This is a genomic window from Streptomyces sp. P6-2-1, assembly GCF_050613165.1.
In the GTDB taxonomy this organism is placed as follows: domain Bacteria; phylum Actinomycetota; class Actinomycetes; order Streptomycetales; family Streptomycetaceae; genus Streptomyces.
The window spans coordinates 5389286-5446956 of the sequence record NZ_CP192513.1 but is presented as its reverse complement, the minus strand read 5'-3'; the positions used below and the strand labels follow the sequence as shown (position 1 = coordinate 5446956).

44 protein-coding genes and 1 pseudogene (1 of these 45 cut by a window edge) are annotated in these 57671 nt (G+C 72.0%); 14 read left to right on the top strand and 31 right to left on the bottom strand.

Features of this window, described 5'->3' with window-relative positions:
• The first annotated feature begins 474 nt into the window (after nt 1-474).
• From ACQYWQ_RS23245 to ACQYWQ_RS23235, 3 genes are all read left to right on the top strand, one after another.
• Nucleotides 475-1059 carry a hypothetical protein gene (locus ACQYWQ_RS23245; RefSeq protein WP_431037187.1) on the top strand — a complete coding sequence of 195 codons (585 nt, stop codon included), beginning with the start codon at nt 475-477 and terminating at the stop codon, nt 1057-1059.
• Between the two features lie 63 nt (nt 1060-1122).
• Nucleotides 1123-1638, top strand: coding sequence for a ferritin-like domain-containing protein (locus tag ACQYWQ_RS23240; protein ID WP_431037185.1), 516 nt, complete (start codon nt 1123-1125; stop codon nt 1636-1638).
• A 33-nt stretch (nt 1639-1671) separates the two neighbouring features.
• Complete coding sequence (locus tag ACQYWQ_RS23235) at nt 1672-2649, top strand: aminoglycoside phosphotransferase family protein (RefSeq protein WP_431037184.1); 978 nt, start codon at nt 1672-1674, stop codon at nt 2647-2649.
• 351 nt (nt 2650-3000) lie between these two features.
• Here ACQYWQ_RS23235 and ACQYWQ_RS23230 read toward each other — a convergent pair whose 3' ends face one another.
• The 11 genes from ACQYWQ_RS23230 to ACQYWQ_RS23180 form a co-directional block, all read right to left on the bottom strand.
• On the bottom strand, nt 3001-4692 hold the full coding sequence (locus ACQYWQ_RS23230) for a proline--tRNA ligase (protein ID WP_431037183.1): 1692 nt from the start codon (nt 4690-4692) through the stop codon (nt 3001-3003).
• Nucleotides 4693-4761: 69 nt separating this feature from the next.
• Entirely contained in the window at nt 4762-5364 is a 603-nt protein-coding gene (locus ACQYWQ_RS23225) for a GNAT family N-acetyltransferase (protein WP_431037182.1), read from the bottom strand.
• 413 nt (nt 5365-5777) lie between these two features.
• Nucleotides 5778-6548 (bottom strand): DUF1684 domain-containing protein, encoded by a 771-nt coding sequence (locus tag ACQYWQ_RS23220; protein WP_431037181.1) that lies wholly within the window; start codon nt 6546-6548, stop codon nt 5778-5780.
• Nucleotides 6549-6775: 227 nt separating this feature from the next.
• Nucleotides 6776-7618 (bottom strand): GNAT family N-acetyltransferase, encoded by an 843-nt coding sequence (locus ACQYWQ_RS23215; protein WP_431037180.1) that lies wholly within the window; start codon nt 7616-7618, stop codon nt 6776-6778.
• Nucleotides 7619-8025: 407 nt separating this feature from the next.
• On the bottom strand, nt 8026-9180 hold the full coding sequence (gene ispG, locus ACQYWQ_RS23210) for a flavodoxin-dependent (E)-4-hydroxy-3-methylbut-2-enyl-diphosphate synthase (protein ID WP_431037179.1): 1155 nt from the start codon (nt 9178-9180) through the stop codon (nt 8026-8028).
• Nucleotides 9181-9770: 590 nt separating this feature from the next.
• Nucleotides 9771-11072: a M50 family metallopeptidase gene (locus tag ACQYWQ_RS23205; RefSeq protein WP_431037178.1), complete on the bottom strand. Its 1302-nt coding sequence runs from the start codon at nt 11070-11072 to the stop codon at nt 9771-9773.
• Nucleotides 11069-12319 (bottom strand): 1-deoxy-D-xylulose-5-phosphate reductoisomerase, encoded by a 1251-nt coding sequence (dxr, locus tag ACQYWQ_RS23200; protein ID WP_431037176.1) that lies wholly within the window; start codon nt 12317-12319, stop codon nt 11069-11071. Before dxr ends, ACQYWQ_RS23205 begins: the two co-directional genes overlap by 4 nt.
• Before the next feature lie 51 nt (nt 12320-12370).
• Nucleotides 12371-13369, bottom strand: a complete 999-nt coding sequence (locus ACQYWQ_RS23195; protein ID WP_431037175.1) for an acetyltransferase — start codon at nt 13367-13369, stop codon at nt 12371-12373.
• A 296-nt stretch (nt 13370-13665) separates the two neighbouring features.
• Nucleotides 13666-15111: an aldehyde dehydrogenase family protein gene (locus ACQYWQ_RS23190; protein WP_431037173.1), complete on the bottom strand. Its 1446-nt coding sequence runs from the start codon at nt 15109-15111 to the stop codon at nt 13666-13668.
• Between the two features lie 454 nt (nt 15112-15565).
• A complete protein-coding gene (locus ACQYWQ_RS23185; protein ID WP_431037172.1) occupies nt 15566-17233 on the bottom strand; it encodes a PucR family transcriptional regulator in 1668 nt (555 codons plus the stop codon).
• A 418-nt stretch (nt 17234-17651) separates the two neighbouring features.
• Nucleotides 17652-19988 carry an ATP-binding protein gene (locus ACQYWQ_RS23180; RefSeq protein WP_431037170.1) on the bottom strand — a complete coding sequence of 779 codons (2337 nt, stop codon included), beginning with the start codon at nt 19986-19988 and terminating at the stop codon, nt 17652-17654.
• Nucleotides 19989-20594: 606 nt separating this feature from the next.
• On the opposite strand from ACQYWQ_RS23180, the gene gabT reads away from it, so the two are divergent.
• Both gabT and ACQYWQ_RS23170 read left to right on the top strand, forming a co-directional pair.
• The gene (gabT, locus tag ACQYWQ_RS23175) at nt 20595-21929 is read left to right on the top strand and encodes a 4-aminobutyrate--2-oxoglutarate transaminase (RefSeq protein ID WP_431037169.1); all 1335 of its coding nucleotides are present in this window, start codon (nt 20595-20597) and stop codon (nt 21927-21929) included.
• Nucleotides 21930-22575: 646 nt separating this feature from the next.
• A complete protein-coding gene (locus ACQYWQ_RS23170) occupies nt 22576-23250 on the top strand; it encodes a phosphatase PAP2 family protein (protein ID WP_431037168.1) in 675 nt (224 codons plus the stop codon).
• A gap of 51 nt (nt 23251-23301) precedes the next feature.
• Here the strand turns inward: ACQYWQ_RS23170 and ACQYWQ_RS23165 are convergent, their stop codons facing one another.
• The 7 genes from ACQYWQ_RS23165 to ACQYWQ_RS23135 form a co-directional block, all read right to left on the bottom strand.
• Nucleotides 23302-23811 carry a hypothetical protein gene (locus ACQYWQ_RS23165; RefSeq protein ID WP_431037167.1) on the bottom strand — a complete coding sequence of 170 codons (510 nt, stop codon included), beginning with the start codon at nt 23809-23811 and terminating at the stop codon, nt 23302-23304.
• 268 nt (nt 23812-24079) lie between these two features.
• The gene (locus tag ACQYWQ_RS23160; RefSeq protein WP_431037165.1) at nt 24080-25498 is read right to left on the bottom strand and encodes an NAD(P)/FAD-dependent oxidoreductase; all 1419 of its coding nucleotides are present in this window, start codon (nt 25496-25498) and stop codon (nt 24080-24082) included.
• Between the two features lie 453 nt (nt 25499-25951).
• Complete coding sequence (locus ACQYWQ_RS23155) at nt 25952-26848, bottom strand: ABC transporter permease (RefSeq protein ID WP_431037164.1); 897 nt, start codon at nt 26846-26848, stop codon at nt 25952-25954.
• The gene (locus ACQYWQ_RS23150) at nt 26848-27807 is read right to left on the bottom strand and encodes an ABC transporter permease (protein ID WP_431037163.1); all 960 of its coding nucleotides are present in this window, start codon (nt 27805-27807) and stop codon (nt 26848-26850) included. Before ACQYWQ_RS23150 ends, ACQYWQ_RS23155 begins: the two co-directional genes overlap by 1 nt.
• On the bottom strand, nt 27804-28997 hold the full coding sequence (locus ACQYWQ_RS23145; RefSeq protein WP_431037161.1) for an ABC transporter ATP-binding protein: 1194 nt from the start codon (nt 28995-28997) through the stop codon (nt 27804-27806). Before ACQYWQ_RS23145 ends, ACQYWQ_RS23150 begins: the two co-directional genes overlap by 4 nt.
• 416 nt (nt 28998-29413) lie before the next feature.
• Nucleotides 29414-30688 (bottom strand): polyamine ABC transporter substrate-binding protein, encoded by a 1275-nt coding sequence (locus ACQYWQ_RS23140; RefSeq protein WP_431037159.1) that lies wholly within the window; start codon nt 30686-30688, stop codon nt 29414-29416.
• 58 nt (nt 30689-30746) lie between these two features.
• Nucleotides 30747-32261, bottom strand: a complete 1515-nt coding sequence (locus ACQYWQ_RS23135; protein WP_431037157.1) for a gamma-aminobutyraldehyde dehydrogenase — start codon at nt 32259-32261, stop codon at nt 30747-30749.
• 200 nt (nt 32262-32461) lie between these two features.
• On the opposite strand from ACQYWQ_RS23135, the gene ACQYWQ_RS23130 reads away from it, so the two are divergent.
• Entirely contained in the window at nt 32462-33097 is a 636-nt protein-coding gene (locus ACQYWQ_RS23130; RefSeq protein ID WP_431037156.1) for an NADAR family protein, read from the top strand.
• A gap of 213 nt (nt 33098-33310) precedes the next feature.
• Here the strand turns inward: ACQYWQ_RS23130 and ACQYWQ_RS23125 are convergent, their stop codons facing one another.
• The gene (locus tag ACQYWQ_RS23125) at nt 33311-34024 is read right to left on the bottom strand and encodes a hypothetical protein (protein WP_431037155.1); all 714 of its coding nucleotides are present in this window, start codon (nt 34022-34024) and stop codon (nt 33311-33313) included.
• Between the two features lie 645 nt (nt 34025-34669).
• On the opposite strand from ACQYWQ_RS23125, the gene ACQYWQ_RS23120 reads away from it, so the two are divergent.
• A complete protein-coding gene (locus tag ACQYWQ_RS23120; RefSeq protein ID WP_431037154.1) occupies nt 34670-35704 on the top strand; it encodes an adenosine deaminase in 1035 nt (344 codons plus the stop codon).
• Nucleotides 35705-35725: 21 nt separating this feature from the next.
• Complete coding sequence (locus tag ACQYWQ_RS23115; RefSeq protein WP_431037153.1) at nt 35726-36424, top strand: glycerophosphodiester phosphodiesterase; 699 nt, start codon at nt 35726-35728, stop codon at nt 36422-36424.
• A gap of 81 nt (nt 36425-36505) precedes the next feature.
• Here the strand turns inward: ACQYWQ_RS23115 and ACQYWQ_RS23110 are convergent, their stop codons facing one another.
• Together ACQYWQ_RS23110 and ACQYWQ_RS23105 are read right to left on the bottom strand one after the other, a co-directional pair.
• Entirely contained in the window at nt 36506-37723 is a 1218-nt protein-coding gene (locus tag ACQYWQ_RS23110; RefSeq protein WP_431039309.1) for a polyamine ABC transporter substrate-binding protein, read from the bottom strand.
• Between the two features lie 738 nt (nt 37724-38461).
• Nucleotides 38462-39898: a gamma-aminobutyraldehyde dehydrogenase gene (locus ACQYWQ_RS23105; protein WP_431037152.1), complete on the bottom strand. Its 1437-nt coding sequence runs from the start codon at nt 39896-39898 to the stop codon at nt 38462-38464.
• A 220-nt stretch (nt 39899-40118) separates the two neighbouring features.
• Between ACQYWQ_RS23105 and ACQYWQ_RS23100 the strand changes: the two genes are divergently transcribed.
• From ACQYWQ_RS23100 to ACQYWQ_RS23080, 5 genes are all read left to right on the top strand, one after another.
• Nucleotides 40119-40607, top strand: a complete 489-nt coding sequence (locus ACQYWQ_RS23100) for an Lrp/AsnC family transcriptional regulator (protein ID WP_431037151.1) — start codon at nt 40119-40121, stop codon at nt 40605-40607.
• A complete protein-coding gene (locus ACQYWQ_RS23095; protein ID WP_431037150.1) occupies nt 40592-41971 on the top strand; it encodes an aspartate aminotransferase family protein in 1380 nt (459 codons plus the stop codon). The genes ACQYWQ_RS23100 and ACQYWQ_RS23095 overlap by 16 nt, the downstream gene beginning before the upstream one ends.
• A 772-nt stretch (nt 41972-42743) precedes the next feature.
• Nucleotides 42744-43496: an ABC transporter ATP-binding protein gene (locus tag ACQYWQ_RS23090; protein ID WP_431037149.1), complete on the top strand. Its 753-nt coding sequence runs from the start codon at nt 42744-42746 to the stop codon at nt 43494-43496.
• A complete protein-coding gene (locus ACQYWQ_RS23085) occupies nt 43478-44623 on the top strand; it encodes a hypothetical protein (protein ID WP_431037148.1) in 1146 nt (381 codons plus the stop codon). The genes ACQYWQ_RS23090 and ACQYWQ_RS23085 overlap by 19 nt, the downstream gene beginning before the upstream one ends.
• A 170-nt stretch (nt 44624-44793) precedes the next feature.
• On the top strand, nt 44794-45210 hold the full coding sequence (locus ACQYWQ_RS23080) for a VOC family protein (protein ID WP_431037147.1): 417 nt from the start codon (nt 44794-44796) through the stop codon (nt 45208-45210).
• 91 nt (nt 45211-45301) lie between these two features.
• On the opposite strand, the gene ACQYWQ_RS23075 is transcribed toward ACQYWQ_RS23080, so the two are convergent.
• The 9 genes from ACQYWQ_RS23075 to rpsB all read right to left on the bottom strand — a co-directional run bounded on the left by ACQYWQ_RS23075 (nt 45302) and on the right by rpsB (nt 56049).
• Nucleotides 45302-46456, bottom strand: a complete 1155-nt coding sequence (locus ACQYWQ_RS23075; protein ID WP_431037145.1) for an ABC transporter ATP-binding protein — start codon at nt 46454-46456, stop codon at nt 45302-45304.
• On the bottom strand, nt 46456-48243 hold the full coding sequence (locus tag ACQYWQ_RS23070; RefSeq protein WP_431039308.1) for an ABC transporter permease: 1788 nt from the start codon (nt 48241-48243) through the stop codon (nt 46456-46458). The genes ACQYWQ_RS23075 and ACQYWQ_RS23070 overlap by 1 nt, the downstream gene beginning before the upstream one ends.
• A gap of 131 nt (nt 48244-48374) precedes the next feature.
• A complete protein-coding gene (locus ACQYWQ_RS23065) occupies nt 48375-49463 on the bottom strand; it encodes a thiamine ABC transporter substrate-binding protein (protein ID WP_431039307.1) in 1089 nt (362 codons plus the stop codon).
• 442 nt (nt 49464-49905) lie between these two features.
• Complete coding sequence (gene rlmN, locus ACQYWQ_RS23060) at nt 49906-51015, bottom strand: 23S rRNA (adenine(2503)-C(2))-methyltransferase RlmN (protein WP_030995513.1); 1110 nt, start codon at nt 51013-51015, stop codon at nt 49906-49908.
• A 266-nt stretch (nt 51016-51281) separates the two neighbouring features.
• Nucleotides 51282-52427 (bottom strand): phosphatidate cytidylyltransferase, encoded by a 1146-nt coding sequence (locus ACQYWQ_RS23055; protein ID WP_431037143.1) that lies wholly within the window; start codon nt 52425-52427, stop codon nt 51282-51284.
• Nucleotides 52427-52984 carry a ribosome recycling factor gene (gene frr / locus ACQYWQ_RS23050; RefSeq protein ID WP_008745390.1) on the bottom strand — a complete coding sequence of 186 codons (558 nt, stop codon included), beginning with the start codon at nt 52982-52984 and terminating at the stop codon, nt 52427-52429. Before frr ends, ACQYWQ_RS23055 begins: the two co-directional genes overlap by 1 nt.
• 185 nt (nt 52985-53169) lie before the next feature.
• Entirely contained in the window at nt 53170-53943 is a 774-nt protein-coding gene (pyrH, locus tag ACQYWQ_RS23045) for a UMP kinase (RefSeq protein WP_431037142.1), read from the bottom strand.
• Between the two features lie 187 nt (nt 53944-54130).
• Nucleotides 54131-54970, bottom strand: coding sequence for a translation elongation factor Ts (tsf, locus tag ACQYWQ_RS23040; RefSeq protein ID WP_431037141.1), 840 nt, complete (start codon nt 54968-54970; stop codon nt 54131-54133).
• 161 nt (nt 54971-55131) lie between these two features.
• The gene (rpsB, locus tag ACQYWQ_RS23035) at nt 55132-56049 is read right to left on the bottom strand and encodes a 30S ribosomal protein S2 (RefSeq protein WP_431037140.1); all 918 of its coding nucleotides are present in this window, start codon (nt 56047-56049) and stop codon (nt 55132-55134) included.
• Between the two features lie 135 nt (nt 56050-56184).
• On the opposite strand from rpsB, the pseudogene ACQYWQ_RS23030 reads away from it, so the two are divergent.
• A pseudogene (locus ACQYWQ_RS23030) lies at nt 56185-57162 on the top strand (murein hydrolase activator EnvC family protein); the annotation flags it as partial.
• A 364-nt stretch (nt 57163-57526) separates the two neighbouring features.
• On the opposite strand, the gene ACQYWQ_RS23025 reads toward ACQYWQ_RS23030, so the two are convergent.
• Nucleotides 57527-57671, bottom strand: partial view of a TetR/AcrR family transcriptional regulator gene (locus ACQYWQ_RS23025; protein WP_431037138.1) — the end only. 416 nt of this gene lie beyond the right edge of the window; 145 of the gene's 561 nt are visible here — the last part of the coding sequence; its start codon lies off the right edge, out of view — the gene reads right to left on this strand; its stop codon occupies nt 57527-57529.

Genomic DNA, 57671 nt, shown 5'->3' with positions numbered 1-57671 from the left:
ACTCCGAAGCGGCGGTGCGCGCTACGTCGCCCGCGTCGGGCTCGTCGTGAGGCCACGACCGGCGCGACGCCACGACGCGCGTGACGCGACGCACATGTCGCGCGGCGTACGGCCGGTGACGTGGGCCACGTCGCGGGCGGCGTACGCGGCGCGGCGTCGCGACGCGCGGCGTGCACGGCGCGGCGTCTCCCGTCGCGTACGGCGCGACGTCGCGTCGGGGAACGTCGCCTCGGGCGCGACGTCGCGTCGGGCCCTACGTCGCGCGCTTCGAGGATGTGACGGCACTCGGACCGCTCCGCCGTATCGCCGTCGCCCCGCCCGTCGTCGTCCGTCCGCCGTTCTCGCCGCCTCGTACGTCACCGCCCCGGACCGCATCGTGCGCGTCGTGTCCCCACGCGACGTGGCGCTCGGCGGCGGGGACGAGGACGCGACGTGCGCGCGACGCCGGCACCGAATCCGCCGAGGAAGTACGCCGTGCCGCCACTGCCCGTCCCCCGTCCGCTGCCCCTCCCCCGCCTCTCGCGCCGTCTGCTGCTCGCCTCGGGTACGGCGCTCGCGGGCGCGTCCCTGCTCACCGGCTGCTCGGACGACTCCGGCGCGGCGAAGGAACGCCGCGCGAAGGCGGAGGCCACCGCCGCGCAGAAGCTGAGCCGCAAGGCGGCCGGCGACAGCTCCGGCCTGATGGCGCGTTACGACGCGACGCTCGCGGCGCACCCCGGGCTCGACGCGACATTGCGCCCCCTGCGCGCGCAGGTGACGCGGCACCACGCGGCTTTCGACGCCGCGGGGCGCGGGGCGACGGAGAGCCCGTCGCCCGGCGCGTCGTCCTCAGCGCCGGAGCGCGCGGCGGGGGCATCGGCGGCCGCCGCGTCGCCGCGCCCCACCGTCGCGTCCGACGAGAAGACGGCACTGCGCGACCTCGCCACGGCGGAGAGGAAGCTCGCGGACCACCGTGCACGCGTCCTGGTGGACGCTCCGGAGGAGCTGGCCAGGCTGCTCGCCTCGGTGGCCGCAGCGGGCGCCGCACACGCCTACGTACTCGGCGCCGCGGCCAAGTGAGACCGCGCGCGAGCCGCACCGTGTGGGAGCGGGCGGACCAGGAGCCAGCAGGAGGAGTCACCGGTGTCTGAAAATGCTCGTACACGTGCGGGAAAGCCCGACGCCAAGGAGCGGGAACGGAAGGCCGCGCAGGCGGCGCTGCGCGCGGAGCACGCCGCGGTCTACGGCTACGGCGTCGTCGGCGGGCGCGTCGCCGCCGCACGGCGCGACGACGCGCGGGCGGCCTACGACGCGCACCGCGCGCGACGTGACGCCTTGGAACGCGACGTCACCGACCTCGGCGCCACGCCGGAGCCCGCCGCCGCGGCGTACACGCTGCCGTTCGCGGTGCCGGACGCCGCAGCGGCGGTACGGCTCGCGGTCGCTCTCGAAGAGCGCGTCGCCGCGGTGTACGCCGACCTGGTGCGCGCGGCGTCCGGACAACGTCGCGCGGACGCCGCGGCCGCGTTGCGCGAGACGGCGGTCCGCGCGGTGCGCTGGAACGGTGACGGCGTAGCCTTCCCAGGTCTGGCGGAACGATCAAATTCGGCCAAGGAGTCCGGGAAGGAGCGGCCGGCTTCCCCGTCGCCGCAGGACTGACCACCAGGTACCAGCCGAAAGGATGCGCCCCGCATGGTCCTCGAACCTCCCCGGCGACTCGTACGGGCCCTGGCCGAGGACCCCGGCGCGGACGATGCGGCAGCCTGGCTGGACCGGCTTCCCGGGCTGGCAGAGGCCGCCGCACGCCACCACGACGTGCGCGTGGAGCGTCTGCTCCAGCCGGGCGGGCGCAGCGGCGTGGTCCTGCTGGTACGTCGCGCGGACGACGCGCCCGCCGTCCTCAAGCTCGCGCCACCGTGCGCACGTCCCGCCGCCGAGGCCGCGGCGCTCGCACGATGGGACGGCCTCGGGGCGTGCCGGCTTCTCGCCGATCCCGGGGAAGGGGCGGAGGGCGACGGCGGGGAATCCGACCATGCGGCAGGCAGCGTGTCGGCAAGGCACGCGAGCGAGCACGGCCTGCTCCTGGAGCGCCTGCGCCCTGAGATCTCGCTGAGTTCGCTGCCGCAGGCGAAGGCGATGCTCGAAGCCGCGGGGACGGCGCGGAGGCTGTGGGTCACGGTGACCGACGAGTCGCCGTACGAGACGCTCGCCGCGCGTACGGAGCGGCAGGCGGCCCGCATGCGCGAGGCGGCGGGTCCGCTCGTCCTGCCCCTCGTCGAGAACGCGCTCGCGGTACGGAGCGACCTGCTCGCCGACGCCTCGCGGCCCGACGCGGAGCGCGTGCTGCTGCACGGTGCCTTCCGACAGGCGAAGGTCCTCGCGGGTGAGCGGCTGCCGTGGCTCGCCGTGGGCCCCGAACCCGTGATCGGCGAGCGCGCCTACGACGTCGCGCGCCTTGCACGTGACCGGCTGGAGGACCTCGTCGCGAGCGAGGGGGGCGCGAGCGCCGCGCGACGTCGCGTCGCCAAGCTCGCGGACGCGCTCGATCTGGACCGCGACCGGGTGCAGGGCTGGACGCACTTCCGCGCGACGGCTGCCGGAGTGGCCGCGCTCGCGGCGGGGCGTCGCCAGGAGGGCGAAACGCTGTTGGAGTTCGCGGCCTGGCTGTGACGTCCCCTTGCCTCGGGGCGTGAGACGTCGCGTGGGGCGCACCGCGGCGTCGCGTCGCGTACGTCGCGTACGCGGGTGGCGCGGCACGCCGCGTACAGAGGTGTCGGCACGCCGCGTACACGCGTCCCACGTCGCGACGTCGCGTACCCCTACGTCGCGTGCGACCAGGCACGATGCGATGCGACGTCGCGCCGCGCGCGGCATGGCGGCGTACGGGTGGCGGACGTCGCGACGTCCCCGTACCGCGCCATCAGCGGCGGACCCGCACCCCCGCACCCCCTTCCCGCACGCCGAAGCGCGGGGCGTCGTGTGACGCCCCGCGCTTCGGGGGGTGCCAGGTTCGGGGCCGGCTCAGGCGGTCAGCCGGGCGACGGCTTCCTCGACGGGGAGTTCTTCGCGCTCGCCCGTGCGGCGGTCCTTGAGTTCGACGATCCCCTCGGCGGCGCGGCGGCCGGCGATGACGGTCTTCGGGACGCCGATGAGTTCCGCGTCGGTGAACTTGACGCCGGGCGAGACGCCCGCGCGGTCGTCGACGAGGACGCGCGCGCCCGCGGCGGCGAGCTTGTCGGCGATCTCCAGAGCCAGCTCGGTCTGGAGGACCTTGCCCGCCGCGACGACGTGGACGTCGGCGGGAGCGACCTCGGCGGGCCAGCACAGGCCCTTCTCGTCGGCGGTCTGCTCGGCGAGCGCGGCGACGGCGCGCGAGACACCGATGCCGTAGGAGCCCATCGTGACGCGGACGGGCTTGCCGTTCTGGCCGAGGACGTCGAGCTGGAAGGTGTCGGCGTACTTGCGGCCGAGCTGGAAGATGTGGCCGATCTCGATGGCGCGGTCGAGGTGGAGGCCCTGGCCGCAGTTGGGGCAGGGGTCGCCCTCTTCGACGACGACGACGTCGAGGTAGTCGTCGACCTCGAAGTCGCGGCCCGCGACGACGTTGCGCGCGTGGGTGTCGGGCTTGTTGGCACCCGTGACCCACGCGGTGCCCGGGGCGACGCGGGGGTCGGCGATGTAGCGAATCTTCAGGCCCTGGGGGCCGACGTAGCCGCGTACCAGCTCGGGGTTCGCTTCGAAGTCCTCGGCGGTGACGATGTCGACGACGGCGGGCGCCAGGTGCTCGCCGAGCTTGCCGAGGTCGACCTCGCGGTCGCCCGGGACACCGACGGCGACGATCTCGCCGTCGACCTTGACCAGCAGGTTCTTGAGCGTCGCGGAGGCCGGGACGCCGAGGTGCTCGGCGAGGGTCTCGATCGTCGGCGTGTCGGGGGTGTCCAGCTCCTCGACGGGGCCGTGCGCGGAGCCGTCCACCGCGGCGCCCTTGAAGGTGACGGCCTCGGTGTTCGCGGCGAAACCGCAGTTGGGGCAGTCGGCGAAGGTGTCCTCACCTGCGGCGGCGGGAGCGAGGAACTCCTCCGAGGCCGAACCGCCCATCGCACCCGAGACGGCGGAGACGATGCGGTAGTCGAGCCCCAGGCGCGCGAAAATCTTGCGGTACGCCTCGCGGTGCAGCGCGTACGACTCGGCGAGGCCCTCGTCGGTCGTGTCGAAGGAGTACGAGTCCTTCATGAGGAACTCGCGCCCACGCAGCACGCCCGAACGGGGACGCGCCTCGTCGCGGTACTTCGTCTGGATCTGGTACAGCATGACCGGAAGGTCCTTGTACGAGGTGCACTGGTCCTTCACGACCTGCGTGAAGATCTCCTCGTGCGTGGGGCCGAGGAGGTAGTCGGCACCCTTGCGGTCCTTGAGGCGGAAGAGCAGATCCCCGTACTCCTCCCAGCGCCCCGTCGCCTCGTAGGGCTCCCGCGGCAGGAGAGCGGGCAGCAGGACCTCCTGGGCGCCGATGGCGTCCAGTTCCTCGCGGACGATCTGCGAGATGTTGTCGAGGACCCTCTTGCCGAGCGGCAGCCAGGACCAGATACCGGCGGCCGTTCGGCGCACGTAGCCGGCGCGGACCAGCAGCTTGTGGCTGAGCGTCTCGGCGTCCGCCGGGTCGTCACGCAGTGTCTTGACCATCAATCGGGACATGCGCTGGACCTGGGACATGGTGAACTCCTGCGAGGAAAGGGTGAGGGTGACGAGGTTAGCCGGGGCCCAGGGGCTGGCGGAAATCGGTTATGCCCGGTGCGGACGGGGGCGGCGCAGCGGCAACGTCGCGCCCATCACCGCGTACGGCAACGGCGCGCCGGGGAACGCGATCTGTCGCGCGAGGTCCCGGTAACCCAGCGAGGCGTAGAGGCCGCGCGCGGGGCTGTCGCGGTCGATGGCGGAGAGGATCGAGCGGGGCTGCGGCGCCGCGTCGGTGAGGCCGGTGATGAGGGCGCGGCCGATGCCGCGGTTCTGGTGGCGAGGGTGGACGTGCAGTTCGGTGATCACGAAGGAGTCGTCGAGCCACGCGTCGTTGCCGAGTCTGCGCAGGTACGGCTGCACGACGGTGGACCACCAGTGCGCCCGGTCGTTCGGGAGGCCGTAGACGAAGCCGACGAGGCGGTTCTCGGCCGTCGTCGCACCGAGCGCCCGCGCCCCTGGAACGCCGAGATGCCGCAGCACGATGTGGTGCCGTACGTCGATCTCCTCGTCGCTGAGGCCGAAGGCGAGGGCTTGCACGGCGAGGGCCTCGTCGACGCGGGCGGCCAGATCGAGCGGGCCGACCGTGATCTCGTCGGGGGGCCTGGGCTCGTCCGGGGGCCTGGGGGTGTGCCCGGGGTTGCTCGACATGCGGGGAGACTACCGGGCGTCGGGGGTGCGGGTGGCGGCGAGGGAGCGGGCGGGGGCTGGGGGCGGGGAGGCGGGGACGGTCGGTCGGAGGGCGGGGCGGGGTGCTGGGCTGGTCGGGGTGCTGGTCGGGGGCGACGGGCGATCGGGGGAAGGGGCGACGTCGCGCGGGGCGGGGCGGGCGGGGGCCGGGGCACGCGGCGGGCGGCCGCGCGGCCCCGTCGTGCAGGTCCGGGGCGCCGTGGCATATGCGACGTCGCGTGCGGGGCTCCGGGCCCTCGCGCGACGTGGGGGTTCAACTCGGGAACACGTCGCGCGAGTTGTACGTGGCGGGTGCACCGCACTCCGCCCTCCGCCACGCGACGTGCCGCGCAGTGCCTTGCGACGCCGCGCAGTGCCGTGCCGTGCCGTGCCGCTCAGTGCGCGCCGTACCCGTCGCGGAAGACCGGGACCTTCTCGCCTGCCTCGACGGGCACGTGCAACCTGTTCTGGCGCGGCGGCATGGGGCAGTTGTACTGGTCCGAGAAGCCGCACGGGGGGACGAAGGCGCGGTTGAAGTCGAGCACGACGCGCTGCGGCCCGGCATTCCGCTCGTCGCGGTGCACGAAGAGGAAGCGGCCGGCGCCGTAGGTGCTCGCCCCGTTCGTCGGGTCACCGAAGACGAGCAGCAGGGTGCCGTCGTCGTCGAAGGCGCTGAGCGTGTAGTCGGAACCGCCGAGAGTGAGCCGCAGATCGCCGGGGACGACGAGGTCGCGCGTGCCGCCGTTGTCACGGATGTGCTCGAAGGGCACCGTCCGGGCGCCCTCCACCGGCTCGTACTCGGCTTCCAGGACCCAGTCGGGGCGGTACGGGAAGGTGTCGACGGAGTCGAAGTGGCGCATGGCGGGCGCGTGCGCGTCCCAGCGGCGCAGCCCGTACTCGGGGCGTCCGCTGACCGGCTCGGTGCGCTCCAGGGTCGTAAGGGTCTGCCCCTCGCCCAGTTGGGCCCGCGCCGCTTCGAGGTCGGGGCGCTCGCCCAGCGGCGCCCAGCGCGTCTCGATCAGGGCGAGGTTTCCCTGCGGGGCGGTGAGGGCGACGCGACGTCGCGCGCGCCACTCCTCCCAGGCTGCCTGCTCCTTCGCGACGTCGCGTGTGCCGTCGCGTGTCGCGGCGCTGTTCGCGGGGGCGTCGTCGGTGGGGTCTGTCATGTCTCGCCTCGCATCTCGGGGGTGGCGGTGCCGGGCACGCCGCGTGCGGATACGTCGCGTGGCCGGTGTGATGCCGCGTCGTACGTCGCGCGGCCGGTGCGACGTCGCGTCGTACGTCGCGTGCGACCTGCGCGAACGTCGCGCCGGCCCGTGCGCGACGTCGCCCCGTGCGGGACGGGTCGGCGGCGGCACCCTGGCTTGCCCGGGGTCGGAAGGTGATCCGACATTCAGAAGAGGATGCTCGCGAAGGTGCCCGTCTCCTGGAAGCCGACGCGTCGGTACGTCGCGCGTGCGGCGGTGTTGAAGTCGTTGACGTACAGGCTCGCCACCGGGGCTATGTCGCGCAGCGCGTACGCGACGACCGCGGCCATGCCCGGCGCGGCGAGCCCCCGCCCGCGGTACTCCGGGTTGACCCAGACGCCCTGGATCTGGCACGCCTCGGGGGTGGCCGCGCCGATCTCGGCCTTGAAGACGACCTTGCCGTTGTCGATGCGGGCGAAGGACCGTCCGGCGTTGACCAGTTCGGCGACGCGGGCCTGGTAGAGGAGCCCCCCGTCGCCCGCGAGCGGGGAGATGCCGACCTCCTCGGTGAACATCGCGACGCATGCGGGCATCAGCGTCTCGACCTCGTCGCGGCGTACGCGGCGTACGAGCGGGTCGGGAAGCACCTCGGGGGGCCGGTCGGTCGTCATGAGGGGCTGGCAGGCACGGACCTCACGGGCGGGGCCCCAGTACGGTTCCAGCAGGGACCAGAGCAGACGCGTGGGTTCGGCGGGGCCGACGATCGACGAGCAGCGCCGGCCTGCGCGACGGGCCCGCTCCGCGAAGGCGCGGACGGCGTCGGGCACTGCGCAGATGGGGACGAGGTTCGCTCCCGCGTAGCACAGCGAAGTGAGGTGTCCGCGCTGGTACCAGCCCCACATCTCGCCACCGAGCCGCCAGGGGTCGAGACCGGCCACCTGCACACGGGAGGTGACGAAGGCGTTCGCCACCGGGTCCTGGTGCAGGACGGCCAACGCGGCGTCCAGGTCTTCGGGACCGAGGACCCTGGTGGTGGTCTGAGTCAACACGTTCGAAGCGCCTCACCGTACGGGCTACTGGTTTTGGCACTGTACCCGCCGCGAGGGCGACACGCTCCGGGACGGGGAGGAGCCGGGCCGGGCGACCAAGGCTGCGCGACGCGGGGGCGGCACGATGCGGCGGTACGCGACGTCGCATATGCCTCCCACATATGTGACGATGCGTGGTCGAGGGACGACGCGGCAGCGCACGCCGCACGGTGCTCCCTGATGGCCACGTCGCGCCACGTAGCGCCCCGGCGCGCGACGTGGCATATGCGACGTCGCGTGCGACCAGGCACGATGCCGCGACGCGCCCCCGTCGCCCCGCCCCGCCCCCGCACGGCCGCAGCGGTCCCTGGGCCAGGCACACGAACGGCCCGGGGGCGTCAGCGCCCCCGGGCCGTCAGCGGCACACGTCAGCTGACGGACACCTCGGGCTCGCCGGAGGCGATGCCGTCGGCCTCCATCTGCGCGGCGATCTTCTGCGCCTCGTCGATGAGGGTCTCCACGATCTTGGACTCGGGCACGGTCTTGACGACCTCGCCCTTGACGAAGATCTGGCCCTTGCCGTTGCCCGAGGCGACACCGAGGTCGGCCTCGCGGGCCTCGCCGGGGCCGTTGACGACACAACCCATGACCGCGACGCGCAGCGGGACCTCCATGCCGTCGAGTCCCGCGGTGACCTCGTTGGCGAGCTTGTAGACGTCGACCTGGGCCCGGCCGCAGGACGGGCAGGAGACGATCTCCAGGCGGCGCGGCTTGAGGTTGAGCGACTCCAGGATCTGGAGGCCGACCTTGACCTCCTCGGCGGGCGGCGCCGACAGGGAGACCCGGATCGTGTCACCGATGCCCTCGGCGAGCAGCGCCCCGAAGGCCACGGCCGACTTGATGGTGCCCTGGAAGGCCGGACCCGCCTCGGTGACGCCGAGGTGGAGCGGGTAGTCGCAGGCCTGGGCGAGCTGGCGGTAGGCGTTGACCATGACGACGGGGTCGTTGTGCTTGACCGAGATCTTGATGTCGCGGAAGCCGTGCTCCTCGAAGAGCGACGCCTCCCACAGAGCGGACTCGACGAGCGCCTCGGGCGTGGCCTTGCCGTACTTCTGGAGCAGCCGCCTGTCGAGCGAACCGGCGTTGACGCCGATGCGGATCGGCACGCCCGCGTCGCCCGCCGCCTTGGCGATCTCCTTGACCTTGTCGTCGAACTGCTTGATGTTGCCCGGGTTCACCCGGACCGCCGCGCAGCCGGCGTCGATGGCGGCGAAGACGTACTTCGGCTGGAAGTGGATGTCGGCGATGACGGGGATCTGCGACTTGCGCGCGATGACGGGCAGCGCGTCGGCGTCGTCCTGCGTCGGGCAGGCGACGCGCACGATCTGGCAGCCGGAGGCCGTCAGCTCGGCGATCTGCTGGAGCGTCGCGCCGATGTCGGAGGTACGTGTGGTGGTCATCGACTGGACGGACACGGGGGCGCCACCACCGACGGGGACGCTCCCGACCTGGATCTGCCGGCTCTTCCTGCGCTCGGCGAGCTGGGTAGGAACGGACGGCATTCCCAGTGAAATCGCAGTCATCTGCAGTGCAACCCCAACGTGTGGATATCGGTCCCGGAATCCTCGGGCACGTCACCCGAGATTACGTCACTACCGGATCGAGGGAACACGGACCCGCACCGGGTCACCTGTTCGTCGGTCGCACGCCACCTGCGCGGCGCCGCACGGACCACCGCCGTACGTCGCGTACCGCCTCGTCATGGCCGCGTACGGCGCGACGTCGCGCCGTGGTATGTCGCGTCCTGACGTCGTCGCGCGGCGCGGTACGGGGCGCTACGCCGGGCGCGGTACCTCGCGTCGTACGAAGGGTGCGGGGCGGCGTACGACGCGAGGGCAGGGCCCGTACGCGACACCGGGCGCGGGGCTCGTACGCGACATGCGCGGGGCTCGTACGCGACATGGGGGTGCGGCGCGTGGAGTACGGCGCGTGGGCGACGTCGCGCCGCACGGGGGCGGGGCGCCCCGTACACGTAGCGGAAGCGCGTACGCCGCGACGCGACGTCGCGCCCGTACACGACGCGACGTCGCCTATGCCACGTCGCGTGTGACCAGGCACGATGCCCGCCGTCGCGCCACGCGACGTCCCCGCGTGGCGCGACGTGCGGCGGGCCTCAGGTGATCTTGACCGGGTTCACCAGGTCGGCGATGAACACGAGCAGCGTGAAGCAGACGAAGACGCCCGCGACGACGTACGCCACCGGCATCAGCTTCGCGACGTCGAAGGGGCCCGGGTCGGGGCGGCGGAAGACGCGGGCCGTGTGGCGGCGTACCGCTTCCCACAGCGCGCCGGCGATGTGACCACCGTCCAGAGGCAGCAGGGGCAGCATGTTGAAGAGGAACAGGGAGAGGTTGAAGCCCGCGACGAGGAACAGCATCATCGCGATCTGGTTCTCCGGCGGAATGTCGAGGGTGAAGACCTCGCCGCCCACGCGCGCCGCGCCGAGGACGCCCATCGGCGAGTCCTGCTTGCGCTCCCCGCCGTCGAACGCCGCGTTCCACAGGTCGGGGATCTTGGAGGGCAGCGCCAGCATGGACTGGACGCCGTTCTCCATCATGGTGCCCATCTGGTCGACGGACTGCCCGAAGGACTGCTTGACGATGCCCGAGGCCGGCGTGAAGCCGAGGAAACCCGCGGTGACGTACTGGCCGTCGACGATGCCGCCGTCGCCGTCCGTCTTGGCGACCTGGTTCTCTATGACGTCGGCGTGGAGCGTACGGCGCGTGCCGTCGCGTTCGACCGTGATCGTCGCCGCGCCGTGCGAGGCGCGGATGCGGGACTGGAGGACGCTGTAGTCGTCGACGGACTGCCCGTTGTACGCGACGATCTTGTCGCCCGGCCGGAGTCCCGCCGCCTTGGCGGGCGCGGGGGCGTCGCCCTTGGCGCAGGTGTCGCGGTTCTCGCTCTGGTTGATGACACAGTCGGAGACCGTGCTGACCGTGGTGGTCTGCGTGTTCAGGCCGAAGGTCATCATGACGCCGAAGAAGATCGCGACGGCGAGCACCAGGTTCATGAAGGGGCCGGCGAACATGACGATGACGCGCTTCCACGGCTTGCGCGTGTAGAACATGCGCGTCTCGTCGCCCGGTTCGAGTTCCTCGTACGCGGCGGAACGCGCGTCCTCGATCATGCCGCGCCAGGGCGACGTGGAACGCGCCTCGATGCGCCCGTCGGGCCCCGGCGGGAACATCCCGATCATGCGGATGTAGCCACCGAGCGGCACGGCCTTGACGCCGTACTCGGTGTCGCCCTTCTTGCGCGAGAAGAGCGTCGGCCCGAAGCCGACCATGTACTGCGGCACGCGGATGCCGAAGAGCTTCGCGGTGGAAAGGTGCCCCAGCTCGTGCCAGGCGATCGAGAACAGCAGCCCGATCACGAAGACGACTATGCCGAGGATCGTCATCAATACGGTCACGCAGTGGCCTCCACTGTCGCCTTCGCAGCAAGTTCGCGCGCCCGGGCCCGTGCCCAGGTCTCCGCGTCGAGAACGTCCTCAAGCGTCAGGGCGGTTCCCGCGGCGGGCGTGCCGTGCTCGGCCACCACGGCGGTCACCGTGTCCATGATCGCGTTGAAGGCGAGGGCACCCTTGAGAAAGGCGTCCACACATTCCTCGTTGGCGGCATTGAACACCGCCGGGGCCGTCCCCGCGAGCCGCCCCACGTGCCGGGCGAGTCCGACGGAGGGGAACGCGTCGTCGTCCAGCGGGAAGAATTCCCAGGACGACGCGGTGCTCCAGTCGAATCCGCGCGCGGCGTCGGGTACGCGCTCGGGCCAGCCCAGGCCGATCGCGATGGGGCCGCGCATATCGGGCGGCGTCGCCTGCGCGAGCGTCGACCCGTCCACGAACTCCACCATCGAGTGCACGTAGGACTGCGGATGCACGACGACCTCGATGCGGTCGAAGGGAATGTCGTAGAGGAGGTGCGCCTCGATGACCTCCAGGCCCTTGTTGACGAGCGTCGCCGAGTTGACGGTGATGACCGGGCCCATCGACCACGTCGGGTGCGCGAGGGCGTCCTGCGGCGTGACGGTGGCCAGTTCGGCCCTCGTGCGGCCCCGGAAGGGACCCCCCGAGGCCGTCACGACGAGCTTGCGCACCTCCGCGCGCGTGCCGGCGGCGAGCGCCTGGAAGAGCGCGGCGTGCTCGGAGTCGACGGGGATGATCTGGCCCGGCGCCGCCAGCTCCTTGACGAGCGGGCCGCCGACGATGAGCGACTCCTTGTTGGCGAGCGCGAGGGTGCGCCCGGCCTTCAGCGCCGCGAGCGTGGGGGCGAGGCCGATGGACCCGGTGATGCCGTTGAGCACCGTGTGGCACGGCGACGCCGCGAGGTGCGTCGCGGCGTCGGGACCCGCGAGGATCTCCGGCAGCGGCTCCGCGCCGTACTGCGCGGAGAGCGCTTCGCGCAACTGCGGTACGACGTCTTCGCGCGCCACAGCGACGTGGTCCACGCGCAGGCGGTACGCCTGCTCGGCGAGCAGGCCGACCCTGCCGCCCGCCGCGGAGAGCGCGGTGACCCGGAAGCGGTCCGGGTTGCGCAGGACGAGGTCCACGGCCTGCGTACCGATGGAGCCCGTGGAGCCGAGCACGACGATGTCGCGGCGTCCCGGCGTGGCGTCGTAGCGGAGGTGGGGGTCGGCGAGTGGAGCAGGACTGTCGGTCATCCCCCCATTCTCGCCATAAGACCTGTGCGAGGAGACAGCGAGTCCCGGAAGTCACCCGGCGGGCGGCGTCCAGATGTAGGGCGTCGTGGTCGTGAGCTCCAGGAAGCCGAGGCGGCGCAGGATGGGCGCGCTGTCGGGGCCGGCGTCGACCTGGAGGTACGGGACGCCGCGCGCGGCGGCGATACGGGCGCGGGCAGCGACCGTCGCGCGGTACAGGCCGCGCCCGCGCCACGCGGCGAGCGTCGAGCCGCCCCAGAGGCCTGCGAAGTCGGTGCCGGGGACGAATTCGATACGGGAGGCGTGGACGGGGATGGCGGGAGTGACCGCCGGGGTGGTGTCCTGCGTCGCGTCGTACGGGGTGGGGGCGGCGTCGGACGCCGCGTGCTGCGCGGCGTGCTGCGCGACGTCGGGCGCCTGGGAGCGTGGCGGACGCGACGTGGCCGCGGGCGCGGCGTCCTGATCGGCCTCGACGACGAGGACCGTCACGTTCTCGGGCGACGTGGTCAGGACGCGGTGGAGTTCCTCGGCGCGGTCGTGGCGCTCGCCCCAGATCTCCCGGTTCATGGCGTCGATGCGGCGGAGGTCGGCGAGCGACGTGACGTCGCGCATCCTGAGGCCGTCCGGCAGGCGCGGTTCGAGCCGGGCGAGGTCCTCCGTGCGGCCGACGAACACGGTCTCGGGCACGTCCGCCACGAAACCGGCGGCGGAGAGCCGCTCGGGCAGGTCCTTCTGCGCGTCGTGGCCGCGCGTCTTCCACTCTGCCTCGATGCCCAACTCGGCATACCTGTCGCGTTGCCTGGCGATCAGCGCGTCCAGGGCGTCGCCCTCCACACCGAGGTCCCTCGGTCCTGTGATGTATCCGGTTCCGGTCCCGGTGAAGCGCACGAGCGGCCCGTCGCGCTCCACGCGAGCACGGGGGTCGGAGAACTCGTTCTCGCCGCGCAGTTGCGCGTCGTAGGCGGCGAGGAGGGTACGGCGGAGTTTCTCGTCCGGCGGGGCGGGCCGCTCGGCGGACGAAGGGGCGGGACGGGAGTGCGATGCGTCGGGCATGGAGGGGACCATGACGCGTAGCGCGAAGCCCGGTCAAAGGGTTTAGCCCGCACGCCACGTGCACGCGACGTCGCGAGGCTTTCCATCTCGCACGCGACGCGACGCGACGCGGCACGACGCGGCACGACGCGGCACGACGCGGCACGACGCGGCACGACGCGGCACGACGCGGCACGACGCGGCACGACGCGGCACGACGCGGCACGACGCGGCGCCCGCGACGTGTCGCGCGGGCGCCGCGTCCTCGTGGGGAACTGCCGCCGGGACGTACGTCCGGTGGCCCCGAGCGGGACGGCTCAGAGCTGGACGCCGGTGAAGACCATGATCCGCTCGTACGTGTAGTCCTCCATCGCCGAGCGGACGCCTTCGCGCCCGACGCCGGAGAGCTTGGCGCCGCCGTACGGCATCTGGTCGGCGCGGTACGAGGGGGCGTCACCGATGATGACGCCGCCGACCTCCAGCGCGCGGTGGGCGCGGAACGCCGCCTGCACGTCGTGTGTGAAGACGCCGGCCTGGAGGCCGTACTTCGAGTCGTTGACCGCGGCGTACGCCTCGTCCTCGCCGTTCACCTTGATCAGGGACAGGACGGGCCCGAAGACCTCCTCCTGGGCGAGGGTCGTGCCTGCGGGGAGGTCGGCGAGGACGGTGGGGCCGTACGTCGCGCCGTCGCGCTCGCCACCGGTCAGGAGCGTCGCCCCCGCGGTGACCGCCTCGTCGACCCAGGACTCGACGCGCCGCGCCGCGTCCTCGCTGACGAGCGGTCCCACCTCGGTCGCCGGGTCGGAGGGGTCGCCGGTCACCTGCGCGTCGACGGCCTTGACGACGCGTTCGACGAGGCGGTCGTACACGGCCGCGTCGGCGATGACACGCTGCACCGAGATGCAGGACTGACCACCCTGGTAGTTCGAGAACGTCGCGATGCGGCTCGCCGCCCAGTCGAGGTCGGCGTCCGATGCGTAGTCCGCGAGGACGACGGCGGCGCCGTTGCCCCCGAGTTCCAGGGTGCAGTGCTTGCGCGGGACGGAGTCCATGATCGCGTAGCCGACCTTCTCCGAACCCGTGAACGAGATCACAGGGAGCCTCTCGTCCTGGACGAGGGCCGGCATGCGGTCGTTCTCGACGGTCAGGACGGACCAGCTGCCCGCCGGAAGCGCGGTCTCGGCGAGGATCTCCCCGAGGACGAGCGCGGACAGGGGCGTCGCGGGGGCGGGCTTGAGGATGATCGGCACGCCGGCCGCGAGAGCGGGCGCGACCTTGTGGGCGCACAGGTTGAGCGGGAAGTTGAACGGCGCGATGCCGAGGACGACGCCGCGCGGGAAACGTCGCGTGAGCCCGATGCGTCCTTCGCCGCCCGCGTCGGTGTCGAGCCGGAGTCCCTCGCCACCGTTGAAACGTCGCGCTTCCTCGCTCGCGAAGCGGAAGACCGAGACGGCGCGGCCGACCTCGCCGCGCGCCCACTTGATGGGCTTGCCGTTCTCGGCGGAGATGAGCTGCGCGATCTCCTCGGTGCGCTCGGTGAGCCGCTTCGCGACATGGTCGAGCGCGGCGGCACGTACGTGCGCGGGGCTCGCGGCGAACTCCTCGCGCACCGCGTACGCGGCGGCGACCGCCTCCTCGACCTGTGCCTCGGTCGGGATGCCTGCCTTCCCGACGAGGCGGCCGTCCCACGGCGAGGTGACGTCGAACGTGGTCTCGCCCGTGGCCTGGCGGCCGGCGAGCCAGAAGGCATGGGTGGAAGTCATCGCGAGTCCCGGCCCTTCCGCAGTGCAGTGGTGGGTGTACGCACGCCGCGTGGCGCGACGCCGCGCGAGGCGATTCGCCTCAGCAGGGCCACCGTAAGCGCCGCGTCGCGCCGCGTCGTTTGTCCGTCGCGTAGCGGCTGAGGAGCTGGACGCACCGTATTGGCGATAGCAGTACGGGGGTGGGGGAGAGTGTCCGACGGGGCGACGTCGAGCGCGGGGCGCGGACGCGACGTGTCGCGACGTGTAGGGGGCGGGGCGCGACGTGCGGGACGCGGGGCGCGACGTGCCGGACGCGACGTCGCGGCTTCGACGTCGCGTGGTGGCGCGGTACGTCGCGTACAGGGCGACGCGACGTGCGGGCGCCTTCAGGCGACGTACGGCGCGACGTCGCCCCGTCACGTACCGCCGCCCACGCCGCCCCGCGACGTACGGCTCGTTCGCGCCAGGGTGTCCGTCAGACGGCGCCGCCCGACGCGGTGGTGGCCTTGAGCGCGAGCCAGAGTTCCATGCGTACATCGGGGTCGTCCAGGGAGCGGCCGAGGATTTCCTCGACGCGGCGCATGCGGTATCGGAGGGTGTGCCGGTGGACGCCCAGTTCGGCCGCGGCGGCGTCCCACTGCCCGTGGTGGGCGAGCCAGGCCCGCAGGGAGGCGACGAGGTTGCCGCGCCCCGTCGCGTCGTGGTCGTGGAGCGCGCGCAGGAGACCGTCCGCGAAGGCCCGTACCGCGTCGTCGGCGAGGAGCGGAAGCACGGAGCCCGCCGCGACGTCCTCGTGCTCGACGAGCGTCCGGCCGCGACGTCGCGCCACGGAGAGGGCCTGTTCGGCCTGCTTGTACGCGGTCGCGGCGGCCACGGGCCCCGAAGGGGCGGAGAGGCCGATCACGAGGCCGTTCTCCGCGGTGGTTGCCGGCGTCCCGCCGGCGTCGCGGGCTCGGTCCGTTTCCCCGGCGTACGTCGCGCAGGCGTCCGCGACGGCGCCCTGGTCGACGGCGAGGAGGACGAGGCGGTCGCCCTCGCGTACGACAAGGACGGGCTCGGCCGCACGGGCGGCGGCCGTTTCGACGAGTTCCACCATGTCCGAGAAGGGGTCCGGTGCGGGTTCGGATGCCGCGACGCCGTCGGCGGTGGCGTGGTCCGTCTCGGTGCCCGGGGCGGGGGACGTCGCGTGCGGGCGCGAAGCGGGCGACGTCGCCGCGACGATGACGAGGCGGAACGGCGCGTCGAGCAGCGCGCCGTACAGATCCCCCGCCGCGGCGCGCGCGTGGCCCGACTCGCCGGCGAGGAGCATCCCGAGAACGGCGGCGCCGATGCGCTGCTCCGCGGCCTGGAAGGCGCGTGAGCGCTCCGTGGTGAGGGTCAGCAACGAGATCGCCGCGTGCACCGAGTAGCGCTCCGCAGTGCCGAGCGTGCCCTCGGTGCCGACGGCGAGGGCCGCGCGGGGGCGCCGGGCCGCGCCGAGGGAGTGCAACTCCACCCTGTCCTCGGCGGCGGCCACGACCGCGCTCGCGGGCGCGGGCCGGTCGCGCAGCCGCCGTACGTCGGATGTGAGGCGCGCGGCACGTCGCGCGGCCCATTCGGGCGCGGCGGCGACGACGGCGCCCGACGCGTCATAGACGGCGGCCCAGCCGTTGAGCTGCGCGGCGAGGGCGCCGAGGAGGCCCTCGGGGCCCTCGCCGAGTGCCTGTCGCGTGAGTTCGCGCTGCGCGGCGAAGCCCGCGGTGACGGCGCGGTACTGCTCGGCCGCGATGGCCGCCGAGACCGCTTTCGTGATCGCCAGGAAGGGGGTACGTCGCGGCACTTCGAGCAGCGGCAGCGACTCCGCCTCGGCCGCGGCGACGAGCGCCGCGGGCACCTCGTCGTAGTTGACCCCTCTGCCGAAGCCGAGCCCCGCGACGCCGGCGCGCGCCAGGCGCCGGACGTAGGGACGGACCTCATCAGGGTTCTCGGCGTCGAGGGTGAGCGCGGTGGTCAGAAGCAGCTCTCCCCCGTTCATGTACGGCACAGGATCGATCAGCTCGCTCACGTGCGCCCAGCGAACAGGAGTGTCCAGGCGATCCGCCCCGGCCAGCGCGGTGAGCTTGAGCGCGGAGTGGTGGACGAGTGAGGCGAGCGTGGGCGGCATGAGACCTTCCGGGCGTCGCGGGGAGCGCGCGCGAACGTGCTGCTGCGGGTTCTTGGCCGTCGCGTACGAGCGACGCTGCCAAGTCTGCCTCACTGTATGCATGGGGTGAGGGGGGTGAGGGGCTGGGGCGGGGGTACGGGGAGGCCGGTGGTGGTCGGGCTGACGCGGCCTGGGCGCCGCGCGGGGTGGGGCGCTACGTCGCGTACCCACGCGGCGTGGAGGCGCTACGTATCGCGAAGGGCCCACGGGCGCCGCGTCGCGGCGGACACGGAGCACAGCGGCGCGACGTCCTCGCCCATACGTCGCGTGGGGTGGCGTACGCCGCGTGATCGGCGTACGCCACCGCGAATGCGTCGCGACGCGTCGCACACCGCGTGATCCATGCGCCGCCGCGCCGCGCCCGCCGCGCAGCGCGTCGTCAGTGACGCAGGTCCACCAGAAGGGGTGGCGCGTGCTCGCCCCGTACCGTAGTGAGCGAGACTACGGCGTGCCCCGGGGGCAGCGCGTGGGCGAGTTCGGAAGCCGACCAGCGCTCCCGCTCCACCTGCCGCACCGTGACGGACTGCGCGGTCGGTGCCTTGCCGGTGATGGCCTTCCGCAGGAAATGGCTGACCTTCGTGAGGGGTTCGTCCGCGACGATCTGCCGGTCCGTGACGTCGCGGATCTCGCGCCACTCCGTGCCCCACGCCGCGGCGAAGTCCTGACCGTCCCTGGGCGCGACCCCCGAGAGCGCCATGCGGCATCCGGCGGCGCCGAGGAGCGGTCCACGCAGCTCCTGCGGTACGTCGTCGAGCGTGCGCAGCGCGAGGAGTACGCCCGCGTGGGCGGAACGCAGCGACTGGATGCCGCGCACGGACGCGCCCGTCACGACGCCGGCCGCGTCGTCCAGCACGAGGCACGCGAAGAGCGAGAGATCGCCGCGTACCAGCACACTCGCCGTGAACTGGGCGAGCACCAGGCGCGCCAGGACGCGTGAGGCGTCGGGGTGACTGCGCGCAGGAAGCTCGATGCGCACGCGTACCGGATGGTCGAGCGCGCGGAAGGAGAACGGCGCCCCCTCGCCCGACGTGTCGAAGAAATCGGCGAAGGCCGGACGGTCCAGCAGCGCGAGCCGGTCCACGAGCAGCGGCGCGGCATCCCCTGGCTGCCCGGCCTGGCGCTCGCGCGACTCCACGTCGCGCAGGAGCGCGCTGTGGCCCGCCTCGGCGAGGGCGGCCCGCAGCGCCGCGAGGTGCTTCGGGGACCCGTCGAGGAGGAGGCGCAGTTCCGGTACGGAGGGGAAACGGCCGTGGACCGCGCGGAAGGGGCCGAGTACCTGGGCGAGGACGGTGCTGGGGCGCCGCCCCGAGCTGGACGCCTGGGGGAGGTCGCCGACCAGGGCTTCGGCGAGGAACGTCGCGGCTTCCTCCGCGTCGTGGGTGCCGCCGTAGAGGTCGAGGTCGTAGACGGAGTCGGGGTGACCGAGGCGGATGACGATGTCGTAGTTGTCGGCATGTCCGAGGCCTGCGCCCTCCGCGCCCACCACGACGACCGCGGCCCGGCCCGCCAGGGCTTGCAGGCACAGCGCTTCGGCGACGGGGCGGACGAGTGCGCCGGTCTTGCCGGAGCCGGCCGGGCCGACGGCGACGAGGGAGGTCGCGAGGAGTTCCGAGCCGAGCGCGAAGCCGGCGGTGCGGTACGCGTAGGGGTTGTGCGCGTCGTCCAGGGTCGCGCCCAGGCGCACCTGTCCCGTGGCGAGGTCGTGCGGTACGGAGCGTGCGGGGAGGTCACGGCGGCCCGACGGGTGCGGGAACGCCGCGGCGCCGTCGCGCAGGATGTCGCGCCGGAACGTCTCGGCCGGCAGTTGCCCGGACTGCACGGAGCGCCAGGCGCGTACCAGCCGTGCGTGGTCCACGTCGCGCAGCCGGCCCGCGTGCGCCTCGTCCGCGAGCTTGTCGGCCACAGCGTGCTCACCGGCAGCGCGCAGCTCGGGCCACTGGGCGGGGTCTTCCTGGGGAGCCGGAGCGGGGGGTGGGGACGCCGCGCTGTCCGCTTCGCGACGGGCGCGGGACCAAGGGGAGTAGCGGCGCCAGAGCTCGGGCCAGCGGCCGAGCCGGGCGACCATCACCGCCACCAAGGCGGCAACGAGGAGGATGTAGATCCACGAGACGTAGGCGGCACCGATTGATTGCGATTCAAGGGGAGTCGTTTTGATCAGCACCGTCAGCGGAGCCTGCCACCAGTTGCCCCACAGGTAGCCGTTGTACAACAACGACCAGAACAACCACCCCACCAGCAAAGCCAGCAACGCCCCGCTGACGAGCTGCCGCCCCGGAACCTGCTCCGGCTCCACCTCCGGCCTCGGCCGGTGACCGAAGCGCCAGATGCCGGGGAGCGCCGGAGGGCGCGGTGTACGGAGCCAGTCGAGAAAGTCCGCTCCGGGCGGCCTCTCCGGGACGGCCCCTCGGGGAGACGGGCCGGGGTCCCAACCCGGCATGGGCGGCGGCACCCGCGCGTCGTGCGCGGCCGGACGTGCGCGCGGCGGAGGCGGCACCGGCGCGTGGGACGGTGGACCCGCGGGGAGCGGCGGTACGGGCCCCGCAGGCCGCGGCGGTACGGGAGGAACCGGGCCCCCCTGACGCGCGTCAGGCACCACGCGGTCCCCCGGCGGCCCGTCGGGAACCGGCGGCATCGGTGGCACGGAACCGGCCGGTGGGCCTCCGGGCGCGGGACCGCCCCCAGGTGCCTGCGATCCGTACGTGCCGTCCCTGTCCATGCCCAGCCCCCTGACCTGCCGGTCCGTCGTACCGTCTCGCGCGGCGCGGGTCGATCATCGATCGCGGCTCAATCTAGTGTCCCCACAGGCCCCCGCGGACGACGCACACAGGTTGTACCCGATTTTCGGCCGGGCGACAGACCACCACGAAGCCACGTCGCGCCGCGGCGTAGGACCTACCCCGACGCCGCGCGCACAGGACACGCCGCACGCCCGCCGACGCCGCGTCCCCCGACACCGCGATGCCCGGCGCCCCGCAACCCCGCAACCCCGCACCCCGCACCCCGCACCCCGCACCCCGCACCCACGCCACGCGACCGCCCCTCCACGCACCCCAGCCCCACCCCTCCACGTCGCGCGATCCATGCGGCGTCCTCACTCCACCAAGGACAACCGACACGTCCCACTTCTCCCGAACGGCGCATCCCGTCCCGCCCCCGTGCCCCCTAGCCTGCGAACAGGCACCGGCGACGTGCGGAGGCACCGCAGGCGACGGAGCGCCGCAGCCCCGGTCCGGCAGGCGGACGTCACGCGTCCACGCCCCGGAACCGGGCAGCCGGGTCAGCACCCCGGACCACGGACACCCAAGGACCCCCAGGAGCCCTCATGAGCGCCATTCCGCAGGAGCGCCGCGTCGTCACGGCCATCCCCGGCCCGAAGTCGCAGGAAATTCAGGCCCGCCGCGCCGCCACCGTCGCGGCCGGTGTCGGCTCGACGCTGCCCGTGTTCGCGGCGCGCGCCGAGGGCGGCATCCTGGAGGACGTCGACGGAAACCGCTTCATCGACCTCGGCTCGGGCATCGCGGTCACCACGGTGGGCGCGAGCGCCGAGGCGGTCGTACGTCGCGCGAGCGCGCAGCTCGCCGACTTCACGCACACGTGCTTCATGGTGACGCCGTACGAGGGCTACGTCGCCGTCGCCGAGCAGCTCGCCGCGCTCACCCCCGGCGACCACGCGAAGAAGTCGGCGCTCTTCAACTCGGGCGCCGAGGCCGTCGAGAACGCCGTCAAGATCGCCCGCGCGTACACGAAGCGCCAGGCCGTCGTCGTCTTCGACCACGGCTACCACGGCCGCACCAACCTCACGATGGCGCTGACGGCCAAGAACATGCCGTACAAGGACGGCTTCGGCCCCTTCGCGCCCGAGGTCTACCGCGTGCCCGTCGCCTACGCGTACCGCTGGCCGACCGGTCCGGAGAACGCCGGTCCCGAGGCCGCCGCGCAGGCGATCGACCAGATCACGAAGCAGATCGGCGCGCACAACGTCGCGGCGGTCATCATCGAGCCGGTGCTCGGCGAGGGCGGCTTCATCGAGCCGGCGAAGGGCTTCCTGCCGGCGCTCCGCGAGTTCGCCACGGCGAACGGCATCGTCTTCGTCGCCGACGAGATCCAGTCCGGCTTCTGCCGTACGGGCCAGTGGTTCGCGTGCGAGGACGAAGGCATCGTCCCTGACCTCATCACCACCGCCAAGGGCATCGCCGGTGGTCTCCCGCTCTCCGCCGTGACGGGGCGCGCCGAGATCATGGACGCCGCGCACGCGGGCGGCCTCGGCGGTACGTACGGCGGCAACCCTGTCGCGTGCGCCGCTGCGCTCGGCGCGATCGAGACCATGAAGGAACTCGACCTCAATACCAAGGCGAAGCGCATCGAGGAGATCATGAAGGGGCGCCTCGTCGCGCTCCAGGAGAAGTACGAGGTCATCGGCGACGTGCGCGGGCGCGGCGGGATGATCGCGGCCGAGTTCGTCAAGCCGGGTGGCAAGGAGCCGAACCCGGAGATCACCTCGGCGATCGCGAAGGCATGTCACGCCGCGGGCGTCCTCGTCCTGACCTGCGGCACGTACGGAAACGTCGTCCGCTTCCTGCCCCCGCTGGTCATCGGCGAGGACCTCCTCAGCGACGCGCTCGACGTCTTCGAGCAGGCGCTGGCGGCGTCGGCCTGACCGGAGGGACGCCGCGCGAACGCGACGCCGCGCGACGCGACGCCGCATGACGCGACGTCGCGTGGCAGGCGGCTGCGTCGCGTGGCGCCCGGGGTACGTCGCGCGGCAGGCAGCAGGTCGCGGTGCGAGCGCGGACGTCGCGCAGCGTCGGGGGGTACGTACGTCGCGTGTCGTCCGGGCGTCGCGAGGTCGCTGAGCGCGCACCACGCCACGTGTCCAGGCGCCGTGCGTCCCCACGCCCCACGCGAGGCATGCCGTCTCCCCCGGCCCGTCGCACTCGCCCGCGCCCCGCTCCGTCAGGCATCGTGAGAGCGTGACCAGGCTTGTGAAGAAGGTGTGCGAGGGCGATGGCGGGATGGGTCGGTCCCTGTCCCGGCGGTCGTTCCCTGCCGTACGTTCTACGCGGATGAACGCAACACCCCGCCCGTGGGAGACCGCGAGCGGCGCCGTGGCGTGGCCTCCCCAGCCGCGTACCGGCCGTGCCTTCGCGCACATCCCCGGGGCCTCAGGCCCTGGACATCCTCACCGATCGGACGGCCGCCCGCCCCAAACCCCCCGGGGCGCGCGGTTTCCCGGTCCTCCCGGACGCCCCGGAACCAGCCCCCCGGTCCCGGGGCGTCCGGCTTTCGTCCTCATCCTGTGCGCGGTGGTCTTCGCGCTTCTCACTTGGCAGCTCGTCGCCCGCGGCCCGCTCCGTCGCCTCGACGAGCGCCTCGGCGTACGCGTCCACGACGGCGCGGGACTGCCCCATCCCCTCGCCGAGTTCTTCTCCGATCTCGGCAACACCGCGGTCGCCATCCCCGTACTCGCCGTCTGCGCCGCCGCTGTCACGTGGTGGGTACGTCGCGAGGCGGGCCGCTTCGCGTGGTGGCCGGCGCTCACCGCTCTCGCCGCGATCCTGGTCGTCCCCGCGCTCGTCCTCCCCCTCAAAGAGGTCTTCGACCGCCCGGGCCAGCCTTCCGCCGAGGGCCTCGGCTACTACCCCTCGGGCCATACGGCGACCGCGAGCGTCGCGTACGGCGTCGCGCTTCTCCTGCTCCTCGCGGGTCCCGTCGCCCCGCACCGCCGCGGCACGCGACGCGCCTTGGGCGCGGCGTGGCTGCTGGTCGTTCTGTGCGTGAGCTACGGGCTGGTGCGGCAGGGCTACCACTGGCCCCTGGACGTCGCGGCGAGCTGGTGCCTGGGCGTCGCGGTACTCCAGGTCGTGGCGGTCGTTCTCGTACGGATGAGGGAGCGGCAACGGACACGGGCAGGGGAGGAGACGGCGCGAGGACGGCGGGAACGTCACGCGGAGCAGCAGGAACGCGACGACGTCGCGTAGCCCCGCGCGACGTACCGCCGCCCGCGCGACGTCGCGGGGGGGGCGACGCGGTCACGTCGCGCGCCCCTCCTCGTCGCGACGTGCCGCGGCCTCGTGCAGCGCGAGTTCGAGCCGCGCCGCGTCGGTGAGCACCCCCGATCCGTCCGGCGGAACGATCCAGCTGATGCCGTCCGCCGTCTCGCCGGGGCGCGGCACCACCAGCCACGTACCGTGTCCCGCGCACCGGGCCCCACCGCCCGCCCACTGCGCGGCCGTTCCCACCGGTACGAGGAAGCCCAAGCGGTCCCTCCCCGCATCCGCGAGAACCGGGCCGGGCCGCTCGACCAGCCGCCCGAGAATCTCCAACGTCGCCCGCCCGAGGAGCCCGGGGAGCACCAGGACGTCCCAGACGCGGCCCGCCGGCAGCAGCGCGGTCCCCCGCGGATCGCGCTCCCACCGGCGCAGGCACGACGCGGGGTCAGGCGCGGCGCTCGCCAACCAGGCCAAGGGGCTCGGCCTTTCCGCGGTCTCTGGGACCTCGGGGGACTCGGGAGCCTCGGGGGCCTCATGGGAATCCGTCATCGTGCTGCCTCCTGTCGCCAGGCGCACACGTCGCGCGCCTGCCAGCAGAGACGACCTGCGGGAGCGAGCATTACGCGGGTCGCTGGACGACGCGGCGGTGACGCGCGTCACAGCGCGACACGCGGCGGAGCGACGCGACGTACGCGACGTCGCGGCGCGCAAACGCCGCCCCGCTTCACCGCGACGTCGCGCACGTCGCGCACGTCGCGCACGTCCCCCCCCATCACGCGACGCGACATCGCGCGACGCCCCGCCGTCCCGTCCCACCTCAGCTGTCGAACCCGAGCCCCATCCGGTCCATCGCGCGCAGCCACAGGTTCCGTCGCCCGCCGTGGTCGTCGGCGCGGGCGAGTGAACGTCGCGTCAGCTCGATGCCTGCCCAGGCGAACGGCTCGGGCGGGAAGGGCATCGGCTTCGTGCGCACCATCCGCAGCGCGGTCCGCTCCGTCTCCGCCCCGTCGAGGAGGTCGAGCATGACGTCGGCGCCGAAGCGCGTCGCACCCACGCCGAGCCCGGTGAAGCCGGCGGCGTACGCGACGCGCCCGCGATGCGCGGTACCGAAGAAGGCCGAGAAGCGAGTGCAGGTGTCGATCGCGCCGCCCCACGCGTGGGTGAAGCGGAGCCCTTCGAGCTGCGGGAAGCAGGTGAAGAAGTGCTGCGCCAGCTTCTCGTACGTCGCGGGCCTGTCGTCGTACTCGGCGCGTACCGAGCCGCCGAAGCGGTAGATCGCGTCGTACCCGCCCCACAGGATGCGGTTGTCCGCGGTGAGCCGGAAGTAGTGGAACTGGTTCGCGCTGTCGCCGAGTCCCTGGCGGTGGCGCCAGCCGATCGCGTCGCGTTGGGCGCCGGTGAGCGGCTCCGTCATGAGCGCGTAGTCGTACACCGGCACCGTGTACGGGCGCAGACGGCGCACGAGCGAGGGAAACACGTTGGTGCCGAGCGCGACGTCGCGCGCGAAGACGCGTCCGTACGGCGTACGCAGTGCCATCCGGCCGCCGTCGCGGGCGAGGGCGAGGCCTGGGGTGTACTCGTGGATGCGGACGCCGAGGTCCAGGCACGCGCGCCGCAGCCCCCACGCGAGGCGCGCGGGATGCAGCAGCGCGACGCCGCGGGCGTCGTAGAGACCCGCGAGGAAGGTCGGCGAGTCGACCTCGGCGCGCAGAGCCGCCTCGTCGAGCAGCTCGTAGTCGTCGAAGCCGTGCGCCCGCGCCGTCTCGTACAGCTCGGCGAGTTCCTCGACCTGGTGCGGCTGCGTCGCGACGTCGATCTCGCCCGTGCGCTCGAAATCGCAGTCGATGCCGTAACGCGCCACGGTGGCCTCGATGTCGTCGAGGTTGCGGCGACCCAGCTCCTCCAGGGCGTCGATCTGGTCCGGCCAGCGGTCGAGGCCGTTGGGGAGTCCGTGCGTGAGGGACGCGGCACAGAAGCCCCCGTTGCGCCCTGAGGCCGCCCACCCGACCGTCTTCGCCTCCACGAGGACGACGTCGCGCCCGGGGTCGCGTTCCTTGGCCCGCAAGGCGGTCCACAGGCCGCTGTAGCCGCCGCCGACGACGAGGAGGTCGCAACGGGTGTCGCCCACGAGCGCAGGAAGGGCTTCGGGGCGTCCGGGGTCGTCGAGCCAGTAGGCGCCGGGACGGGCGTCGGCGAGGGCGGTGGTCCAACTGCTGCTCATGGCGCTCGCGGCCATGATGTCAACTCCCTACGGGGGCGCTCCGCGCGGCGCGGAGCACGTTCGGTACGAAAGGTGCGGTATCGCTGCCGCGTGCCTCGCGCCGGTCCGGGCCGGCGGACGCGCGCGGGCCGTACGCCACGACGCTACGAGGCGCGCGCGACGTGCGGGTACGTGGGGTGGGAGGTGTCGCGCGACGCGACGCGGGCGGCCTACGCGACGTATGTCGCGGCGTAGGCGCTGCGGGCCGCGACGTCGGGCCGTATATCGCGACGCGGGCGCCGTATGTCGCGATACACGGAGTCGCGGCTGCGCGGCCCACGGCGCGTGCGCGGCGCGCGACGTCGCGGACAAGGCGGCACGTGCCGCACGACGCGACAGGCGGCCCGCCCACGACGCGGCGCGCTCCGGGACACGTGTCGCGACACGTCGCGACACGCCCCGCGTCCCGCGACGTCCCACCCCGCCGTGTCAGCCTCCCTGCTGTCGCTTCCTGCGCCCGCCGAGAAGCATGGCGGCCAGGACGACGAGGACGGCGACGACGAACATGGCGGTGCCGATCACGTTGATCTGCACCGGGGTGCCGCGCTGCGCCGAGCCCCACACGTACATCGGGAAGGTCACCGTGGAGCCGGCGTTGAAGTTGGTGATGATGAAGTCGTCGAACGAGAGCGCGAAAGCAAGCAACGCGCCCGCCGCGATGCCGGGCGCGGCGATCGGCAGCGTGACGCGCAGAAAGGTCTGGACGGGCCCGGCGTACAGGTCTTGGGCGGCTTGTTCCAGGCGCGGGTCCATGCTCATGACGCGTGCCTTGACCGCCGTGACGACGAAACTGAGGCAGAACATGATGTGCGCGATCAGGATCGTCCAGAAACCGAACTGCACGCCCATGTTGAGGAACAGCGTCATCAGCGACGCGGCCATGACGACCTCGGGCATCGCCATCGGCAGGAAGATCAGCGAGTTGACAGCGCCGCGCGCACGGAAGCGGTACCTCACGAGCGCGAAGGCGATCATCGTGCCGAGCACCGTGGCCCCGAGCGTCGCCCAGCCCGCGATCTGGAGGCTGAGCGAGAGCGAACCGCACATGTCGGCCACGCCGCAGGGATCGGTCCAGGCATCGGTGGAGAAGCGCTGCCACTCGTAGTTGAATCGTCCGTTCGGTTTGTTGAACGAGAAGATCATCACGACGACATTCGGAAGGATCATGTACGCGAGCGTGCAGATCCCGGCGAAGACGACGAGGTTGCGGCGGACGACGCGCAGCGGCCCGCCGGGCTTGCGCGCACGCGACGCCGACGCGGCGTCACGCGGCGTACGGCGCGTACGGGGCGCGACGTCGCGCGGCGTGGGGGTCCGGGTGCTCATCAGATCAGGTCCTCCGTACCGGACTTGCGCAGATAGACCGTGACGGCCGCGAGGATGGCCGCCATGAGGATGAAGGAGAGTGCGGCGGCCGCCGGGTAGTCGAGGACGCGGAGGAAAAGCGTCTGAATGACATTCCCGATCATCCGGGTATCCGTCGATCCGAGGAGATCGGCGTTGACGTAGTCGCCGGCCGCGGGGATGAAGGTGAGCAGCGTCCCCGAGACGACTCCGGGGAGCGACAGCGGGAAGGTCACCCTGCGGAAGGTCGTGAACGGTGCGGCGTACAGGTCCCCGGCCGCCTCGTGGAGCCTCGGGTCGATGCGCTCCAGGGACGTGTAGAGCGGAAGGATCATGAACGGCAGGAAGTTGTACGTGAGCCCGCAGACGACGGCGAGCGGCGTCGCGAGGACGCGGTCGCCCTCGGTGATGCCGAGCGCGCTCGTGACGTCCAGGAGGTGCAGGGTGTTGAGCGCGTCCACGACGAAGCCGCCGTCGGCAAGGATCGTCTTCCACGCGAGCGTGCGGATGAGGAAGCTCGTGAAGAACGGCGCGATGACGAGGATGAGCACCAGGTTCCGCCAGCGCCCCGCGCGGAAAGCGATGAGATACGCGAGCGGGTAGCCGAGCGCGAGGCACAGGACCGTCGCGACCGCGGCGTAGGCGAGCGAGCGCACGAACTGCGGCCAGTACTCTCCGAAGACGTCCCAGTACGTGGCGAAGTGCCACGTCACCCGGAAGCCGTCCTCCAGCGAACCCGTCTGCACCGACGTGGACGCCTGGTAGACCATCGGCAGCGCGAAGAAGACGAGGAGCCACAGCATTCCGGGCAGCAGCAGCCAGTACGGGACGAGGCGGCCGCGTACGCGGACGCCGCGACGTCGCGGCGGCGTGGGCTCCGCTACGTCGTGGGGGCCCGGCGTCTTCGCGGGCGGCGCGGGCGGTGCGTCGGTGGTGCTCACGCGACGTCCCCCTCGCTGCCCGCCGTCGCGACGCCCGCCTCGATGTCCTGCTCCGCGTCGAGCCCGAAGCCGTGCGCGGGATTCCAGTGCGCGACGACCTCGGCGCCGGGCGTCAGGCGCGCGTCGCGCTCGATGTTCTGCGCGTACACCTCGAAGCGCCCGCAGCAGGGGGCGTCGAGCACGTACTGCGTCGAGACGCCGATGAAGCTGGAGTCGGCGATACGGCCGCGGACCCGGTTGCGGCCCTCGGGTATCCGCGCCGCGTCCTCGGCGGGGACGAGCGAGACCTTCTCGGGGCGCACCCCGAGCAGTAGCGCGCCCCCAGGTGAGGGCGGCGCCGCGCAGCGTGCGGAGGGCACGACGAGGCGTGTGCCGCGCGACATCAGCGCGACGTCGCCACCCGGCGTCGCGTCGTCGACGGTGCCCGGGATGAGGTTCGATGTGCCGAGGAAGTTCGCCACGAAGGTGCTGCGCGGCGTCTCGTAGAGGTCCTCGGGGGCGCCGAGCTGTTCGACGCGGCCCGCGTTCATGACCGCGACGGTGTCGGCCATCGTCATGGCCTCCTCCTGGTCGTGCGTCACATGCACGAAGGTGATGCCGACCTCCGTCTGGATGCGCTTCAGCTCCAGTTGCATCTGCCGGCGCAGCTTCAGGTCGAGTGCCCCGAGCGGCTCGTCGAGGAGGAGGACCTTGGGGCGGTTGATGAGCGCGCGGGCGACGGCGACGCGCTGCTGCTGGCCACCGGAGAGCTGGTGCGGCTTGCGGCGCGCGTAGTCGCCGAGCTGGACGAGGTCGAGCATGTCGGCCACCTGCTTCTTCACCGACTTGATGCCGCGTCGTCGCAGGCCGAACGCGACGTTCTCGTAGATGTCGAGGTGCGGGAAGAGCGCGTAGCTCTGGAACACCGTGTTGACGGGACGACGGTACGGCGGCAGCCCGGTCACCTCCTCGTCGCCGAGGTGCACGGCGCCCGAGGTCGGTACCTCCAGGCCCGCGATCATGCGCAACGTCGTCGTCTTGCCGCACCCGGAGGCGCCGAGCAGCGCGAAGAAGGACCCCTGCGGAACGGTCAGGTCCAGCGGGTGCACCGCCGTGAAGTTCCCGTACTTCTTCCCGATCCCTTCGAGGCGCACGGCGCCGCCCCGGTCGGTCGGGGCCGTCTGGTCGGTGGATGGCGTGGTGGTCGTCATGAGCTGTATCCCGGTGGTGGAGGTGCCGGTGGTGGGAGCCTTCGGGGGGTGGGAACGGTGCGGGGGCGCCGCGGCGGTACGGCGCGTGGTTCTGGTACGGGGGGCGGTACGGGCGGACGCCGCCGTGGCGTCGCGCGGTGCACGTCGCGCCGACGTGACGTCGCGCGGGCCCCGCGCGCCGCGTCGACGCGCCGTGACGTCGCGAGGCGCCGTCTCCGGGACGACGTCGCGTCACGCCGCGTCGTGCGGGTCGTCGCGCCGCGCGTGTGGCGTCGCGCCGCACGTCACGAGCGCCCTGTACGCGGCGTACCGCGCGCGACGTCGCGACGTGCCCCGCGCCGTCGCCCCGCGGGGCACGCCCCACGCGACGTGTCGCGCTGTACCGCGCCCGACGTCGCGCCGCCCCGGACGTCGCGTCAGCCATCCGTCAGGGAAGCGAACTTCTTCTCATAGGCCGTCTCCTCCTTCGTCCCGAGCGAGCGGAAGGCATGGGACTTCGCCGCCATGTCGCGGTCGGGGACGATGAGCGGGTCGTTGGCCGCGTCCTTGTCGATCTTCGCCAGTTCCGGCTTGACGCCGTCGACCGGGCAGACGTAGTTGATCCAGGCGGCGAGCTGTGCGGCGACCGGCGGTTCGTAGTAATAGTCGATGAGCTTCTCGGCGTTGGCCTTGTGGCGCGCCTTGTTGGGCACCATGAGGTTGTCGGTCGAGGTCATGTAGCCGGAGTCGGGGATGACGTAGCGCACGTCGGGGTTGTCGGCCTGGAGCTGGACGACGTCGCCGGCCCAGGCGAGGCACGCCGCGAGGTCGCCCTTGCTCAGGTCGGCGATGTAGTCGTTGCCGGTGAAGCGCCGTACTTGTTTACGGTCGACGGCCTTCTGGATGCGCGCGATAGCCGCGTCGTACGCGTCGGCCGTCACGTGCGCGGGGTCCTTGCCCATGTCGAGCAGCACCATGCCGACGGTGTCGCGCATCTCCGAGAGCAGGCCCACCTTGCCCTTGAGCTTGGGGTCGTCGAGGAGCTGGGACACGGACGTGATCTCGCGGCCGCCTGTCGCCTTGATGTTGTAGGCGATGAAGGTCGAGATGCCGGCCCAGGGGTAGGAGTAGGACCGGCCCGGGTCCCAGTCGGGGCTGCGGAACTGCGGCGCGAGGTTGGCGTAGGCGTGCGGCAGGTGGGCGGGGTCGAGTTTCTGCACCCAGCCGAAGCGTATGAGCCGCGCCGCGAGCCAGTCCGTGACGCAGATCAGGTCGCGTCCGGTGTCCTGGCCCGCGGCGAGCTGTGGCTTGATCTTGCCGAAGAACTCGACGTTGTCGTTGATGTCCTCGGTGTACTTGACCTTGATGCCGGTGCGCTTCGCGAAGGCTTCCAGCGAGGGGCGGTGACGGTTGTCGTCGCTGACGTCGATGTACTCGGTCCAGTTGGAGAAGTTGAGGCTCTTCTCCTGCTTGGAGTGGTCCTCGGAGGTGACCGCGTCGTCACCCGTCTTCGCCGCGGCGGGGATGCCGCAGGCGCTCAGCCCCGCGAGGCCGCCCGCGGCAAGCGCGCCGCTGCCCACGGCGCGCAGCACGGCGCGTCGTCCAGGGCTCCACGGCGCGACGTCGCGACGCCCCGTCCAGCCGCCCCGTACCGCGCGCGACAGCGCACGCGCCGTGGCCGGTGGCGGACGATCCGAATCGAACTGTTCCATGCGCTGTGCCCTTCCGGGTGAGCCTGCTCGATGAGGGGGCCGTGGTACCGGCCGGTCGCTACCGGTCCCCGAAGACGGTGCGGTGCCAGTCCTTTCTGGCCACCGCGGTGTTGTCGAACATGACGTGCTTGACCTGGGTGTACTCCTCGAAGGAGTACGCGGACATGTCCTTGCCGTAGCCCGAGGCCTTGTAGCCGCCGTGCGGCATCTCGCTGATGATCGGGATGTGGTCGTTGATCCACACGCAGCCGGCTTTGATCTCGCGCGTGGCACGGTGCGCGCGGTACGTGTCGCGCGTCCAGGCCGACGCCGCGAGCCCGTACGGCGTGTCGTTGGCGAGGCTCAGCGCCTCGTCGTCGGTGTCGAAGGGGAGCACGACGAGGACGGGACCGAAGATCTCGGACTGCACGACCTCGCTGTCCTGCGCGACGTCGGCGAGGAGCGTCGGGCGGTAGTACGCGCCGTCCTTGAGCACGCCGCCCGGCGCCTCGCCGCCTGTCACGACGCGCGACGTCGCACGGGCACGCTCCACGAACGCCGCGACGCGATCACGGTGCGCGTGGCTGATGAGTGGCCCGAGGTCGGTCCCCGGGTCGAAGGGGTCGCCGAGGCGCACCGTCTCCATGAGCGCCGCGACGTCGCGTACGAAACGCTCGTAGACGGGGCGTTGCACGTAGGCACGCGTCGCGGCGGTGCAGTCCTGTCCGCCGTTGATGAGCGAGGCGGCGACCGCGCCGTGCACGGCGGCGTCGAGGTCCGCGTCGTCGAAGACCACGAAGGGGGCCTTGCCGCCCAGTTCGAGGTGGAGCCTGCTGACGCCTCCGGTGGCGAGTTCCGCGACACGCTTGCCGACCGCCGTCGACCCCGTGAACGACGTCATCGCGACGTCGGGGTGCGTGACGAGGCGCTCGCCCGCGTCACGGCCCGCGCCGCTGACGATGTTGACGACGCCGTCGGGGAGACCCGCCACCGCGGCGGCCTCGGCGAAGAGGAGCGAAGTGAAGGGGGTCAGCTCGGAGGGCTTGAGCACGATCGTGTTCCCTGCGGCGATGGCCGGGAGGATCTTCCAGGCGGCCATCTGGAGCGGGTAGTTCCACGGCGCGATGGAGCCGACGACACCGATCGCCTCGCGCCGTACGTACGAGGTGTGGTCACCGCTGTACTCGCCCGCCGCGCGGCCTTCGAGGTGCCGCGCGGCGCCGGCGAAGAAGGCGGCGTTGTCGACGGTGCCCGGCACGTCGAACTCGCGGCTGAGCTTGATGGGCTTGCCGCACTGGAGGGATTCGGCCTGGGCGAAGTCCTCGGCGCGCTCGGCGAGCACCGCCGCGAAACGATGCAGCGCTTCCGAGCGCTCCCCCGGCGTCGCGCCGGACCACGCGGGGAAGGCGGCGCGCGCGGCGGCGACCGCGGCGTCCACGTCGGCGGGACCCGCGAGTTCGTACGAGAAGACCGTCCGCCCGCTCGCCGGGTCCACGACGTCCTGCCGGCTGCCCGACGTCCCCTCCACCAGGCGGCCATCGATGTACTGGGCGCCCGCGGCGAAGTGGTCCCGTGGCTGGAAGCGGTTGTGCATGTCGCTCTCCTCCGGCCCCGCGAGAATGCGGGCACCGTAGCTCCGGCTCGATGTGAGTGCCGATCCTGACAGAGCCACATCACTTCAACAAGTGATTCCGTTGTTGCCTTTTGGTTACACGACGAAATCTGTCGGCCACCTGTCGAGTCTCCTGGGAAAATCCAGACGGAGTGCCGAGCGGGCCTGCGAAACTCGCCCCCATGAACGAGGAGTTGACCAGGGACTACGCGGCGTTGCTCGACCGGGCGCGCCGCACGGTGCTGCCCGCGGTGGGCGACGCGCACGACGGACGCCGCGGTGACGGCACGCCGGATGCGACCGCCCCGGCGCTTCGCGTCAAGTTCCTCCACTTCTGGGGGCACACGTCGCGGAGCGGGGGCGTCGACAAGGCGTGTTTCAGCCAGTGGTGGCCTGCGCCGTTCACGGTCGGCGACGCGACGTACGCCACGGCGGAGCACTGGATGATGGCGCGCAAGGCACGGCTCTTCGGCGACGTCGGCGCGGAGAACGCGGTATTGACGGCGCGGAGTCCGGCGCAGGCGAAGGCGGCCGGTCGCCTCGTCCACGGCTTCGACGACGCGACGTGGGAGCGGGAACGCTTCGGCATCGTCGTCGAGGGCAACGTCCACAAGTTCTCCGCCGACCCCGCCCTCGCGGCCTTCCTCATCGGCACCGGCGACCGCGTGCTCGTCGAGGCCAGCCCACTCGACCGGATCTGGGGTATCGGGCTCGCCGCTGACGACCCCCGGGCCTCCCGGCCGGCGAGCTGGCGCGGACAGAACCTGCTCGGCTTCGCCCTCATGGCCACACGCGACATCTTGCGCGGGGCGGCGTAGGGGGCGGCGGGGCCGCACGGTGGAGCGACGTGGGACGCAGCGTGGGGCGGGCGACGCGGCGAGGTGCGACGCGGCTGGGCGGGGACACGACACGGCGGGACGGGGCGCGGCCGAGCAGGGACACGACGTCGAGGCTGCCGCTGGCGCGTCGTACCCGCGACGTCGGGGCGCGGCACCGGCGTGGCGCCTGCGCGGCGTCGTCTCGCTCCGGCGTCAGCGCGACGCGGCGCGGTACCCGTGCGCCCCGACGGATGACGCCTCCGCGTGGTACTCGTGCGTCGCTCCGCCGTCCGCGTCCTCCTCCCCCACCGCCAGTACGAAGCCGGCCGCCAGGACCGCGAGCCCGCCCACGAGTCCTACGACCCCGCACACCAGCCCGGTCAGCGACATTCCCCGTCCCGGCCCGCCCGCTCGCCGGGCACGCCCCGTACCCACCGCGCCGCACACGACGGCGAGCACCCCCGTCACGAGTCCGAGGAACCACAGCGCCACGGCGCCCCCGGCTTCCACGGTGAACGCGAGCGCGTAGGCGACGAGTGCGACGACTCCGAGGGAGAGGGCGGCACGCGCCGTCCCAGCGGCCCCCGGCAGTGCGCCGCGCGGCGCGACGTGCGGCGCGGACGACGCGGCACCCGGCCACGCGACGTACCCCTCAGACGGCGCGACGTGCGACGGGGCGACGTGCGGCGGCTGGAACGTCGACGGCGGCACGACAGGGGCGGCAGCCTCCGCCCCGTACGCGGCGTACGGCGCCGCGGCCTCGGGCGGCCCGACGTGCGGCGCGAACGACGCGACGTGCGGCGGCGTGGGCCCCGCGTGCGGCGTACCGCCGAACGCGTCGTCGTACGCGAGCGGATAGCCGAACGCCGCCCAGCCGGGGCCCTCGGGCGCTACCGGGATGCCCGGCACCGCGTCCGTACCGGGCATCCCGATAGCGCTCGAAGTGCCCCGTACCGTCATCGCGGCCACGGCATCGGAGACGGGTGGGGCATACGGCGGCGGAGCGGCGTCGGGCGACCTGGTGCCCGGCTGGGGCGCCGGCCAAGAGGCGGGAGCCCGGAAGGACCCCGCACCGTCGCCCGCGACCGAAGCAGACGCCGCCCCGTCCCCCGCACTCCCACGCGTCGTCACCGACGCCGCGACGTCGCGAGCACGCACCCCGCCGTCCCCCGCGACCTCACCGGCACGCCCCGCCACGCCGTCCCCGGACGCCGCCCGCGCACGCCCGGACGCCGCACCGTCCCCGTTTCCCGTCGCGTCGTCCTCGTCGCCCGTCGCATCCTCCCCTTCGTCCGCGACGTACGCGTCGTACGCGTCGTACGCGACGTCCTCTTCCTGGTGCCCCCTGTGTCCCCCGTGCCGCCCCGCGTCGTGCCCGTCGCCCCGCTCCGCCTCGTCCACCCGTTCCCCTTCCCCATCCGCCGCCGCACGTCCCCGGCCCGGACGTCGCGGCGAAGTGCCGCATCGTCCCGCATCCCGGCCACCTGTCGCACGGCGCGCCGTCCTACGATGATCCCCGACCGGCGCCGGGACCGGTCCACCGCCCTGACCGGGGAAGGACCGCGAGGACCTATGAACGTCTCCAGCGAACTGCACACCTTCATCGCAGGTCTGCCCAAGGCCGAACTGCACGTGCACCACGTCGGCTCCGCCTCTCCGCGCACCGTCGCGGCGCTCGCCGCGCGCCACAGCGACACGCGGGTGCCCACGGCGCCCGAGGCGCTCGCGGACTACTTCACGTTCACGGACTTCGCGCACTTCATCGAGGTCTACCTCTCCGTCGTGGACCTCATCCGCACCCCGGAGGATGTCCGGCTGCTGACTTTCGAGGTCGCGCGCGACATGGCGCGCCAGAACATCCGTTACGCGGAGCTGACCGTCACGCCGTACAGCTCGACACGACGCGGCATCGACGCGCACGCCTTCATGGAGGCCATCGAGGACGCGCGCCACGCCGCGGAGAAGGAGCTGAACGTCGCGCTGCGCTGGTCCTTCGACATCCCCGGCGAAGCGGGACTGGAAGCGGCGGAGGAGACGGCGCACCTCGCGACGGAGCTGGGCCCCGACGGGCTCATCAGCTTCGGCCTCGGGGGCCCCGAGATCGGGGTGCCCCGGCCGCAGTTCAAGCCGTACTTCGACCGCGCGCGGGCGGCGGGGCTGCGCTCCGTCCCCCACGCCGGAGAGACGACCGGGCCCGAGACCATCTGGGACGCGCTCAACGAGCTGGGGGCCGAGCGCATCGGCCACGGCACGAGCGCCGTGCACGACCCGCGGCTGCTCGCGCACCTCGCGGAGCACCGCATTCCGCTGGAAGTGTGCCCGACGTCCAACATCGCGACGCGCGCCGTCGCGGACCTCTCGGAGCACCCGGTCAGGCAGATGGTCGACGCGGGCGTACTCGTGACCATCAACAGCGACGACCCGCCGATGTTCGGCACCGATCTCAACAACGAGTACGCCATCGCGGCGTCGCTCCTGGGCCTGGACGAGCGCGGCCTCGCGCAGCTGGCGAAGAACGCCGTGGAGGCGTCGTTCCTCGACGCCGTGGGCAAGACGCGGCTCCACGCCGAGATCGACGCGTACGTCGCCACCTGGCTCGCACCCTGACAGCTGTGATGACATGCCCCCATGCGCACCGTCACCGCCGTGGGGCATCGCGGCGATCCGTACCGTTTCCGTGAGAACACGCTCGCCTCGCTGCGCTCCGCGCTCGCGCGCGGCGCCGACGCCGTGGAGCTGGACGTCCGGCTGACGCGCGACGGCGTACCCGTGCTGCTGCACGACGCGACGCTCGCGCGGCTGTGGGAGGTCGACGCGCGGCTCGACGCCCTGACCGCCGAGGACGTCGCGTTGCGCACGGGAGGCGGCGTGCCGTCGCTCGCGGACGCCCTCCAGGCGACGTCGGGGCGCCGCGTGATGATCGACCTGCCCTCCGCGACGCCGCGCACCGTACGTGCCGTGCTGGGCGTCGTACGCGACAGCGACGCGGCGTCGCGCGTGTATTACTGCGCCGGCCCCGACGCCATGCTCGCCGTCCGCGCGCAGGACCCCGCGGCAGAGATCGCATTGACGTGGACGACGCTCTCCCCGCCGCGTCCCGCGCTGCTCGACGCGGTGCGGCCACGCTGGCTCAACTATCGCTTCGGCCTTCTCGAACACGGCCTCGTCGCTTCGCTGCACCGCGACGGCTACCTCGTGTCCGCCTGGACGCCGGACACGCGACGTTCACTGCGTCGCCTCCTCGCCGCGGGCGTCGACTCAGTGACGAGCAACCGCGTCACCGTCGCGTGCGCGGAGCGGGACCGCGCAGGCCTCGCCCGCCCGTAGCCGGGCAAGCTGGGTCCGCTGACGCCCTCGGCGGGCCATGTGCGCTCGCCGATGGGGCCTCACGCCGCCCGTCGGCAGACTTCATACGCCTGTCGTCTCGCTCCAGCGACGCGCCAGTTCGGGGCGCTCCCGCGCCGTGATGTCGCGTGCGATGGCGAGGCGGCGTCGCGTCGTGTCGTCCGGGAAGATGAGCGGGTCCTCGGCGAGCGCGGCGGTCTCCTTGTCCTTGGACGCCGCGAGGACGTCGCGTGCGGCGGGCACGGGACAGACGTAGTTGACCCACGCGGCGAGTGCCGCGGCGACTTCGGGCTCGTAGTAGTAGTCGATGAGGCGTTCGGCGTTGCGCTTGTGCGCGGCACGGTCGGGGATCATGAGCGACTCCGCCCACAACTCCGCGCCTTCCTCCGGTACGAGGAAACGAATATCCGGATTGTCGGCTTGCAGCTGGATCACGTCGCCCGAGTACGCCTGGCAGGCGAGCACGTCGCCCGAAGCCAGATCCTTGATGTAGTCGTTGCCGGTGAAGCGGCGTATGTGCCCGGCGCGCACGCGCCGGGCGAGACGGTCGCACATGCGGTGGAAGTCGTCGGTCGTCCAGCGCGTGATGTCGACCCCCTCGCCCTGCATCAGGAGCGCGAACGCCTCGTCCATGCCCGACAGGAGCGTGACGCGCCCCTTGAGGTCGCCGTCCCACAGCTCGGACACGTGGTGGAGCTCGCGACCCAGTTTGCGGGCGTTGTACGCGATTCCCGTGATGCCCGACTGCCAAGGCACCGTGTAGCGCCTTCCCGGGTCGAAGGCCGGGTCGCGCAGCGAGGGATCGAGGTGGCTCGCGACGTTCGGCTGCCGGTCGCGGTCCATCTCCTGCACCCAGCCGAGACGTACGAAGCGGGCGCACATCCAGTCGCTGATGACGATCAGATCCCGATCGGTTGACTGATGGTTCATCAACGAGGGGCTGACCTTGCCGAAGAACTCATCGTTGTCGTTGATCTCCTCCGTGTAGTGGACACGGATGCCGGTACGTCGCGAGAAGGCGTCGAGCGTGGGGCGATGCCGACCGCTGTCGTCGGTGTCGATGTAGAGCGGCCAGTTGGCGAAGTCGACGACGTGATCGTGCGCGGACCGATCCGCCGCCGTACGGTCGGCCGGCGCGACGTACGCCGCGGGAACGCCGCAGGCACCGAGCCCCAGCGCGCCCACCGCCGCGATGCCACCGCGCAGGACGGCACGTCGCGCGGGGACGACGCCGCGCCGCGACGGGAGAACGTCGCGCCGCGCACGCGACGTACGCGACATGTTCGCCGCCGAGGACGCACCCGACGTCGCGGCGAAGTCGGCGGGAAAGGACCTGGGTATCGATGGCTTCGGCACGCGCGCAGCATGACGCGCGTCACACGCCGACGGCAATCGACGTCGCGTCCACCAGCGGGCGGCGCGCGGGAGACACAGTGTCGATGCCGGTACGGGCACGATGCGCTGCCCAGCCTTGGGACGACGCCCTGCCGCGACGGCGCAAGGCACGACGCCGCGCACGCCCCGTACCCCCACCACGACGCGGCGCACGCGACGCGACACCCCGCACGCCGCGTACCCACGTCGCCCCCACGCGACGTCGCCACGCCCCGCGACGTACTCCACGCGGCGTCGCCACGCCATGCGCCGTACCGCGCGCGACGCCCCCTCAGCGCGCAACGCCGCACGCCCTACCAACGCCGCACCGCCCCCAGACGCAGCACCCCACCACGCAACACCCCCGCACGACGCCACGTCCTCAGCACGAAGCGACGTCCCCGCACCACGCCCCCACGCAACGCCCCCCACGCGACACACGACACCTGCCGCCCTCCCCACTCACCCCACGCCGCGTCTCCACCCCACCCCACCCCGCCTCACCCCACGCCCCCGCACCAAGAACACCAAGGACGGCCCGCACCGCGCCCCTGCGCGACACGAGCCGTCCTCGTCCCTCCAAGTCCCCCAAGAAGCCGACCGCGCCCGCCTGCCCGGACCCGCCGACCTCCCCGAGGGCTCACCTCAGTCCAGCGAGGTCATCACATGCTTGACGCGCGTGTAGTCGTCGAAGCCGTACAGCGACAGGTCCTTGCCGTAGCCGGACTTCTTGAAGCCACCGTGCGGCATCTCGGCGACGAGAGGGATGTGCGTGTTGATCCACACGCAGCCGAAGTCGAGCGCCTTGGACATCCGCATGGCGCGCGCGTGGTCCTTCGTCCAGACGGACGAGGCGAGGGCGTACTCGACGCCGTTCGCGTACGCGAGGGCCTGCGCCTCGTCGGTGAAGGACTGCACCGTGATGACGGGCCCGAAGACCTCGTTCTGGATGATCTCGTCGTCCTGGCGCAGCCCGGAGACGACGGTCGGCGCGTAGAAGTAGCCCTTGTCGCCGACGCGACGTCCGCCGGTCTGGACCTTCGCGTGCGCGGGCAGCCGGTCGATGAAGCCGCTGACCTGCGCGAGCTGGTTGGCGTTGTTGAGCGGGCCGTAGAAGGCGTCCTCGTCCTCGGGCCCCGCGGTGCGCAGTTCGGCCGCGGCCTTGGCGAGCGCGGTGACGAACTCGTCGTGCACCGATTCGTGCACGAGGACGCGCGTCGCGGCGGTGCAGTCCTGCCCGGCGTTGAAGTAGCCGGCCTCGGAGATGCCCGCGACGGCCTTCGCGAGATCCGCGTCGTCGAAGACGACGACCGGGGCCTTGCCCCCCAGTTCGAGGTGGACGCGCTTGAGGTCCTTGGCCGCCGACCCCGCGACTTCGACCCCGGCGCGCACGGAGCCGGTGATGGAGGCCATCGCCGGGGTGTCGTGCTCGACCATGAGGCGCCCCGTGTCGCGGTCGCCGCACACCACGTTGAAGACGCCTTCGGGCAGTACGGAGCCGATGATCTCGGCCATCAGGACCGTCGAAGCGGGCGTCGTGTCCGAGGGCTTGAGGACGACGGTGTTGCCCGCGGCCAGAGCGGGGGCGAACTTCCAGACACCCATCATCATCGGGTAGTTCCACGGCGCGACCTGCGCGCAGACGCCGATCGGCTCGCGCCGTACGAAGGAGGTGAGCCCCTCCATGTACTCGCCCGCCGAGCGCCCGTCGAGCATGCGCGCCGCGCCCGCGAAGAAGCGGATCTGGTCCACCATCGGCGGGATCTCCTCGCTGCGGGTGAGCCCGACCGGCTTGCCGGTGTTCTCGACCTCGGCGGCGATGAGTTCCTCGGCGCGCTCCTCGAAGGCGTCGGCGATCCTGAGGAGCGCGCGCTGGCGCTCCGCGGGCGTCACGTCGCGCCACGCGGGGAACGCCGCGGCCGCGGCGTCCATCGCGGCGTCCACGTCGGCGGCGCGCGACAGGGGCGCCGTCGCATATGCCTCGCCGGTGGCCGGGTTCACGACCTCCGTGGTCGCGCCTTCCGCGGCGTCGCGGAACTCGCCGTTGATGTAGTTGCGCAGTCGGCGCAGTTCGGTGGTCACTGCCGGCCCTCCTGTCGGTGTCCGGAGCCCGGTGTCCTGGGCTCCCTGTCCAAAAGCTCCGGTGTCCAAAGCCTGAGACGCCCACCCTAGTCGCAGGGGTGACGCTTTCGACACACCCGCTCCCAGCGGGCTGCGAAATCGGTGATTTTCAGGCTCGTGAACAACGGATTTCATTGATTCATGCTTGCGGAACTGCGGAGTCCTCGTGCAGAGTGAGGGCGTGGTCAGTCGCAGCTCAGAATCCAGGACCGGTAGCGGCAGCTCCTCGATCGACGCCGTCTCGCTGGCGATCATCGAGCAACTCCAGGAGGACGGCAGACGCCCGTACGCCGCGATCGGCAAGGCCGTGGGCCTCTCCGAGGCGGCGGTGCGTCAGCGCGTGCAGAAGTTGCTCGACCAGGGCGTCATGCAGATCGTCGCGGTCACCGACCCGCTCACCGTGGGCTTCCGGCGGCAGGCGATGGTCGGGATCAACGTCGAGGGCGACCTCGATCTCGTGGCGGACGCGCTCGCCGCGATGCAGGAGGTCGAGTACGTCGTCCTCACCGCGGGCTCCTTCGACCTGCTGGCCGAAATCGTGTGCGAGGACGACGACCACCTGCTGGACGTCATCAACAAAAGGATTCGCACTCTCCCCGGAGTGCGTTCCACCGAGAGCTTCGTCTACCTGAAGCTCAAGAAGCAGACCTACATGTGGGGAACCCGATAGCCGTGAGCAAGGACCTCTCCCGAACCGCGTACGACCACCTGTGGATGCATTTCACCCGCATGTCGTCGTACGAGAACGCGCCCGTCCCCACGATCGTGCGGGGCGAGGGCACGTACATCTACGACGATCAGGGCAAGCGCTACCTGGACGGCCTGGCGGGCCTCTTCGTGGTCCAGGCGGGGCACGGGCGCGCCGAGCTGGCCGAGGCCGCGCTCCGTCAGGCCAAGGACCTCGCGTTCTTCCCCGTCTGGTCCTACGCGCACCCCTCGGCGATCCAGCTCGCCGAACGCCTCGCCCACCACGCCCCGGGCGACCTCAACAAGGTCTTCTTCACGACGGGGGGCGGCGAGGCAGTCGAGACCGCATGGAAGCTCGCCAAGCAGTACTTCAAGCTGACCGGCAAGCCGACCAAGCACAAGGTCATCTCGCGCGCCGTCGCCTACCACGGCACGCCGCAGGGCGCCCTGTCGATCACCGGGCTGCCCGCCCTCAAGGCGCCGTTCGAGCCGCTCGTGCCCGGTGCGCACAAGGTCCCGAACACGAACATCTACCGCGCGCCGCTCTTCGGCGACGACCCCGAGGCCTTCGGCCGCTGGGCCGCGGACCAGATCGAGCAGCAGATCCTCTTCGAGGGTCCCGAGACCGTCGCGGCCGTCTTCCTCGAACCGGTCCAGAACGCCGGCGGCTGCTTCCCGCCGCCGCCCGGCTACTTCCAGCGGGTACGCGAGATCTGCGACCAGTACGACGTCCTCCTCGTCTCCGACGAGGTGATCTGCGCCTTCGGCCGCCTCGGCACGATGTTCGCGTGCGACAAGTTCGACTACGTGCCGGACATGATCACCTGCGCGAAGGGCATGACCTCCGGCTACTCGCCGATCGGCGCCTGCATCGTCTCCGACCGCCTCGCTGAGCCCTTCTACCAGGGCGACAACACCTTCCTGCACGGCTACACCTTCGGCGGCCACCCCGTCTCCGCCGCCGTCGCCCTCGCCAACCTCGACATCTTCGAGCGCGAGAACCTCAACCAGCACGTCCTCGACAACGAGACCGCCTTCCTCGGCACCCTGGACAAGCTCCGCGACCTCCCGATCGTCGGCGACGTCCGCGGCAACGGCTTCTTCTACGGCATCGAGCTGGTCAAGGACAAGGCCACCAAGGAGACCTTCACCGACGAGGAGAGCGAACGCATCCTCTACGGCTTCGTCTCGAAGAAGCTCTACGAGTACGGCCTGTACTGCCGCGCGGACGACCGCGGCGACCCCGTCATCCAGCTCTCGCCCCCGCTCATCTCCGACCAGTCCACCTTCGACGAGATCGAGGGCATCATCCGCCAGGTCCTCACCGAGGCCTGGACGAAGATCTGACCCCACCCCGCACACCCTTGCCACCCCGGCCCCGACTCACTCTTGCGGGTGAGAGCGGGGCCGAGGTGTTTTCCCGCGGGTGACGCGACGGGGCGGCAAGGGGAAGGCGACGCGACGTGGGGGCGGCGCGACGTCGTCGAGTGGGCGCGACGTGGGGGGCGCGACGTGGGGGGGCGCGACGTGGGGGGCGCGACGTGGGGGGGCGCGACGTGGGGGGGCGCGACGTGGGGGGCGCGACGTCGTCGAGTGCGGCGCGACGTGGCAACGGCGCGGTACGTGGGGTGACGCCGCCGAGCGCGACGCCGCGCGCGGCACGGGCCCGTGCGCGACGTCTCGGCACCCACGTCGCGTCGGCGGCACGTCGCGTTGTCGCTGTGTCGCGCTGCCACGTCGCGTGCGTCACACGCCGCGTACGCGACGTGCTGCCTACGCGACGTGCGGCGCCTCCGCCCGCGCCGTGTCCCCTCCAGCGCTACGTGGGCAGCGCTACGTGGCAGCGCGACGTGGCAGCGCGACGTCGCACCGAAGGACGCCGCGTCGCCCCCTCTCCCGGCCCCCGGCGGCGCGCCACGTCGCGACGTGCATCGGGTGGCGCGCGACGCGGCACGCCGCGTGTTACGTTCCAGGCGATTTAGGGACGAACGACGCGCTCTTCGCGACGGGCACGGAAGCGACGTCAGCCCGCCGCCGGGCGGTACGGCACCGTCGCCGCCGGGACCGCGCGACGCCGCCCCGGAATCCGACGGCCCCGAGCGGAACTGAGGTGCACTGCATGGCTGCCCCCTCGCCATCCCCGGCCGACGACGTGCTGCGGGCCGAGGGCCTGCACGTGACCCGTCACGGCTCCCCCGTACTGAGCGACGTAACGCTCAGCCTGCGACACGGCGAGATCCTCGCCGTGGGAGGCCCACGCGGCAGTGGACGCTCCACCTTGCTGCGCTGCCTCGCCGGTACGGTCCGCCCCGACCAGGGCGGCATCTGGTTCGACGGCGCGCCCCTGCACGAGCTGTCGACGGCCCGGCGCGCCCGCGTTCGCCGCGACCACTTCGGCTGGCTGGAGGAGACGCCGCACCTCGCCCCGGAGCTGACCACCTGGGAAAACGCCGCGCTGCCTCTCCTGCTGCGCGGCGTCCCGCACCGCGCGGCACGCGACGTCGCGACGGAGTGGCTCGAACGCCTCGACATCGCACACTGCGCGCGCCGTCGTCCCCACGCGCTCACCCACCTGGAGCAGCGCCGCACCGCGATGGCTCGCGCGCTCGCCGGCACCCCCGCCCTCCTCTTCGCCGACGAACCGACCGCCACGCTCCACTCCGCCGACCGCGCCGTGCTGCTGCGCACCCTCGTCACCGCGGCGCGCACACACGGCATCAGCATGGTCCTCACCACCCACGGCGACGAAGCGGCGGAACTCGCCGACCGCGCCGTCTCCCTGCGCGACGGACGCCTCGCCCACGCGACGTCCGTCCCACGCGACGTTCCCGGCACGGAAGAGGGGAAGGCGACGTGCTCAGTCTCCGTCTAGTACGCGGTGGCAGGCCGCTCGTCCAGGCGCGACGTCTCCTCGTGAGCGCGGCGTCGGCGGGCACCGGCTTCCTTCTCCTGGCCGCCCTCGGACACGCCCTGTCGCACGAGGGCGCGGCAAGCTCGGTCCGGCGCCTCGCGTGGTGCCTTGTCCCCCTGGCCGCCACGGTGTACGTCGCGGTCGCCGTCTCCCGCACCGACCCCGCCTTGCGCCCCGAACGCGGCCACCCGCTCTACGGTCTCTCCCCCCGCGGCCTGCGCCTGCTCACAGGCACCGCGACGGCGGCCTTCTGCGCCCTCGGCTCCGTCGCCGCTCTGATCCTCTTCCTCCTCGGCCGCGGCAGCCTCGGCACCCGCCCCTTCGGCGACGGCGCGGCGAAGGACTTGGGCGCCGGCTTCGACATTCCCGTGGCGGCGGTGATCACCCTCCTCACCCTCGTCCCCGTCGCGACCGCGGCGGCGACAGCCGCCTTCACCCGCGTCCCCGCCGCATCGGGAACGGCGCAGGAGCCACCACCCGCGACGTCGCCGCCTCCGGGCCTTCCCTGGGGCATCGCCCTGCTCGCGGCAGGGTTCGCCGTACGCGCCACGCTCGGCGAGGGAACGGCCGGCCTCTCCGCCAAGGCCCTCGCGGGACGAGGCGGCGTTCCGGGCGGTGTCGTGGCCGGCTGGGCGCTGATCGCCGCGGGACTCGCGGTCGCGGGCCCGGGGATCACCTGGCTCTGCGGCAGGTTGCTGCAAGCGGGCCAGCCCGGCGCCGTACGCCTCCTCGCGGGACGCGGCCTCCAGGAGGAGGCACGCCGCGTCGGACGCCCCCTCGGCGTCGCGGTCGCGGTGGGCGCCGCGCTCTCCGCGGCGTACGGTGGCGACGCGACGTACAAGGCCACAGGTCCGCTGACGGCGCTCGGCGCGGGCCTCGTGGTGGGGTGCGCCGTGGTCGGGCTGCTCCTGGCCGCCGTCGAGTCCCGGCAGGCCCGTACCGATATCACCGCGGCGCTGGCGCAGTCGGGAACCCCCGCAGCGACGCTTCGCACCGCCGTGGCCGTTCGCGCGGGGGCCGTTCTGCTCGTGCTGTTGCCTCTGACGTGGGCCGTCGCGGCGCTCGCGACGCTGCCGATCGGCCACTGACACGCACGACGCCCGCCGACGCCCCCCGGGAGCGCGGCACCGATGAATTCCGTCACGCGCCATGGTCATCACTGACCTACGGATGTACGGACACGTCGCGCCACTCGGCGCGTCATGTCCCCGCGCCCCACACGCGCCGTCCCTTCCCCTTCCCGAATCAGGAGAACCCGATGAGCTATCAGCAGATGTTCTTCGTCAACCTCGTTGTCGATGACCTCGCCGTTTCGAAGAAGTTCTTCACCGACCTGGGCTTCCGCCTCAACGAACAGTTCAGCGACGACCGGACCGCGAGCGTGGTCATCAGCGACGCGATCGTGGCGATGCTGCATACGCGGGACCGCTTCGCGCAGTTCACGCCTGCGGGCAAGAAGCCTGCGGACGCAAAGGAGACGACCGAGGTGCTCCTGACGCTGAGTGCGCGCAGCCGGGAGGAGGCCGACATGCTCGCCGACCGCGCGCTCGCGTCGGGCGGCAGCCCCGCTCGCGAGGCCGAGGACCACGGCTTCATGTACGGGCGTTCCTTCACCGACCCCGACGGCCATGTCTGGGAGGTCGTGTGGATGGACCCGGCGCAGGTCCAGGGATGAACCGCGCGACGTCGCGTCACGGTGGCGGGCGTACGTGACGCCGCGTGCGTCGCGCGCCATGTCGCGGCGTACCCGGCGCGCGACGTAGCGCTCAGTCCAGCACCACGACGTCCTGGGCGTCGAAGCCGACGTGTACGTGATCCCCGCGCTCCGGCGCCTCGTGCAACGCGCACGTCGCCTCGATCTCCGGCGCGTCGTGCGGACGCAGCCGCACGGAGACGTGGGTGCCGTGAAAGGTCCGCGCGACGACCTCGCACGGAAGGCCTCCCGGCTCCGCGACGAGGCGGACTCCCCCGGGCCGTACGAGCACCGTGTGCTCTCCCGGTGCCACCGCTGCCGCTCCCCCGGCGAGCGGCAACCTTCCCCACGGCGTATCCACGCGGCGTCCCGCGACCCGGCCCGGTACCACGTTGGCGAAGCCGAGGAAACGCGCCACGAACGCATCGGCCGGCCGGCGCCAGACGTCGAGGGGCGCCCCGGACTGCGCGATCGCCCCGTCGCGCATGATGACGACGCGATCGGCGAGGGCGAACGCCTCTCCCTGATCGTGCGTCACGGCGAGCACCGTGGTGCCCAGCCCGGTGAACAGCTCGCGCAACTCCTGCACGAGCCGTTCGCGCAGCGTCCGGTCGAGCTGGCCGAACGGCTCGTCGAGCATGAGCAGGCCCGGTCGAGGCGCGAGCGCACGGGCCAGGGCGACGCGCTGCTGCTCGCCGCCCGAGAGAGAAGCGACCCCGCGACGTCCCGCGTCGGCGAGCCCGACGAGCGACAGCAACTCGGCCACGCGCTCCTCACGGACGCTCGCCGGCACACGTCGCATACGCAGCCCGAACGCGACGTTGCCCGCGACGTCGCGCTGCGGGAAGAGCTGGTGGTCCTGGAACATGAGCCCCACACCGCGCCGGTGCACCGGTACGTCGCGCTGGTCCTCGCCCCCGAGCCACACGCGCCCCGCGTCAAGCGGTTGCAAGCCCGCGACCGCGCGGAGCAGCGTCGACTTCCCGCTACCGCTCGGACCCAGGACGCAGACGACCTCGTGCGCACGTACCGACAGATCCACCGTGTCGAGCGCCGGCCTGCGGCTCCCGAAGCGCACGGTGACACCTTCGACGCGCAACGCCGCGCCGCCCTCGGCTCCCTCTTGCCGGGCGGCCACGACGTGCGACATCGCCACCCGCGACGTATCCACGTCGCGCGCGGCGTCTTCCGCGACGTCCTGGCGCCGTGCACGGCTGAAGCGCGGCATCAGTGCGACCTCTCCTTCGTACGGGGCCCCTCGGCGGGGCCGTTGAGCGCCCGGTCCTGGCGCGGTGCCGGAGCCGGGCGCGCATCAGTGGCAGTGGGGGCGCGCGACCGTCCAGGGGCGGACGAGGCCGCGCCCCCGTCGCGCAAGTCGCGCGGGCGCAGCCGTTCCAGGACGAGCAGGGAGACCACGCACACCAGCATCAGGACGGTGGAGAGTGCCATTGCCTGCCCGTAGTTCAGGTCGCCGGGACGCCCCAGGAGTCGCGCGACAGCGACGGGCAGCGTCGGGTTGTCGGGGCGGGCAAGGAAGACGGTGGCACCGAACTCACCCAGTGACACCGCGAAGGCGAAACCGGCGGCCACGAGCACCGCGCGACGTACCAGCGGCAGATCGACCTCCCGCCACACCCGCCAGGGCGCAGCACCGAGTACCGACGCGGCGTCGCGGAGGCGCTGGTCGACGGCGCGCAGGACGGGAAGCATCGTCCGTACGACGAACGGTGCTCCCACGAGCGCCTGGGCGAGCGGGACGAGGATCCAGGAAGCACGCAGATCGAGCGGCGGCTCGTCGAGTGCGATGAGGAACCCGAAGCCCACGGTGACGGCCGAGACACCGAGCGGCAGCATCAGCAACGCGTCGACGCCGCGGAGCAATCGCGACAGACCGCCGCGCCGTCCGCCCCGCCCGCGTCGTTCCCGGCTGAGAGCGACGGCGGCGAGACTGCCCACGGCGAGAGCGATGAGCGTCGCCACGGCGGCGTAGCGGAGCGAATTGCCGACCGCCGCGATCGGGGCGACGAGGAAGGTGCCCCCGTCGGCGGCCCCGAGAGCCCGGAAGTAGGTCAGCCCGAAACCGTCCGGGGTGTCGACGGCGCGCAGGACGAGCACGGCCAGCGGCAGCACGAGAAGGACCGCGATGACGCCCAGGACGCCGCCCAGCAGCATCCACTGCACCACGCCGCGTGGCCGCCGCGCCGTACGCGACGGGTCCACGAGCCGCAACGTGCTCTCACCCTTGCGCACCACCCATGCGTGGAGAGCCAGCACCGCCACGACCGCGCCCAGCTGGACGAGCGTCAACACCGCCGCCGTGGAGAGGTCGAGCAGCTGCGCCGTTTGCCGGTAGATCTCCACCTCAAGCGTCGAGTAGGCCGGGCCCCCGAGGATCTGCACGATCCCGAACGATGTGAAAGTGAAGAGAAACACCATCAACGCTGCCGATGCCACGGCCGGTACGAGTGCGGGCATCGTGACGGTGCGCCAAGCCGCCCAGCGCGAGGCGCCCAGGGTCCGCGCGGCGTCTTCCTGCCGTGGGTCCAGCTGCGCCCACAGGCCGCCCACCGTGCGCACCACGACGGAATAGTTGAAGAAGACGTGGGCCGCGAGGATCGCCCACACCGTGGTGTCGAGGCGCACGCCCCACAGCTCGTCCAGCAGCCCGCCGCGTCCGAGTACGGCGAGGAAAGCGCTGCCGACCACGACGGTGGGCAGGACGAACGGCACCGTGACAACGGCACGCAGCGCCCCCTTCCCGGGGAAGGCGAAGCGCGCGAAGACGTACGCCCCGGGCAGCGCCAGGAGCAACGTCAACGCCGTCGAGGCCAGGGCTTGCCACGTCGTGAACCAGAGCACATCGCGTATGTCGCCTCGCCCCAGGACGTCGGTGACGGCGCCGAGCTGCCACCCCGCCGACGTGTGCAGGCCACGCCCCACGATCGCCGCGACGGGGTAGCCGAAGAACAAGGCGAAGAAGAGTACGGGGCCCGCGAGGAGAAGCAGCGGCGCGATGACGCGACGTCGCGCCGCGGCACGTGACGTGGTGGGGCGCGGGCGCGCGGGACGTCGCGACGTGTCCGCGCGACGTACGTCGCGCACCGGCGCCTCGTGCGACGCCCACCGCGACGACGTCCCGCGCGTCCTCACTTGACGACCAGTGAGGTCCAGGCGCTGATCCAGTCCTCACGGTGTTCGGCGATCTTCTGCGGCGCGACGGTCCGCGCTCCGTCGGCGCTCGCCCCATACCGCGTGAACAGATCCGGCAGCGGCGTCCCCTTGACGACGGGATTGACGAACATCTGAAGCGGCATGTCCCGCTGGAAGGTATCGCTCAGGAGGAAGTCGAGGAACGCCTTGCCGCCCTCAGGGTTGGGCGCGCCGTCGAGCAGCCCCGCGAACTCCGTCTGCCGGAAGCACGTCCCCGTGGCGACGCCCGTGGGAGCGTCCTTGGGCTGTGGGTCCGCGTAGAGGACCTCGACGGGCGGGCTGGAGGCGTACGAGACGACGAGCGGCCTGTCGCCGCCGGCCTTGCGACCGCCCGCGGAGCCCGAGAACTCCTCGTTGTAAGCCTGCTCCCAGCTGTCCACGACCTTGACGCCGTTGGCGCGGAGCTTCTTCCAGTAGGTCTTCCAGCCCTGCTCCCCGTACTGCGCGACGCTGCCGAGGAGGAAGCCGAGCCCCGGCGAGGACGTCGCGGTGTTCTCCGTGACGAGCAGGTTCTTGTAGGCAGGATCGGCGAGATCGTCGAGTGTCTGCGGCGGCGCCAGCTTCTTGCCCTTGAAGTACTTCTTGTCGTAGTTGACGCAAATGTCGCCCGTGTCGACGGGAGTGACGCGATGGCGCGTTCCGTCGAGCCGGAGACCGGCGGGCACCGCGGAGAGGCCCTTCGCCTCGTAGGGCTGGAAGACTCCCTGGTCCAGGGCGCGGGACAGCAGCGTGTTGTCGACGCCGAAGAACACGTCGCCCTGGGGGTGCCCCTTGGTGAGGACGGCCTGGTTCACCGCCTGCCCTGCGTCGCCGCTCTTGAGAACTTTGAGGCGGTACCCGGTCCGCTCCTGGAACTTCTTCAGCACGCCCTTGGACGCGGCGAAGGAGTCGTGGGTGACGAGTGTGACGGTCTTGCCGCTCGACGAGCCGGCATCGTTCCCCGAGTCGTCGCCACAGGCGGCAAGGCCCGTGGCGGCCAGACCCGCCGCGACTATGGCGGCGACGGTCCTGCGGCGGGTGGTCATGGATTCCTCCTGGAGTGGCCAGGAGAAGACGCGGCCCTGCCCGCGGCCGACGAGGCCGCAGGCAGGGCACAACAGCATGAGTGGTGTCCGAACTCCCTACCCGGAATGACCCGGGCGAGGTTCAGAGGGTCTGCGACCTGTACACCGATGACCAGTGTGATGTCGCACTCTCAGCGCTGCGGCGCTCCCCTGTCGGAATGTGTACGTCGTACGGAGTATGAAGATGTCGCGCTCCCGGACACGCCGCGAGCGATGGTGCTCGCACACCCTATCGCTACGCCGCACGGGGCCTACAGGTCGCACACCCCCCGCGCCGTCCCTCCGCCCCGCCATGTGCCACGCGCCGCCGCACCGTATGTCGCGCCGCCGCGTGGTACGCGGCGGCGCCTCGTACCACGCCGCCCCGTACCACGCCGCCTCGCGCCGCGCGGCACGGCTCCGCTCAGCGCTCCGCCGCCGCCAGCTGCCCGCACGCGCCGTCGATCTCCTGCCCCCGCGTATCGCGCACCGTCACCGGCACACCGTGCGCCGCGATCGCGTCCACGAAGGCACGCTCGTCCTCCGGGCGCGACGCGGTCCACTTCGACCCGGGCGTCGGGTTGAGCGGGATGAGGTTGACGTGCACGCGCTTGTTCTTCAGGAGCCGGCCCAGGAGGTCGCCACGCCACGCCTGGTCGTTGATGTCACGGATGAGCGCGTACTCGATGGACACCCGGCGCCCCGACTTCTCCGCGTACTCCCACGCGGCGTCGAGAACCTCGCGGACCTTCCACCGCGTGTTGACGGGCACCAATGTGTCCCGCAGCTCGTCGTCCGGGGCGTGCAGCGAGACGGCGAGCCTGCACTTGAACCCTTCGTCCGCGAAGCGATGGATCGCGGGCACCAGGCCCACCGTGGACACGGTGATGCCGCGCTGCGAGAGCCCGAGCCCGTCCGGCTCCGGGTCGGTGAGCCGTCGGATCGCGCCCACGACGCGGTTGTAGTTGGCGAGGGGCTCCCCCATGCCCATGAAGACGATGTTGGAGAGCCTCGCCGGTCCGCCGGGAATCTCCCCGTCGCGCAGCGCGCGCATGCCCTCGACGATCTGGTGCACGATCTCGGCCGTCGAGAGGTTGCGGTCCAGGCCGGCCTGCCCCGTCGCGCAGAAGGGGCAGTTCATCCCGCAACCCGCCTGGGAGGAGATGCACATGGTGACGCGGTCGGGGTAGCGCATGAGCACCGATTCGACGAGCGTGCCGTCGAAGAGGCGCCACAGCGTCTTGCGCGTCGTGTCGTCGTCGCACGAGATGTGACGCACGACCGACATCAGCTCGGGCAGCAGCTCCTCCTGGAGCCGTCCCCGCGCCGCGGCGGGGATGTCGGTCCACTGCGCGGGGTCCTGCGCGTAGCGGGCGAAGTAGTGCTGCGAGAGCTGCTTGGCGCGGAAGGGCTTCTCGCCGATGGCGGCGACGGCCTCCTTGCGCTCGGCGGGGCTGAGGTCGGCGAGGTGGCGAGGGGGCTTCTTGGCACCGCGCGGCGCGACGAAGGTGAGTTCTCCCGGTGCGGGCGGCATGGGCCAGTACTCCTCAAATACGGTGCGGCGTCGCGCGCCCCTGGGGACGCGACGACACGCCGGGTGGGCGCCTCGGGGCGGCGTACGGTGCACGCGACGTCGCCGCGCGGGGCGCGACGCGGCGTGCGCCCGTACAAGAAAGGGTCCGCCGTACATCACGGCGGACCCTTTCAGCGTAACGCGCGCCCGGACCTCATTCCGAGCCGAAGGACGGACCTCGGCCGGAGTCCGGCTCCCGGGGCCCCGGCCCGAGCGCCGCCGGGGCCTCAGCCCGAGCCGACGAACAGGACGAGCAGCAGCCACACGACGGGTGCCGTGGGCAGCAACGAGTCGAGCCGGTCCATGATGCCGCCGTGGCCGGGAAGCAATGTCCCCATGTCCTTGATCCCCAGGTCCCGCTTGATCATCGACTCACCCAGGTCACCCAGGGTGGCACTGGCCGCGACGGCGATGCCGAGGAGCAGGCCCTGCCACCACTGTCCGTCGTCGATCATGAACTGCATGAGCAGCGCCCCGGCGACCATCGCGAAGCTCACCGCGCCGAACAGCCCCTCGCGCGTCTTGCCGGGGCTGATGCGGGGAGCCAGCTTGTGCGTGCCGAAGCGCCAGCCCACCGCGTACGCCCCGGTGTCGCTGACGACCGTGAGCACGAGGAAGAGCAGCACCCGCCGCGGCCCGTCGTCCGCGGTGAGCAGCAGCGCGACGAACGTCGCGAGGAACGGCACGTAGAACGTCGCGAACACGCCCGCCGTGACATCCCGCAGGTAGCCCTCCGGCGGCTGGAACATCCGCCACACGAGCACGACGAGCGCCGTCAGCGCCATCGCCACCCACGCGCCCTCGGCGCCCCGCACGTAGCCCGCGACGACCATCGCGACGCCGCCCGCCGCGAGCGGGATCAGCGGCGCCTTGATCTGCTTGCGTTCGGCCAGGCGGGAGGTCAACTCCCACAGGCCGACGACGACGGCGACCGCTATGACGCCGACGAAGACGGCCTTGACGATGAACAACGACGCGACGACAACGACACCGAGACCGAGACCGACCCCTATGGCCGCGCCCAGGTTCCGGCCGGCGCTCTTCTTCTGCCGGCCGGGGCTCGGTGCCGAGGACGACTGCGCGGGCGTCGGGGACGGCTGCGCGGCCGGGGAGACGGGGGGTACGGGATCGGGCCGGCCGGGCTCCCGCGGCACCTCGTCGCGGAACAGGGGAGCACTCAGCCGAGCGGCCCCCCGGTCGTCGTCCTGGTCGCCGCCGTTCGCGGGTACGTCGGGCACGATGGGCATGGGCCGAGTCTCTTGGACGTCATGCCCTTCGTACACGGGACCCGCCGAGGCAGCCCCCTGTCCGGAGGTGGGCCACGGCTCGCCGTATCCGGTGCGGGACGGCGCGTCCCAGGAAGAGTCGTTCATCAGACCTCAAGCAGCTCGGATTCCTTGTGCTTGAGCAGCTCGTCCACCTGCGCGACGTACTTCGCGGTGGTGTCGTCGAGCTCCTTCTCCGCGCGACGTACCTCGTCCTCGCCGGTCTCCTTGTCCTTGACCAGCTTGTCGAGGGCGTCCTTGGCCTTGCGGCGCACGGCGCGGATCGAGACGCGCGCGTCCTCGCCCTTGGTCCGCGCGACCTTGATGAACTCCTTGCGGCGTTCCTCGGTCAGCTCGGGGAAGACCACCCGGATGATGTGGCCGTCGTTGCTCGGGTTGACGCCGAGGTCCGAGTCGCGAATGGCCTGCTCGATGTTGCGCAGCGCGCTCTTGTCGAACGGGGTCACGACCGCCATACGGGGCTCGGGCACCGAGAACGAGGCGAGCTGGTTGATCGGCGTCAGCGCCCCGTAGTAGTCCGCGACGATCTTGTTGAACATCGCCGGGTGCGCGCGACCGGTACGAATGGCAGCCAAGTCCTCCTTGGCGACCACCACGGCCTTCTCCATCTTCTCCTCTGCTTCGAGGAGGATCTCTTCGATCACCACTTGCTCCTGCGTGTCTTGAGTTGGCCTGATGAGGTTCGTCCCGCCGCGGGGGCGAGAGGCGCACAGGTCCGGCTGCGTCGCTTCCGTACTGCACGGTGTCCGAGCGACGGGGCTTTGTCCATCCCGTCACCCGGCGGCGGCGCTCCGTGCTCGCCCGCGAGGGCGGCCGGAGCACGCGGCGGTCAGGCCCGAGTGCCCTGGTCGCTCACGAGCGTGCCGATCTTCTCACCCTTGACCGCCCGGGCGATATTGCCCGCGGTCAGCAGCTCGAAGACGAGGATCGGGAGCTGGTTGTCGCGGCAGAGGGTGATGGCGGTCATGTCGGCGACCTTGAGGTCGCGCGTGATGACCTCGCCGTACCCGAGCGCGTCGAACTTGACGGCGTCGGCGTTGGTCTTCGGGTCCGAGTCATAGACGCCGTCCACGCCGTTCTTGCCCATGAGGAGGGCTTCGGCGTGGATCTCCAGGGCGCGCTGCGCGGCGGTGGTGTCGGTGGAGAAGTAGGGCATCCCCATGCCGGCGCCGAAGATGACGACGCGCCCCTTCTCCAGGTGCCGCACGGCGCGCAGCGGGATGTACGGCTCGGCGACCTGCCCCATCGTGATCGCCGTCTGGACACGGGAGTCGATGCCCTCCTTCTCCAGGAAGTCCTGGAGCGCGAGGCAGTTCATGACCGTGCCGAGCATGCCCATGTAGTCGGAGCGCGCGCGGTCCATGCCGCGCTGCTGAAGCTCGGCGCCGCGGAAGAAGTTGCCTCCGCCGATGACGACGGCGATCTGCGCACCGTCGCGTACGACGGCGGCGATCTCGCGCGCGATGGTGTGCACCACGTCGGGGTCGACCCCGAGCCCGCCACCACCGGCGAACGCCTCACCGGACAGCTTCAGCAAGAAGCGGCCGGCGCCCTTGCCGTGCACGCTGGAATCGGTGGTTTTGTCGGCTTCGGCCGTCGTCATGGGGTTCTCCTCGTGATGCACATAGCAAGAAGGCCATTGCCGGCGGGCGTTGTGGGCACCCCGTGCACGGCAATGGCCTCCTCGTCAGATCAGCGCCTTGTTCCGCGCCCAGTGGGGCACGGGACAAGAGGCTCTCCGTCCCGTCCGGCGGGCACCGGGCGGGAGCTGAGCCGGTCGTGGTACGGACTCAGATGCCGACCTTGATGCGCACGAAGCGCTTCAGGGTGACACCGGCCTCGTCCAGGACCTTCTTGACGGACTTCTTGTTGTCCTTGGCGAACGGCTGGTCGAGGAGGGTGACCTCCTTGAAGAAGCCGTTGACGCGACCCTCGACGATCTTGGGGAGCGCGGCCTCGGGCTTGCCCTCGTTGCGCGAGGTCTCCTCGGCGACGCGACGCTCGGACTCGACGACGTCGGCCGGGACGTCCTCGCGCGAGAGGTACTTCGGCGCGAAGGCGGCGATGTGCTGCGCGACGTCCTTGGCGACCTCGGCGTTCTCCTTGTCGAGCTCGACGAGAACACCGATCTGCGGCGGCAGGTCGGGCATCGTGCGGTGCATGTACGCCGCGACGTAGCCGCCGGAGAACTGCGCGAAGCGGTCGAGGACGATCTTCTCGCCGAGGTTGGCGTTGGCCTCGTCCACGTACGCCTGAACGGTCTTGCCGGGCTCGATCTCGGAGGCGAGAAGGGCCTCCAGGTCGGCGGGGGACGACTTGGCGATGTGCTCGGCGAGGGTGTTGGCGACGGCCTGGAACTTCTCGCCCTTGGCGACGAAGTCGGTCTCGCACTTCAGCTCGACGAGGACACCCGAGGTGTGGTCGTCGGCGAGAAGGGAGATGACGGCGCCGTTCTCGGCGGAGCGGCCCTCGCGCTTGGCGACGCCCTTCTGGCCCTTGACGCGGAGAAGCTCGACGGCCTTGTCGACGTTGCCCTCGGCCTCGTCGAGCGCCTTCTTGCAGTCCATCATGCCGGCGCCGGTCAGCTCGCGGAGCTTCTTGACGTCGGCAGCGGTGTAGTTCGCAGCCATGATCCTGTGAGTCTTTCTCGAAGTCTGGAGGGCGCGGTCCGTACGGCGCGTTCCCTGCCGCCGCCACCAGAGGGTGAGCGGCGTGGACACCCTCGGACCGCGGGATTCTACGGGTGGACGGCGGGGGCCTCGTGGCCCCCGCCGTCGCCAACCCCGGAAGGTCAGGCCTGCTCGGCCGGCGCCTCGGTGGTCTCGGCGACCGCGGCCTCGGCGGCCGGAACCTCGGCGACCTCGGCGTCGGCGACCTTCTCGGTCTCGGCGGAGGTCTGGACCTCGGCCTCAGCGGCGGCCTCGTCCTTCTTGTCGCCGTCGAGCAGGTCGCGCTCCCACTCGGCCAGCGGCTCACCGGCGGCCTTCTCGCCCGGCTTGGAGTCACCGGTGGCGGCGCCGGAACGGGCGATGAGGCCCTCGGCGACGGCGTCGGCGATCACGCGGGTGAGCAGGGTGACGGAGCGGATCGCGTCGTCGTTGCCCGGGATCTTGTAGTCGACCTCGTCGGGGTCGCAGTTGGTGTCGAGGATCGCGACGACCGGGATGTTGAGCTTGCGCGCCTCACCGACGGCGATGTGCTCCTTCTTGGTGTCCACGATCCAGACGGCGCTGGGCACCTTCTGCATCTCGCGGATACCGCCGAGCGTCTTCTCCAGCTTGGCCTTCTCGCGGGAGAGAACGAGCAGCTCCTTCTTGGTGAGGCCGGAGGCGGCCACGTCCTCGAAGTCGATCTGCTCCAGTTCCTTCAGACGCTGGAGGCGCTTGTAGACGGTGGAGAAGTTGGTGAGCATGCCGCCCAGCCAGCGCTGGTTCACGTAGGGCATGCCGACGCGGGTGGCCTGCTCCGCGATGGCCTCCTGCGCCTGCTTCTTCGTGCCGACGAACATGACCGTGCCGCCGTGGGCGACGGTCTCCTTGACGAACTCGTAGGCGCGGTCGATGTACGACAGCGACTGGAGCAGGTCGATGATGTAGATGCCGTTGCGCTCCGTGAAGATGAAGCGCTTCATCTTCGGGTTCCAACGACGGGTCTGGTGACCGAAGTGGACGCCGCTTTCCAGCAGCTCCCGCATCGTGACGACGGCCATGGCCGTATCTCCTTGTTTTCCCGGTTGCGCCGGCCGGTCGGCCGACGCTCCTGACGCCCCGGTCGCGCTGCGCCACAAGGGACCGAGAAGCGCGGACATCGGAGAACCCACCGTCGTACGGGGCGAATCCCACCGATGTCGGGGCGTGCGAAGTCGATCCGGGACCCCGGATCGCCACGAGAAGTGTACGGGACCGCCACGCTTCCGGGTGACGGCGATATCCGTAACGGGCCAGTTATCCACAGATCGCCAGAAAGTGGCGCCTCCCACCTTGCGCATACGTCACTCTTTACTCACGGAGAGCGACTCTCCGTGATCGTGCGCGGTGCAGTCCCGCCTGCGCACCGGTCTGACCTGCACAGAGAAAGGCGAGGGTCACTCATGGCGACCACCCCTGGGAGTTCACTTCGCGCCCGCTCGCTGCTGCGCCTGGGCGCGGCAGCCCTCGCAGCAGCGACTGCCACTCTCGCGGCCTCACTGGCGGCCTGGGCGGCCACATGGGCCACGCAAGAAAACCCGGAGGGCGCCCCGCACAGCTGTACGGCGAACCGGGCCCCCGCGACGGCACCTCCTGCGGCACAGCCCCCGCCGCGAACGCACACCGCCGACTGCCCGGAGCGGCGCCGCTCCGACAAAAAGGAGCCCGCTTCATCCCGTACGACTACCACTCGTACGACCGGCACTCGTAAGACAAGCAGTACATCGGTGCGGGAATCCACAGCCTCAAGGCGCAGTGGCGGCGGTACGGGGGAAGGCGGCCGTGCGAAGGAACAGGCCTCCTCTCCCGCTCCGGACCCCGGCGCGCGCTCCTGGCCGGTGTCCTCGCCGCCCCCGGTGCTGCGCGGCTGGGAGCCTCCGGCCACTCCGTACGGACCCGGGCACCGCGGCGTCGACCTGGGAGCGCGCGAGGGCACGGTCGTACGGGCGGCAGCGGCCGGCCGGGTCGTCTTCGCCGGGCCCGTGGGGGGCCGCGGGGTGGTGAGCGTGGAACTGCCCGGCACCGGCAGCCCGCCGCTGCGGACGACGTACGAGCCCGTCGTGGCGTCCGTCCGCAAGGGGGACATTGTCGACGCGGGGCAGCCGCTCGGCATCCTGAGCGGAACCGGCGCCTACCACTGCGGGACTCCGTGCCTGCACTGGGGTCTGCGGCGCGGGAAGACGTACCTCAACCCGCTGAGCCTGCTGCCGCCCGAGCTGCTCGGACTCGGCCCGTCCCGGCTGTTCCCGCCGTCCGGCCCCCTCCCGCTCCCTCCGGCGCCGTCAGTCGCCTCGGCGGGCCCCGCCGCGCACGCTCCGCTCCCGCCGCCCTCCCACCGGCACGCCGCGCGGCGGGCTTCCACGCGGCGACCCGTTTCGGTTTCCGCTGCGGAACGGCCGCTCCCGGCCTCCTCGGAGGAGCGGCAACCGCACGCGGCCGCTTCACATGGCAGGCCCACCGCGGACAGCCTGGGCCGGCCCACCCGCAGGGAGCGGCGAATCAGCGGCCGGTCACTCCGCGCAGAGCGAGGGCGACGGCCGCGTCGGCGATCTTCCCCGGCTCCTCGACGACCCCGAGCTCGATCCGTCGCACGGCGGCATCGACGACACCCTGGAGGAGCATCGCCGCGAGACGCGGCTCCTCG

What these genes read in the sequence shown, in the direction of transcription:
- ACQYWQ_RS23235 (WP_431037184.1), top strand. Translation starts at nt 1,672, where the DNA reads ATGGTCCTCGAACCTCCCCGGCGACTCGTACGGGCCCTGGCCGAGGAC.
- ACQYWQ_RS23230 (WP_431037183.1), bottom strand. Translation starts at nt 4,692, where the DNA reads ATGTCCCAGGTCCAGCGCATGTCCCGATTGATGGTCAAGACACTGCGT.
- ACQYWQ_RS23225 (WP_431037182.1), bottom strand. Translation starts at nt 5,364, where the DNA reads ATGTCGAGCAACCCCGGGCACACCCCCAGGCCCCCGGACGAGCCCAGG.
- ACQYWQ_RS23220 (WP_431037181.1), bottom strand. Translation starts at nt 6,548, where the DNA reads ATGACAGACCCCACCGACGACGCCCCCGCGAACAGCGCCGCGACACGC.
- ispG (WP_431037179.1), bottom strand. Translation starts at nt 9,180, where the DNA reads ATGACTGCGATTTCACTGGGAATGCCGTCCGTTCCTACCCAGCTCGCC.
- dxr (WP_431037176.1), bottom strand. Translation starts at nt 12,319, where the DNA reads ATGACCGACAGTCCTGCTCCACTCGCCGACCCCCACCTCCGCTACGAC.
- ACQYWQ_RS23195 (WP_431037175.1), bottom strand. Translation starts at nt 13,369, where the DNA reads ATGCCCGACGCATCGCACTCCCGTCCCGCCCCTTCGTCCGCCGAGCGG.
- ACQYWQ_RS23190 (WP_431037173.1), bottom strand. Translation starts at nt 15,111, where the DNA reads ATGACTTCCACCCATGCCTTCTGGCTCGCCGGCCGCCAGGCCACGGGC.
- ACQYWQ_RS23185 (WP_431037172.1), bottom strand. Translation starts at nt 17,233, where the DNA reads ATGCCGCCCACGCTCGCCTCACTCGTCCACCACTCCGCGCTCAAGCTC.
- ACQYWQ_RS23180 (WP_431037170.1), bottom strand. Translation starts at nt 19,988, where the DNA reads ATGGACAGGGACGGCACGTACGGATCGCAGGCACCTGGGGGCGGTCCC.
- gabT (WP_431037169.1), top strand. Translation starts at nt 20,595, where the DNA reads ATGAGCGCCATTCCGCAGGAGCGCCGCGTCGTCACGGCCATCCCCGGC.
- ACQYWQ_RS23165 (WP_431037167.1), bottom strand. Translation starts at nt 23,811, where the DNA reads ATGACGGATTCCCATGAGGCCCCCGAGGCTCCCGAGTCCCCCGAGGTC.
- ACQYWQ_RS23160 (WP_431037165.1), bottom strand. Translation starts at nt 25,498, where the DNA reads ATGGCCGCGAGCGCCATGAGCAGCAGTTGGACCACCGCCCTCGCCGAC.
- ACQYWQ_RS23155 (WP_431037164.1), bottom strand. Translation starts at nt 26,848, where the DNA reads ATGAGCACCCGGACCCCCACGCCGCGCGACGTCGCGCCCCGTACGCGC.
- ACQYWQ_RS23145 (WP_431037161.1), bottom strand. Translation starts at nt 28,997, where the DNA reads ATGACGACCACCACGCCATCCACCGACCAGACGGCCCCGACCGACCGG.
- ACQYWQ_RS23140 (WP_431037159.1), bottom strand. Translation starts at nt 30,688, where the DNA reads ATGGAACAGTTCGATTCGGATCGTCCGCCACCGGCCACGGCGCGTGCG.
- ACQYWQ_RS23135 (WP_431037157.1), bottom strand. Translation starts at nt 32,261, where the DNA reads ATGCACAACCGCTTCCAGCCACGGGACCACTTCGCCGCGGGCGCCCAG.
- ACQYWQ_RS23130 (WP_431037156.1), top strand. Translation starts at nt 32,462, where the DNA reads ATGAACGAGGAGTTGACCAGGGACTACGCGGCGTTGCTCGACCGGGCG.
- ACQYWQ_RS23125 (WP_431037155.1), bottom strand. Translation starts at nt 34,024, where the DNA reads ATGCCCGGTACGGACGCGGTGCCGGGCATCCCGGTAGCGCCCGAGGGC.
- ACQYWQ_RS23120 (WP_431037154.1), top strand. Translation starts at nt 34,670, where the DNA reads ATGAACGTCTCCAGCGAACTGCACACCTTCATCGCAGGTCTGCCCAAG.
- ACQYWQ_RS23115 (WP_431037153.1), top strand. Translation starts at nt 35,726, where the DNA reads ATGCGCACCGTCACCGCCGTGGGGCATCGCGGCGATCCGTACCGTTTC.
- ACQYWQ_RS23110 (WP_431039309.1), bottom strand. Translation starts at nt 37,723, where the DNA reads ATGTCGCGTACGTCGCGTGCGCGGCGCGACGTTCTCCCGTCGCGGCGC.
- ACQYWQ_RS23090 (WP_431037149.1), top strand. Translation starts at nt 42,744, where the DNA reads ATGGCTGCCCCCTCGCCATCCCCGGCCGACGACGTGCTGCGGGCCGAG.
- ACQYWQ_RS23080 (WP_431037147.1), top strand. Translation starts at nt 44,794, where the DNA reads ATGAGCTATCAGCAGATGTTCTTCGTCAACCTCGTTGTCGATGACCTC.
- ACQYWQ_RS23075 (WP_431037145.1), bottom strand. Translation starts at nt 46,456, where the DNA reads ATGCCGCGCTTCAGCCGTGCACGGCGCCAGGACGTCGCGGAAGACGCC.
- ACQYWQ_RS23065 (WP_431039307.1), bottom strand. Translation starts at nt 49,463, where the DNA reads ATGACCACCCGCCGCAGGACCGTCGCCGCCATAGTCGCGGCGGGTCTG.
- rlmN (WP_030995513.1), bottom strand. Translation starts at nt 51,015, where the DNA reads ATGCCGCCCGCACCGGGAGAACTCACCTTCGTCGCGCCGCGCGGTGCC.
- ACQYWQ_RS23055 (WP_431037143.1), bottom strand. Translation starts at nt 52,427, where the DNA reads ATGAACGACTCTTCCTGGGACGCGCCGTCCCGCACCGGATACGGCGAG.
- pyrH (WP_431037142.1), bottom strand. Translation starts at nt 53,943, where the DNA reads ATGACGACGGCCGAAGCCGACAAAACCACCGATTCCAGCGTGCACGGC.
- tsf (WP_431037141.1), bottom strand. Translation starts at nt 54,970, where the DNA reads ATGGCTGCGAACTACACCGCTGCCGACGTCAAGAAGCTCCGCGAGCTG.
- rpsB (WP_431037140.1), bottom strand. Translation starts at nt 56,049, where the DNA reads ATGGCCGTCGTCACGATGCGGGAGCTGCTGGAAAGCGGCGTCCACTTC.